The organism is Xylanibacter ruminicola Ga6B6 (assembly GCF_000687715.1).
In the GTDB taxonomy this organism is placed as follows: Bacteria; Bacteroidota; Bacteroidia; order Bacteroidales; family Bacteroidaceae; genus Prevotella; species Prevotella ruminicola_B.
The window spans coordinates 57,672-115,342 of the sequence record NZ_JHXD01000002.1; the positions used below are offsets into that span (position 1 = coordinate 57,672).

50 protein-coding genes and 1 tRNA gene (2 of these 51 cut by a window edge) are annotated in these 57,671 nt (G+C 49.3%); 26 read left to right on the forward strand and 25 right to left on the reverse strand.

Annotated elements, in window-relative coordinates:
* The 3 genes from T500_RS0101900 to T500_RS0101910 all read left to right on the forward strand — a co-directional run.
* Nucleotides 1–475, forward strand: the final stretch of a protein-coding gene (locus T500_RS0101900) for a nucleoside kinase (protein WP_013065035.1). 1,211 nt of this gene lie to the left of the window's left edge; the window shows 475 of its 1,686 coding nt (coding positions 1,212–1,686); its start codon lies beyond the left edge, outside the window; its stop codon occupies nt 473–475.
* A gap of 547 nt (nt 476–1,022) precedes the next feature.
* Nucleotides 1,023–2,225: a VapE domain-containing protein gene (locus T500_RS0101905; protein ID WP_028906715.1), complete on the forward strand. Its 1,203-nt coding sequence runs from the start codon at nt 1,023–1,025 to the stop codon at nt 2,223–2,225.
* Between the two features lie 152 nt (nt 2,226–2,377).
* Nucleotides 2,378–2,821 (forward strand): DUF6078 family protein, encoded by a 444-nt coding sequence (locus T500_RS0101910; protein WP_028906716.1) that lies wholly within the window; start codon nt 2,378–2,380, stop codon nt 2,819–2,821.
* Nucleotides 2,822–2,881: 60 nt separating this feature from the next.
* On the opposite strand, the gene T500_RS14935 is transcribed toward T500_RS0101910, so the two are convergent.
* Genes T500_RS14935 through T500_RS0101925 form a run of 3 tightly spaced genes read right to left on the reverse strand, consistent with a single transcriptional unit; the run spans nt 2,882 to nt 8,217 of the window.
* Complete coding sequence (locus tag T500_RS14935; protein WP_051611825.1) at nt 2,882–4,897, reverse strand: alpha-L-arabinofuranosidase C-terminal domain-containing protein; 2,016 nt, start codon at nt 4,895–4,897, stop codon at nt 2,882–2,884.
* Between the two features lie 11 nt (nt 4,898–4,908).
* Complete coding sequence (locus T500_RS0101920; RefSeq protein ID WP_230580818.1) at nt 4,909–7,320, reverse strand: beta-L-arabinofuranosidase domain-containing protein; 2,412 nt, start codon at nt 7,318–7,320, stop codon at nt 4,909–4,911.
* A gap of 12 nt (nt 7,321–7,332) precedes the next feature.
* Nucleotides 7,333–8,217 carry a PfkB family carbohydrate kinase gene (locus tag T500_RS0101925; protein ID WP_028906718.1) on the reverse strand — a complete coding sequence of 295 codons (885 nt, stop codon included), beginning with the start codon at nt 8,215–8,217 and terminating at the stop codon, nt 7,333–7,335.
* A 129-nt stretch (nt 8,218–8,346) separates the two neighbouring features.
* Between T500_RS0101925 and T500_RS0101930 the strand changes: the two genes are divergently transcribed.
* The 6 genes from T500_RS0101930 to T500_RS0101955 all read left to right on the forward strand — a co-directional run bounded on the left by T500_RS0101930 (nt 8,347) and on the right by T500_RS0101955 (nt 18,756).
* Nucleotides 8,347–9,669, forward strand: a complete 1,323-nt coding sequence (locus T500_RS0101930) for a glycoside hydrolase family 28 protein (RefSeq protein ID WP_028906719.1) — start codon at nt 8,347–8,349, stop codon at nt 9,667–9,669.
* 42 nt (nt 9,670–9,711) lie between these two features.
* On the forward strand, nt 9,712–12,732 hold the full coding sequence (locus T500_RS0101935; RefSeq protein ID WP_028906720.1) for a SusC/RagA family TonB-linked outer membrane protein: 3,021 nt from the start codon (nt 9,712–9,714) through the stop codon (nt 12,730–12,732).
* 31 nt (nt 12,733–12,763) lie between these two features.
* On the forward strand, nt 12,764–14,386 hold the full coding sequence (locus tag T500_RS0101940) for a RagB/SusD family nutrient uptake outer membrane protein (RefSeq protein ID WP_028906721.1): 1,623 nt from the start codon (nt 12,764–12,766) through the stop codon (nt 14,384–14,386).
* 126 nt (nt 14,387–14,512) lie between these two features.
* Entirely contained in the window at nt 14,513–15,472 is a 960-nt protein-coding gene (locus tag T500_RS0101945; RefSeq protein ID WP_028906722.1) for an ABC transporter substrate-binding protein, read from the forward strand.
* A gap of 6 nt (nt 15,473–15,478) precedes the next feature.
* Nucleotides 15,479–17,401 (forward strand): SpoIIE family protein phosphatase, encoded by a 1,923-nt coding sequence (locus tag T500_RS0101950; RefSeq protein ID WP_080694752.1) that lies wholly within the window; start codon nt 15,479–15,481, stop codon nt 17,399–17,401.
* Between the two features lie 44 nt (nt 17,402–17,445).
* Entirely contained in the window at nt 17,446–18,756 is a 1,311-nt protein-coding gene (locus T500_RS0101955; RefSeq protein WP_028906724.1) for a histidine-type phosphatase, read from the forward strand.
* A 12-nt stretch (nt 18,757–18,768) separates the two neighbouring features.
* On the opposite strand, the gene T500_RS0101960 is transcribed toward T500_RS0101955, so the two are convergent.
* Nucleotides 18,769–19,770: a P1 family peptidase gene (locus T500_RS0101960; RefSeq protein ID WP_196243452.1), complete on the reverse strand. Its 1,002-nt coding sequence runs from the start codon at nt 19,768–19,770 to the stop codon at nt 18,769–18,771.
* 152 nt (nt 19,771–19,922) lie between these two features.
* A tRNA-Ile gene (locus T500_RS0101965) sits at nt 19,923–19,996 on the reverse strand.
* A gap of 135 nt (nt 19,997–20,131) precedes the next feature.
* Here T500_RS0101965 and T500_RS0101970 point away from each other — a divergent pair.
* Both T500_RS0101970 and T500_RS0101975 read left to right on the forward strand, forming a co-directional pair.
* Entirely contained in the window at nt 20,132–21,079 is a 948-nt protein-coding gene (locus T500_RS0101970) for a bifunctional riboflavin kinase/FAD synthetase (RefSeq protein ID WP_028906726.1), read from the forward strand.
* An 8-nt stretch (nt 21,080–21,087) separates the two neighbouring features.
* A complete protein-coding gene (locus T500_RS0101975; protein WP_028906727.1) occupies nt 21,088–21,858 on the forward strand; it encodes a CPBP family intramembrane glutamic endopeptidase in 771 nt (256 codons plus the stop codon).
* A 159-nt stretch (nt 21,859–22,017) separates the two neighbouring features.
* On the opposite strand, the gene T500_RS0101980 is transcribed toward T500_RS0101975, so the two are convergent.
* The 11 genes from T500_RS0101980 to T500_RS0102030 all read right to left on the reverse strand — a co-directional run bounded on the left by T500_RS0101980 (nt 22,018) and on the right by T500_RS0102030 (nt 32,630).
* Nucleotides 22,018–22,497 (reverse strand): hypothetical protein, encoded by a 480-nt coding sequence (locus T500_RS0101980; protein WP_028906728.1) that lies wholly within the window; start codon nt 22,495–22,497, stop codon nt 22,018–22,020.
* Nucleotides 22,487–23,005, reverse strand: a complete 519-nt coding sequence (locus T500_RS0101985) for an RNA polymerase sigma factor (RefSeq protein WP_028906729.1) — start codon at nt 23,003–23,005, stop codon at nt 22,487–22,489. The genes T500_RS0101980 and T500_RS0101985 overlap by 11 nt, the downstream gene beginning before the upstream one ends.
* Before the next feature lie 58 nt (nt 23,006–23,063).
* Nucleotides 23,064–23,837, reverse strand: a complete 774-nt coding sequence (gene argB, locus T500_RS0101990) for an acetylglutamate kinase (RefSeq protein WP_028906730.1) — start codon at nt 23,835–23,837, stop codon at nt 23,064–23,066.
* A gap of 23 nt (nt 23,838–23,860) precedes the next feature.
* On the reverse strand, nt 23,861–24,910 hold the full coding sequence (locus tag T500_RS14940; RefSeq protein WP_051611827.1) for a GTP pyrophosphokinase family protein: 1,050 nt from the start codon (nt 24,908–24,910) through the stop codon (nt 23,861–23,863).
* The gene (locus tag T500_RS0102000; protein ID WP_028906731.1) at nt 24,910–25,212 is read right to left on the reverse strand and encodes an STAS domain-containing protein; all 303 of its coding nucleotides are present in this window, start codon (nt 25,210–25,212) and stop codon (nt 24,910–24,912) included. The genes T500_RS14940 and T500_RS0102000 overlap by 1 nt, the downstream gene beginning before the upstream one ends.
* Nucleotides 25,213–25,218: 6 nt before the next feature.
* Entirely contained in the window at nt 25,219–25,638 is a 420-nt protein-coding gene (locus T500_RS0102005; RefSeq protein WP_028906732.1) for an ATP-binding protein, read from the reverse strand.
* Between the two features lie 72 nt (nt 25,639–25,710).
* Nucleotides 25,711–27,603 (reverse strand): biosynthetic arginine decarboxylase, encoded by a 1,893-nt coding sequence (gene speA / locus T500_RS0102010; RefSeq protein ID WP_013064814.1) that lies wholly within the window; start codon nt 27,601–27,603, stop codon nt 25,711–25,713.
* A 22-nt stretch (nt 27,604–27,625) separates the two neighbouring features.
* On the reverse strand, nt 27,626–28,153 hold the full coding sequence (locus T500_RS0102015) for a shikimate kinase (RefSeq protein ID WP_013063930.1): 528 nt from the start codon (nt 28,151–28,153) through the stop codon (nt 27,626–27,628).
* Complete coding sequence (gene topA / locus T500_RS0102020) at nt 28,150–30,552, reverse strand: type I DNA topoisomerase (protein ID WP_013064748.1); 2,403 nt, start codon at nt 30,550–30,552, stop codon at nt 28,150–28,152. Before topA ends, T500_RS0102015 begins: the two co-directional genes overlap by 4 nt.
* 87 nt (nt 30,553–30,639) lie before the next feature.
* Entirely contained in the window at nt 30,640–31,173 is a 534-nt protein-coding gene (locus T500_RS0102025) for an NUDIX domain-containing protein (RefSeq protein ID WP_028906733.1), read from the reverse strand.
* 5 nt (nt 31,174–31,178) lie between these two features.
* Nucleotides 31,179–32,630 (reverse strand): sialate O-acetylesterase, encoded by a 1,452-nt coding sequence (locus T500_RS0102030; protein ID WP_036908233.1) that lies wholly within the window; start codon nt 32,628–32,630, stop codon nt 31,179–31,181.
* A 115-nt stretch (nt 32,631–32,745) separates the two neighbouring features.
* Here T500_RS0102030 and T500_RS0102035 point away from each other — a divergent pair, with 115 nt between their 5' ends.
* Together T500_RS0102035 and T500_RS0102040 are read left to right on the forward strand one after the other, a co-directional pair.
* Nucleotides 32,746–33,594 (forward strand): alpha/beta hydrolase, encoded by an 849-nt coding sequence (locus tag T500_RS0102035; protein WP_028906735.1) that lies wholly within the window; start codon nt 32,746–32,748, stop codon nt 33,592–33,594.
* A 10-nt stretch (nt 33,595–33,604) separates the two neighbouring features.
* Entirely contained in the window at nt 33,605–33,892 is a 288-nt protein-coding gene (locus T500_RS0102040; protein WP_028906736.1) for a DUF4491 family protein, read from the forward strand.
* Between the two features lie 38 nt (nt 33,893–33,930).
* Here T500_RS0102040 and T500_RS0102045 read toward each other — a convergent pair whose 3' ends face one another.
* Entirely contained in the window at nt 33,931–35,085 is a 1,155-nt protein-coding gene (locus T500_RS0102045) for a TlpA disulfide reductase family protein (protein WP_028906737.1), read from the reverse strand.
* Between the two features lie 165 nt (nt 35,086–35,250).
* Between T500_RS0102045 and pnp the strand changes: the two genes are divergently transcribed.
* The 6 genes from pnp to T500_RS0102075 all read left to right on the forward strand — a co-directional run bounded on the left by pnp (nt 35,251) and on the right by T500_RS0102075 (nt 41,780).
* Nucleotides 35,251–37,593, forward strand: coding sequence for a polyribonucleotide nucleotidyltransferase (pnp, locus tag T500_RS0102050; RefSeq protein WP_028906738.1), 2,343 nt, complete (start codon nt 35,251–35,253; stop codon nt 37,591–37,593).
* Nucleotides 37,594–37,893: 300 nt separating this feature from the next.
* Nucleotides 37,894–38,355 (forward strand): 50S ribosomal protein L13, encoded by a 462-nt coding sequence (rplM, locus tag T500_RS0102055; protein WP_013063360.1) that lies wholly within the window; start codon nt 37,894–37,896, stop codon nt 38,353–38,355.
* Nucleotides 38,356–38,364: 9 nt separating this feature from the next.
* Complete coding sequence (rpsI, locus tag T500_RS0102060) at nt 38,365–38,751, forward strand: 30S ribosomal protein S9 (RefSeq protein WP_013063558.1); 387 nt, start codon at nt 38,365–38,367, stop codon at nt 38,749–38,751.
* A gap of 162 nt (nt 38,752–38,913) precedes the next feature.
* Nucleotides 38,914–39,723 carry a 30S ribosomal protein S2 gene (gene rpsB / locus T500_RS0102065; RefSeq protein WP_028906739.1) on the forward strand — a complete coding sequence of 270 codons (810 nt, stop codon included), beginning with the start codon at nt 38,914–38,916 and terminating at the stop codon, nt 39,721–39,723.
* 38 nt (nt 39,724–39,761) lie between these two features.
* Nucleotides 39,762–40,760: a translation elongation factor Ts gene (gene tsf, locus T500_RS0102070; protein WP_013064482.1), complete on the forward strand. Its 999-nt coding sequence runs from the start codon at nt 39,762–39,764 to the stop codon at nt 40,758–40,760.
* Nucleotides 40,761–40,820: 60 nt separating this feature from the next.
* Entirely contained in the window at nt 40,821–41,780 is a 960-nt protein-coding gene (locus T500_RS0102075) for a carbohydrate kinase family protein (RefSeq protein WP_028906740.1), read from the forward strand.
* A 35-nt stretch (nt 41,781–41,815) separates the two neighbouring features.
* Here the strand turns inward: T500_RS0102075 and T500_RS0102080 are convergent, their stop codons facing one another.
* Both T500_RS0102080 and T500_RS0102085 read right to left on the reverse strand, forming a co-directional pair.
* On the reverse strand, nt 41,816–43,618 hold the full coding sequence (locus T500_RS0102080; protein WP_028906741.1) for a DEAD/DEAH box helicase: 1,803 nt from the start codon (nt 43,616–43,618) through the stop codon (nt 41,816–41,818).
* Between the two features lie 9 nt (nt 43,619–43,627).
* Nucleotides 43,628–44,422, reverse strand: a complete 795-nt coding sequence (locus tag T500_RS0102085) for a flavodoxin (protein ID WP_230580819.1) — start codon at nt 44,420–44,422, stop codon at nt 43,628–43,630.
* Between the two features lie 68 nt (nt 44,423–44,490).
* Between T500_RS0102085 and T500_RS0102090 the strand changes: the two genes are divergently transcribed.
* A complete protein-coding gene (locus T500_RS0102090; RefSeq protein WP_028906743.1) occupies nt 44,491–45,024 on the forward strand; it encodes a TIGR00730 family Rossman fold protein in 534 nt (177 codons plus the stop codon).
* Between the two features lie 53 nt (nt 45,025–45,077).
* Here T500_RS0102090 and T500_RS16805 read toward each other — a convergent pair whose 3' ends face one another.
* Nucleotides 45,078–45,182, reverse strand: a complete 105-nt coding sequence (locus tag T500_RS16805) for a smalltalk protein (protein ID WP_155267394.1) — start codon at nt 45,180–45,182, stop codon at nt 45,078–45,080.
* A gap of 20 nt (nt 45,183–45,202) precedes the next feature.
* Nucleotides 45,203–45,757, reverse strand: a complete 555-nt coding sequence (locus tag T500_RS0102100; RefSeq protein WP_036908236.1) for a hypothetical protein — start codon at nt 45,755–45,757, stop codon at nt 45,203–45,205.
* A gap of 453 nt (nt 45,758–46,210) precedes the next feature.
* On the opposite strand from T500_RS0102100, the gene T500_RS0102105 reads away from it, so the two are divergent.
* From T500_RS0102105 to T500_RS0102130, 6 genes are all read left to right on the forward strand, one after another.
* Complete coding sequence (locus T500_RS0102105; RefSeq protein ID WP_028906745.1) at nt 46,211–47,224, forward strand: hypothetical protein; 1,014 nt, start codon at nt 46,211–46,213, stop codon at nt 47,222–47,224.
* Nucleotides 47,221–47,790: a hypothetical protein gene (locus T500_RS0102110; RefSeq protein ID WP_028906746.1), complete on the forward strand. Its 570-nt coding sequence runs from the start codon at nt 47,221–47,223 to the stop codon at nt 47,788–47,790. The genes T500_RS0102105 and T500_RS0102110 overlap by 4 nt, the downstream gene beginning before the upstream one ends.
* A 329-nt stretch (nt 47,791–48,119) precedes the next feature.
* Entirely contained in the window at nt 48,120–48,260 is a 141-nt protein-coding gene (locus tag T500_RS17115; RefSeq protein WP_196243453.1) for a hypothetical protein, read from the forward strand.
* 130 nt (nt 48,261–48,390) lie between these two features.
* Nucleotides 48,391–48,828: a hypothetical protein gene (locus T500_RS0102120; protein ID WP_155267395.1), complete on the forward strand. Its 438-nt coding sequence runs from the start codon at nt 48,391–48,393 to the stop codon at nt 48,826–48,828.
* Nucleotides 48,813–51,059, forward strand: a complete 2,247-nt coding sequence (locus T500_RS14945) for a DUF3987 domain-containing protein (protein WP_051611828.1) — start codon at nt 48,813–48,815, stop codon at nt 51,057–51,059. The genes T500_RS0102120 and T500_RS14945 overlap by 16 nt, the downstream gene beginning before the upstream one ends.
* 26 nt (nt 51,060–51,085) lie before the next feature.
* Nucleotides 51,086–51,577 carry a DUF5675 family protein gene (locus T500_RS0102130; protein WP_028906748.1) on the forward strand — a complete coding sequence of 164 codons (492 nt, stop codon included), beginning with the start codon at nt 51,086–51,088 and terminating at the stop codon, nt 51,575–51,577.
* Between the two features lie 35 nt (nt 51,578–51,612).
* Here T500_RS0102130 and T500_RS0102135 read toward each other — a convergent pair whose 3' ends face one another.
* From T500_RS0102135 to T500_RS0102150, 4 genes are all read right to left on the reverse strand, one after another.
* Entirely contained in the window at nt 51,613–53,739 is a 2,127-nt protein-coding gene (locus T500_RS0102135; RefSeq protein ID WP_028906749.1) for a S46 family peptidase, read from the reverse strand.
* A 10-nt stretch (nt 53,740–53,749) separates the two neighbouring features.
* Nucleotides 53,750–55,210 carry a lipopolysaccharide biosynthesis protein gene (locus tag T500_RS0102140; protein ID WP_028906750.1) on the reverse strand — a complete coding sequence of 487 codons (1,461 nt, stop codon included), beginning with the start codon at nt 55,208–55,210 and terminating at the stop codon, nt 53,750–53,752.
* Between the two features lie 23 nt (nt 55,211–55,233).
* Nucleotides 55,234–56,466, reverse strand: a complete 1,233-nt coding sequence (locus T500_RS0102145) for a nucleoside recognition domain-containing protein (protein ID WP_028906751.1) — start codon at nt 56,464–56,466, stop codon at nt 55,234–55,236.
* A gap of 314 nt (nt 56,467–56,780) precedes the next feature.
* On the reverse strand, nt 56,781–57,671 hold the 3' end of the coding sequence (locus T500_RS0102150) for a hypothetical protein (RefSeq protein WP_028906752.1). Its footprint extends 1,434 nt past the window's final position; 891 of the gene's 2,325 nt are visible here — the last part of the coding sequence; its start codon lies beyond the right edge, outside the window — the gene reads right to left on this strand; the stop codon is at nt 56,781–56,783.

Below are 57,671 nucleotides of genomic sequence, written 5' to 3' on the forward strand. Positions count from 1 at the left end.
GGGTATCCACGCCCTGAATCCCCTGCTCACCAAGCAGATTCCCGATTCGGCCAAGTATAAGATCTATATCTCAGCCCTTACCAGTATCTCGCTCGACGATCATAACTGGATTCCCACCCAGGACAACCGTCTGCTGCGCCGCATCATTCGCGACTACAACAAAGGAGCCTTCTCGGCTCGTGAGACTATCAGTCAGTGGCACAGCGTGTGCGAGGCCGAGGATCAGTGGATAGTACCTTTCCAGGAAACAGCCGATGTGATGTTTAATTCGGCCCTCAACATCGAGTTTGCCGTGTTGCGCACCCATGCCGAGGTCATCCTCGCGTCAGTTCCCAAAAACTGCCCGGAGTATGCCGAAGCCCATCGCCTGTTAAAGTTCCTGCACTACTTTATCCCCATCAGCGATAAGGAGATTCCCCCCACTAGCATCATGCGTGAGTTCGTTGGTGGCAGCAGCTTCAAATACAGGGGCTAAATTTCCCATTAGTGGAACGCGATGTTCCCAGGTTGGGAATGAAACGTTCCCAGGTTGGGGACAAAACATTCCCAAGTTGGGTAATCGGCTTGCCGCTTCGCTTGTCGAAGAATCTTTTTTGCGCTTTTATTGGCGATATCAATGGCGTCGGCTTGCACTATCTACAACGTTTTTATTGTAAATTCCTCCATCTCTCAACAAATCTCTCAAAACCCGCATAAACACTGGTGTTTTGAGAGATGAGAGATTCTCATAATCCCTCCCTGATCTCTCCCTCATCCCTCCCTCCATCTCTCAATACCATCCAAATTTTAACATTTCAAGAAAAATAGAAAAAAACGACCGAAACATTTGCAAAACGCGATTTTTTTTAGTATATTTGCGTTCGAAAACGCGAAACTGCTCACGCTCGGCAATTGGTGCAAGCACCATTGCTCTCGCTTAATCGCAGCTTTGCACCAAAAACGCACGCTGCAGAAAGCGCGCCAAAAACCGGACCTAAGGAGAAAGACTAAAGGAAGAGGTTAAACATTAAAATTTTTTTCATATGTCAGAAAATTGTATTACTACCAGTGAGGCAAATAACGCTTCACAGGAGGCAACGCTCGCCATCGAGCTGTTCCTCAACGAGAATTACGTGTTCCGCCGAAACACCCTAAACGGCAAGGTGGAATATGCTGTGCTGCCTAAAGCAGATGTGTTCCGACCTCTAACCAAGGAGGCCCTGAACAGTATCGTGATTCGTGCCAAGCGCGAACAGATACTGGAAAAGGGAAGTCCTAAGACAGAGATAACGGAATATGTGGAATCTGAGGAGGTGCCTGAGTATAATCCTGCGCAGGCATTCCTGACTACTCTACCCAAATGGGATGGACAGAACCATATCGCCAGGATTTTTGGTCGCATACCTGGCATCAGTTCTGAGCAGCTAAACTATCTCACCATCTGGCTCCGTTCTGCCGTGGCTCATTGGTTGCAGATGGATATGCTGCATGGCAACGAGTGTGTACCTACGTTTATAGGCGCTCAGGGTTGTGGTAAGACCACCTTTGTGCGTCGACTGCTGCCCCTTGAACTACGTGAGTATTATCTCGACCACCTGAACCTGAGCAATAAGTTCGATAAGGAGATGGCGCTTACCAACAATCTCATTGTGAATCTGGACGAGCTCGAGGCCATTGGCGTTAAACAGCAGTCGAAGCTTAAGCAGACGCTGTCGGTAAGTAAAGTGAATGGTCGTCCCATCTTTGGTCGTACCCAGCAGGATCGCCCTCGATTCGCATCGTTTGTGGCAACCACCAACAATCCTCACCCTCTGACCGACCCTACAGGTAGTCGTCGATACATCTGTATCCAGATTCCTGACGGGCACCTGATTAATAATGAGGGCGACATCGACTATCTGCAGCTATATGCTCAGGTGGTTTATGAGCTACAGGAGCTAAAGGCTCCCTACTGGTTCAGTAACGATGAGGTGGCCCGCATACAGCAGTTGAATCAGGACTTTATGGAACAGAAGGACCTGGGCGAGATGTTTGTGGCATGTTTCCGCCATCCTGAAGAAGGTGAGGTACCTAAGGCGATGAATTGCGACCAGATGATAGTTGTGATGCAGAAGAGCTATCCTTCGCTCACCAATACCATCGGCAACAAGGTTCGACTGGGTAAAACCATCAAGGCGCTGGGTTTTAAGCACAGGGAGCGTGCTCATATCTCGTACTACGATGTGATGCCTATTAAGGTGGCATAGAGATGTAGGGAGAGATGACATGAGAGATTAGGGAGAGATGAGGGAGGGATAAAAACCATCTCTCATCGCCCGAATCACCAGTGTTTATGCGGGTTTTGAGAAATTTGTTGAGAGATGAGTGATTTTTTATTAATAACTAAAAAGATACGAATATGGAAGAGAAAGAACTAAAAGCAGAAAATGTTCCTGGGAGCTATGCCCTGTGTTTTAATGGCGAGTGTGGTAAAAAAGATACGTGCATGCACTATCAGGCCATGCTACTGAAGCGAGGCGAACGTGGTTGTGGCATGGCCATATATCCTACAGCCTGGCAGGATGGCGAGTGCTGCTACTATCGTGAGAAGAAACTGGTACGGAAGGCCTGGGGATTCAGTCAGCTGTACAAGAACGTGGACAAGTATCATAAGGCCGAGGCGCGCCAGAGTGTAAGCTCATTCTTTGGCCGTGGCAACGGACCATATTATCGTGCCCATCATGGCGAGCTACTGCTCACACCCGAGCAGCAGGAGGGCATTATGAACATCATTGCCCAGTTTGGTCCCATCGACGATATTAAATTCGATCACTACAAAACCGATTGGGATTTTGATTACTAAGAAAAAAGGCTTGCTCAAGAATTCCCGAGCAAGCCTTTTGATTTTTATGTTTAGCTGATGTTACAGCTGGTACTGCAGCATCACCATTGAGTAGGGGGCCAGGTCGAGGGTGAACTTCTTCTGGGCCTTGAGCTGCTCTTTCTTGGGAGCGATGGGCTGGGCGTCGAAGTTGTTCTCGTCGTTGGGCTGACCTGTGAGGGTGGTCTTGGTGGCCAGCTTCTTAATGCCAAAGCGGCTCAGGTTGATGTTGGCCTTCTTGGCATCAGCGCTGGCGTTAACAAGCTTAACAAACAGCTGGCGGGTCTTGGTGTTAAGGATCACACTCTGACCGTAGTGTACACCCTCCATAGGCTGGATGGCATCGGCAGCGTCGCCCTCAAACTTCACACAGTCGCCATAGTAGTAGTTACCGCTCGACTGTCCGAACATCTGCTGTACATAGTAGCTGCAGGTAAGGAATGGGCGCTCGTTGTCGTAGTAAATCAGGTCGGGGTTCCACTGGGTACCGTTCTTGCGGGCAAACAGGGGAGCGTAAGATGTCATAGCTACTACATCGCCGTTGCGCTCTACGTGCAACAGATACAGACCCTCGGCCAGGGCGTCGATCAGCTTCTTATCCTTAGCGGCATACTCACCCAGATAGACCTTGGTCTTGCGGTCGCGGGGATAGCTGTCGTACTGGCGCTTGTTCAGGAAGTAGGTGTTGGGCTCGTAGTAGTGCTCGTCGAGGATAGGCATATTGAGCTCTTCGGCCAGCTTCCAACCGTTCTGATAGTCGCCGTTATCGGCATGCGAGCCAGGACCGGCTGTACCCACAATCACAATCTCGGGATGAGCCTTGGTGACACGCTCGTAGATATACTTGAAGCGCTCGCAGAACTCGGGCGAGATGCGCTCCTCGTTACCAATACCAAGGTATTTGAGGTTGAAGGGCTTGGGATGACCTGCCTCGGCACGCATCTTAGCCCACTTGTTGGTGGCGGGATCACCATTGGCCCATTCGATCAGGTCGATACACTCGTCAACCCACTCGTCCATCTCGCTCATGGGGACTACATCTTGAGCCTGGCCTTTCATGCCCCAACCACCGTTGGCGCCCTGACAGCTGACGCCGGCAGGCAGGATGGGCAGAGGCTCCATACCCAGATCCTCGCAGAACTGGAAGTACTCGAAATAGCCCAGACCTACACTCTGGTGATAACCCCAGGTGTTCTTGAGTTGGCGGCGTGTTTCCTTAGGTCCGATAGTGGTCTTCCAGCGATAGGTGTTCCAGAATCCGTCGCCACCACCGTGAACCACGCATCCACCAGGGAAGCGCATGAACTTTGGATGCAGGTCGGCCAGGGCCTGAGCCAGGTCTTTACGCAGGCCGTGGCCCTTATATGTATCTTCGGGCATAAGCGATACCACATCGATATCCATATCACCCTTGGTAAGTACCAGAATCTGCAGGGCAGCCTGCTTGCAGTCGGCATTAGGTGTGAGCACAGCCTCGAACTTCTTCCAATCGCCGTTGCTTACGTCGAAGGTTGTTTCGGCCAGCAGTTTGGGATCCTTTGGTGGCCAGCCCTTTACTGGCTCAATCAGTACCACACGTACCTGCTTGGCATCGCCTTTTACGTTGCGCATAAAGGCCGAGAAATCGTACTTCTCGCCAGCCTTAACTGAGATGCCGTCGAAACCGTCGTTCTGAATGCCGAAGCCAGTCCAACCTGTGTAATCGTAATACTGGTTGGCGCGCTCGCAGTGCAGGCGCATATAGGTGGCATTGTTGGCATGAACGGGGTTGTCCATTCGGGGCTGGATATAGCCGGTAGAGTGACCAGGACGGGTGATGCGCCAGGCAGTGCCGGGGCCCCAGCCGTCGCGCTCAACGGGTGAGAACTCGAAGGCGCCGTTCTGAATAAGCTCGGCATAGAGTCCGCCATCGGCAGAGTTGTTAATGTCTTCAAAGAAGATACCAATGAGCTCGTTGCTGATGGCCTTGCCGCCAGCAGGGGCTTTCACTGGCTTCTGGGCGTTAAGACCCATGGTGGCTGCTGCAAGGGCAGCACAGAGAATTGAACGTTTGTACATAGTTGATAATATTATTGATTGTTACTAATTAGTCTCACTTCGTAAATCTCGCCAACTTGCTTGTGGGGCTTGGCCACGAATTTGATGCGCACCTGCTTCTTGCCCTTGAGCAACTGGGCGGGGATGGGATACTCCTCGAACTTGAACTGTGAGGTGCGATACTTGCCGACGAGGTTAACGGTGGTTACCAGCGCGTCATCTACAAAGATATCGAACTCGGGATTCTTCCAGTCGCCTACCCCCCAGTATTTCAGGCGCAGACTCAGGTCGGTCTTGCCGCCCGTCTGCATCAGATAGCTGAAATAGTGACCATCGCGGGCATCGCGGAAGAACACGTCGTTTGTGTTGCCCACGGTCGATTGGTCAGTCTCCATAAAGTGGTCGCTCTCAGGCTGTTGCTCGCCTGGCTGCACCTTGTCGGTGGTGCGGGCCTCGAGTGCCTGGCGCTCCTGCTCCTGCTTGGCCAGATTGGCCAGATAGTCCTTGTAGCTATCCTCAGAGAGCGCCAACCAGTACATCATGTAACGGGCATCGTGCAGCTCGAAGAAAGGCATCAGCTCGCCCTCAATCTTATTTACCATCTTGGTGCTGAGGTTGAAGTGCAGGGGCTTGCCTGCTATGGGTTGCAGCTGGTTGGCGATGCTCTCCACATCTTTGTTAACCAGGATAGGGGCCTGGTCGATAGGCAGTTTTTTGCCTGTGGCCAACTGGCCGAATCGGCTGTCGTCGGCTATCAGGTGTGCCAAATCCTCTGTGCCTGTCTTCATGGCCAGCATGATAGGACCATGCATCAGGGCGATATACTGTGGCATATTGGGCAGATACTTCACACTGTTGTACATGGGGAACTGGATATCTATTACATCGCCCTTCTTCCACTGGCGATTGATGGCTACATAGCTTGATGGACCAGTGACGATGCTCACAGGCTTGCCATTCACCTTAACGCTGAACTGGCCTGGCTTTACCCAGCCGGGGTAGCGCACCATGATGGGTGTTGGCTGTTTGGTGTTGGATGATTGCGTGATGGTGATACGGCTGTTCTCGCTATAAGGGAAACTGGTTTCCTGGCGCAGGGTGATGCCTTTGGCTTTCCAGTTAAGCTCTGAGGCCACAAACAGGTTCACAAACAGGGCATCGCCGCTGTGAGTGTAGATAAACTGGTTGTACTTGCCATGATTCTCCATGCCTGTGCCCACGCAGCACCACATGGCCTCGTTGGGAGCCGAATAGTTGCGGTAGTGGCGCGGACGGGCTGAAGTGAAATATACGTAGCCGCCATGCTCAGGGTGCTGGGTTGAGAGTATATGATTGAAGGTAGCCAGCTCGAAGAAGTCGGCATAGCGGGCTTCGGGGTTGCGACGATGCAGATCCTCGGTGAGCTTCAGCATATTGTTGGTGTTACAGCTCTCAGGACCGTCGATATCCTGCACAAAGTCCTGACAAGCCTCGCGACTGGGGAAGTGCTCACGACGACTGTTGCCACCAAAGGCCAGTGTGCGCTCGCCTGTTACGATATCCCAGAAGTAGGCGCCTGCAGTGTGGTAAGCCTCGTCGCCACTCAGCTCGGCAATACGCTCAAAACCTATCACCTTGGGCACCTGGGTGTTGGCATGCATGTTGTCGAGCACGTCGCGGCGCTGCATCAGCGGGTTCAGCAGGCGGCGATGCGAGAATCGACGGGCCACATCCAGATATTTCTGCTCACCAGTGATGGCGTAGGCATCGGCCAGCACCTCGTTCATGCCACCATGCTCGGTATCCAGCGCGCGCTCCATCTGAGCATCGGTGAGATTGGCTGTCAGGTCGATGGCCCAGTCGCAGAAGCCCAGAAAGAGCTTCTTGGCCTGCTCGTTGCCACAATAAACCCACGCGTCGCGAAGGCCGGCATACATCTTGTGTATATTATAGAAAGGAACCCACGCGCCAAAGTAGGGGCCGAAGTTTCCTTTCTTAAAGTTGCTCCAGATACGGTCGCTGCCGGGCACACCGCCCACATAGCCACGGCCCCAGTCGGGGTGGTTCTTGGCATTGGCATCGGCACAGGCCTGCAGCTCGCTAATCCAGTACTCCATGCGCTCGCGGCACTCTTGGCTGCCAGTAGCAGCATTGATGGCCATCGCAGTCAGATAGTGGCCGCCCACGTGTCCGTCAAGTCCGTCCCAGTTGGGGTACGACTTGCCTTTGGGGGTTAGTCCGGCCTCTTTCAGATAAGGTGCCAGCAGGCGGTCGTTGTCGTACTTCAGCAGCGTCTCGATGTTCAAGTCGCGCGCATGCTTCAGCGGACCGTTTAGCAGGGTTACATCCCCTAAGGGAAACTCGTTGGCATACAGCCTGTCTTGGGCTTGACTACTGCCAGCTGCCAATGTCAGCAGCACGGATAGTAGCAGGCCTCGTGAATGGTTGTTAAATAGGTACATCATTTGTTATAGTTGTTATTGATTGTTCTTGATAATCTGGCGCACATCGTCGATGCTGTGGGCAAAGGGGCCTGTGTGTTCCAGCTTCAGCGTGCACATGGCGGCTGCAAACTGACCGCTTTCTATATAGCTCATCCCCCTGGCACGGGCATACAGATAGCCTGCGCTGTAGGTGTCGCCACAGCCTGTGGCATCAACCTGTTTGGCAGGCGGATAGGCAGGGGTTTCGTAGAACTGTCCCTCGGCATAGATCACCGATCCGCCACCACCTAAGGTGATAATCACCTCGCGCACTCCCCAGTCGTTAATCTGCTGGGCGGCCTCGTAAGGGTCGGTCATGTTCGTCAGCGTCTGGCACTCCCACTCGTTTACCTTCAGGATAGCTGTGTGCTTCAGCAGGCGCAGCTTGTCTGTCCATTCGCAGGCGCGCACTTCTTCGCCTACCACCTTGCGCAGATAGCCCTGAACGTCGATGCTCACATCGCCCTTGGTGGCCAAATACTCCACAATCTCAGGTGCAAAGTCGTCGGCCAGCAGCGTGCCAAGATGAAACACGTGTGCCTGCTCGTCCTTCAGTTCGTTAAGCGTAAACGGAGCCGACTTGGCCAGTACCCGCTGTGTGCGGTTGTCCATGTTGATGCCATACTTGTTCTCAAAAAACACGTTGGTATCGCTCTCATAGGCAGTAACCTTGATGCCTGCCTGGCGAAGTTTCTCAACTTCGGGCATCACCTCGCTGCTAACCGAGGTGATAAGGTGGAAATTAACGTCATGGGGCAGTGCCTGGATAGCCCACGCCATATAGTAGGCCGAACCGCCTGCGCAGTGTGTGGTTATGGGGGGTACCTGCGTAATGATCCTGTCACGAGTGATATGTCCGATACAGCAAATATCTGTCATTTTGTTGACTTTTGATTGAATATATTCTTTATTTCGGTGCAAAGATAACATTTTTTTCTAAATATTTTGTTTTATTCGAGAAATATACTATCTTTGCATTCGGAATTATTCGTTACTACTAAGAAATAAATGACGAAAAGAACATTTTTGCAGGTTTTCCTGCTTTGGATGACAATGATGTCAGCAGCGGCACAGACGGTTTACGATGTGACGGCAGCAGGAGCTATAGGTGATGGTATCGCAGACGATGCCCAGGCCATTCAGCGTGCTATCGACCGCTGTTCGGCTGAGGGTGGCGGTCGCGTACTGTTACCTCGTAATCATACCTTCATGGCTGGTCCTATTCAGCTTAAGAGCAATGTTGAGCTTTATCTGGAAGCTACTGCCACCCTGAAGGCAAACCCCAATGAAAGTATTTACCACCTGAGCGCCTTTGGTGAGAATCGTGGCGAGGGTATGCTGTGGCTTTGGGCCGAGCATGCTGAGAACCTCAGCATCTGTGGTAAGGGCACCATTCATGGTAACGGTATCGCTTTTATGGGTGCCGAGCTGAGCGATAGCTACGAGCTGAAACCGCTGAAGGATCAAACTTTTGATCCCCGTCCACATGTGCTCACACTTACCGATGTAAAGAACCTCACCATTCGCGATGTAACCATTAAGGAGGGCGCTTACTGGACCGTTCACCTGATTGGTTGTGATGAAGCAGTGATTGATGGCATCAACTTATTGAATAACTTGAAAATCCGCAATGGCGATGGTATTGATATCGACCATTCAAAACACGTGCGTATCGCTAACTGCCATATCACCAGTGGCGATGACTGCATCTGCTTGAAAAACCGTCGTGAGTTCGAACAGTATGGTTCGTGCCACGACATTACTGTTACCAACTGTGTGATGTCGAGCCGCTCGTGCGCCATCAAGATTGGTAGCGAGAATATGGACTCTATCTATAACGTGGTGTTTGATAACTGCATTATCACAGGTTCGAACCGTGGTTTGGGCATCCAGAATCGCGACGAGGGAACCGTTACCGATGTGGTGTTCTCGAACATCCAGTTGGATTGCCGCCTGTGGAGCGATGTGTGGTGGGGTAAGGCCGAGCCTATCTATGTGACCAGCTATCCACGTGCCAACGGCAATCATAAGGATGCCAACTGGCGATTCCCCAAGGGGCAGATTGAGGGTCGTTGCGGCGAGGTGAGTCGTATCTACTTCAATAACATTACCAGCACCAGCGAGAATGGCTGCTTTGTAGGTGGCGACGTGCCTGGCAAGGTAAAGGACATCTATTTTAATAATGTACGCGTACGACTTCAGGGTGAAGGTTCGCGTAGTATGGATAAGAGGCCTTGCAAGGGCGAGGGCTTTATCAAGGCTGACCTGAAAGCTATGCAGGCCATGCAGGTACCCCTGATAACCGAAAACGCTATTGTAGAAATAAGATAAAACTTTTAATATTCTTTTTATACTAACTTTTAATTAATGATTATGCAAAAGATCCTAAATCTCAAGCAAGGAACTCAGAAGGCCATGTTCTTCGTGTTCTTTCTGTTGTGCAGTACAGTGATGCTGGCACAAAACAAGGTGTCGGGAACTGTACTGGACGCAACCGGTGAGCCTCTCATTGGCGTAAGCGTTCTGGAAACGGGCACCAACAATGGTGTAGTGACCGATTTCAATGGTGACTTTACGCTGACCGTAAAACAAGGAGCTAAGCTTACATTCTCGTATGTAGGTTATCTTTCTCAGACTCTTGCCGCTACCAATGGCATGAAGGTAACTCTCGAAGAGGACAACAAGGTACTGAACGAAGTTGTAGTAGTAGGTTATGGTACCATGCGCCGTAAGGATGTTACCTCATCTATCACAACTGTTAAGGCCGAGGATCTGAACCGTGGTGTATTTACCGACCCAGGTCAGATGCTGCAGGGTAAGGTGCCCGGACTGGTTGTTTCTTCAACAGCCGACCCAAATGGTTCACCAACCATCACGTTGCGTGGTGCTTCTACACTGCGTACAGGTGCTATGTCGCCATACTATGTTGTAGATGGTATTCCTGGTGTTGATATCTCTATTGTATCTCCTGATGATATCGAGAGCATCGATGTGCTGCGTGATGCTACAGCTACAGCTATCTACGGTTCGAAGGCTGCCAACGGTGTGATCATCATTACTACCAAGAAGGGTGATAAGGAGAGAACCAACGTTACCTATAATGGTTATGTGGCTTTTGATCATATCCTGAAAAAGTATGATGTTGCTTCAGCTTCTGACTTGCGTCAGTATGCCTCTAAGAATGGCGTAACTCTGAAGGATGGTGGTGCTGATGTTAACTGGCAGGATGAGGTGTTGCGTACAGGTATCAGCCATAATCACAATGTGGGCATCAATGGCGGTAACGGACGTACCAACTATATGATTAGTGGTAACCTGATGAAGCGTGAAGGTGTTATTAAGATGACAGGTATGGATCGTTTCAATTTACGTTCACTTGTTTCTACTAAGACGCTGAAGGATCGCCTCACTCTGTCGATGAGTTTGAATGCTATGTATGGTAAGCACTTTGGTGTACCTACAGGTGACAAGGGTGCTTCTGTTCTCGATGCGATGAACTACTACTCGCCAACCAATCCTATCAGAGAAGCTGATGGAACTTGGTCAATTGGTAAGGGATCAAAGAACTACAACCCACTGGCTCTGATGGAGGAGAATATCTCTGAGACCATCTGGAAGCGTAACCAGTTTATCGGTAAGGCCACACTTGAGATTCTGAAGGGCCTCCTTTGGAATGTAAACTATTCTTGGAGCAACTATCAGAGCACATATAGTGCATACAATACTCGCGATTCTCAGATTGAGGGTGTTGGTAATAAGAATGGTCAGGCCAGCCGTAATACCTATTTTGGTTACGAGCAGACCTTTGAGACCTATCTGAACTACGGCTTTACAACAGGTAAGCACAAGGTTGACCTGATGGCCGGTTATACTTGGGAGAAGAAAAAGAACAATGATGGTTTCGGCCTGAGTGTTGAGGGGTACTATAATGATGACCTGACATGGTATAATATGTCGTATGCACAGACTATTCTCGGTGTTCAGAACTCTGTATCAAGTGGCTATGTTGAGAATGTAAAGAATATCTCGTTCTACGGACGTGCTAACTACTCGTTCGATGGCCGCTACATGCTGCAGGCTACTATTCGTCGTGATGGTTCTTCAGTATTTGGTAAGAACAACCGCTGGGGTACCTTCCCATCAGTATCTGCTGCTTGGAATATTACAGAGGAAAGCTTCATGAAGGATCAGAAGATTTTTGATAACCTGAAGTTGCGTGCTGGTTATGGTGTATCAGGTAATGCTATGGGCTTTGATATTTATTCTTCATACGAAACTTATGGAGCTTCTGGTACATTTACCTATGATGGTAAGACCTATCGTACATATGCAGCTACCAAGAACGCTAACCCTGATTTGAAGTGGGAATCAACATCGATGTTGAACATCGGTTTGGACTTTGCTTTCTTGAGAGGCCGCATTAATGGTACTATCGAGGTTTATAATAAGAAAACTAAGGATCTGATCTGGGGCTATCCTGTTTCTACTACAGAACATGTATACGGTTATATGGATGCCAATGTGGGTGAGATGACCAATAAGGGTATTGAGTTCTCGATTAATGCCGTTCCTGTTCGTACTAAGAACTTTACATGGAGCACCACTATCAACCTGTCGCACAATAAGAACAGAGTTGACAAAATGCAGAACGAGACCTATCATACAACTAACCTGACTCAGGGTGATCCTGACGTAGCTGGTGTTGCTGGAAACGGATGGACACAACGCATTATGGAAGGACAACCTATTGGTACATTCTACACCTATTTGTATGCAGGTACAGTGAAACGTACAGATTCTGATGGAAATATTATTGAACGCTCTGAGTATTACGTTCTTGATGAGAATGGAAATAAGACTGGTGAAACTACCAACAATCCTAGTGTAAAAGATCGTGCTATCACAGGTTGCGCTCAGCCTAAGCTGAATGCTGGTTGGAACAATACCCTGACCTATAAGGATTGGAGTTTGAACGCCTTTATTACTGGTGTATTCGGTAATGATGTTTACAACAGCCCACGTGCTCACTACACCAGTGCACAGTTGTTCTCTGACGGTAAGAATGTACTGAAGGAGTTCTTGTCTAACCCCGCTGGCGATGCTTCTGGCTCTCTGCCATCAGATCGTTATATTGAGAAGGGAACATACGTTCGTTTGCAGTCGCTCTCTCTGAGCTATACATTCCGCAACTGTTTCGACAACTGGATCCAGGATCTTACCCTCTATGGTACAGCTAACAACCTTCTTACTATCACCAACTACAAGGGACTCGATCCTGAGGTTAACCTTGGTGGTATCGACCCAGGTATCGACTACCGTTGGAGTCGTTTCCCACACGCACGTACCTTCATGGTTGGTGTGAAGATTAACTTTGGCGATGGCAAGAAGAAATAAAGTTATTATCATTTAATAAGATTCAAGCATTATGAAACTAAATAAAGTATTTCTTGCAGCTGGCATGTTTGCCGTAGCGCTTACCAGCTGTACAAATTTGGATGTTAATCCAGATTCTCAATACACATACGACCCCAGTAAGAATTCTGGTGTAGATCCTATGATTATGGTAGAAGCAAAGATGGCTGACGTTTATTTCCATCTTTCAGGAACACTTGGTCGTCGTTATATGGAGGCTCAATCTCTTCCATCTGATGAATTTACTGCTCTGTCTTTCGATGGAGGTTATTATGATAGTGGAACCTATCATCATCAAGCCCTTCATGATAGTAGAGCTACTGACGAAGCTGTTGACTGGTACTCAGACGTAACTTCTGGTATCACAAAGGTAAATACCATTCTTGAGGATTTGGGTAGTGGCGCTTCTGCTCAGATGACAGCCCCAGCCCGTGCTATGCGCGCCTACTTTACATGGATTCTGATGGATTGTTTTGGTGATGCACCAATTCTTGAAAAAATACCTGCAGAGGGTGAGGTCGTTAATCGCTCTCCACGTAAGGAAGTAGCAGAGTGGATTGAGAGTGAGCTTATTGATATTATTCCTTCGCTCACTGAGGACGTAACAGAGAACACCTATGGCAAGCCAACCAAATGGATGGCTAAGGCTCTGCTGGCTAAACTCTATATCAACTGGGCTGTTTATACAGCAGAGTCGGTTGACAAGTATGATGCAGCAACTGATGCCAATCCAAAGCTTGATGCTTGTATTGAGGTTTGTGATGATATTATTAATAGTGGCAAGTTTAATCTTGGTTCTGTTGACTATCTGCACAAGTTCTCTTATGATAATGGTCCACAGATTGAGGACTTTATCTATGCAATGCCTTATGATGCTCTTACTCGACAGGGAATGCAGTATGCCCGTCCTCGTTCTTTCAAACAGTTGAAGAACTTGGTGCCTAATTATTATGGATTCTCAGACAAGTTTACACAGTCGTTTGGTGGTAATATGGTTGTAACTCCTGAGTTTGCTAAGTTGTTCTGTCTCGATGGTGACATCCGTAACCTATGCATCTTGCGTGGTGACGTTTACATTCGCGATCCAAAGACTCTTAAGCCAACTTCTGAGCCATTCATGTATAACAACAAGCAGGTTCATTTCACAGAGGACATTACGCTGGTTAAGAAAGATAACACTATTGACGTTGGTAATGACGATAATGCCATCCAGCAGGGCTGCCACTCTATTAAATGGTATACCACCCCAGCAGAATATAACAATGGTCGTAACCAGTCAAACGATGTGCCCATCTTCCGTTATGCTGATATCTTGATGATGAAGGCCGAGGCACTTGTACGCACAGGACAGGCTGGTGCTAAAGATCTCTTCAATCAGATTCGTGCTTACGCTGGTGCACCTCAGATTACTGCTGAGCCTACACTTGCTGAGATCTACGACGAGCGTGGTCGTGAGTTCTTCGATGAGAACTGGCGTCGTAACGATATGATTCGCTTTGGTCACTTCGAGGATGAGTTCTTCCCTCATTATCAGGGATTCCCCGATGCAAACTTCGATAAGCGTCGTCGTATCATGCCAGTAGAGCAGGAGATGCTTGACCTGAATCCAACTTGGGAGCAGAACCCTGGTTATTAATCCGAAGTATACATTTTATACAATCTTTATACGTCAGGGCGGGCACTACGGTGGCTGCCCTGATTTTTATTGGAAATTAATGGGTAATAGTTTTGGAAGTTAGATAATTTTTCGTATCTTTGCGGCGTGAAACCAAAGGTAAAATTATTTATTACTGCTATAACGCTTGCTGTTTGCTTGCCGTTGCTGGCGCAGAAGAAATACACTGGAAAGTTCGTCTTTACGCCACAGTGGACTGCCCACGCGCAGTTTGCTGGTTATTATGTGGCCCAGGAAAAAGGCTTCTATAAGGCCGAAGGTCTGGATGTGGATATAGTACACCCATCGGTATCCGAAACGGCTATGCACCGCATTCAGGAGGCCGAGAGTCATGCCACCACGCTGCCACTCTGCTTGGCGATGGAGATTATGGACAAAGGTGTGCCTTTGGTGAACATCCTGCAAACATCGATGAACAACTCTACGGTTATCGTATCGCGCCGTGGTAAGAATCCGCTCACGCAGAAGGGTGCCCGTGTGGGTATCTGGCATGCCGGATTCGGACAGGTGGCCATCTGCATGAGTCGCAAGGAGCATCTGAATTACCAGTGGATACAGTTTACATCGAACTTCGACTTGTTTATAAAAGGTGCCATCGACGCCACGCTGGCTATGAGCTATAACGAGTACTACCAGCTGATGCAGATGGGCTTTACATTTACCAAGGATAATGTTTATCGCTTTAGCGACCATGGTTACAATATTCAGGACGATGGCTTGTATATGCGTCGCGACTACTACGAGACACATAAGGCCAAGGCAGAGAAGTTTGCCCGTGCCAGTCGTAAGGGTTGGGAATGGGCCAGCGAGCACCCAGAGGAAACGCTGGATATTGTGATGAAATATGTACAGCAGAACCACGTTACTACCAATCGTACGCTGCAGCGCCTGATGCTGAAAGAGATATTGCGCCTGCAGGTGGACCGCGACTCGAAGAAACGCGAGTTCCGTTTGCGCCCCGATATGGTGAAGAAAGCCAATATGCTGATGCGCTCGAATGGGATGCTGAAGCGCGACATTACTTACAAAGAATTATTAGATCGTTAATACCACATGAAGAATCCAAGAGACTATATCCGCACTTCCCTGTCACGTCGCCTTAGTATTATCATTGTACTGATGGCCTCGATATTTTTTCTGGGATCACTTGGATTCTTGTTTGTAGAGTCGCGTAAGGCTGTGCGCGAGGAGGCGCTGAACGGTGCGGCTCAGGTGCTGGATAACACAGTGCAGCGTGTAAACGTGCTGATGCAGCGTGTGGAGATAGCATCCGACAACTTTATGTGGCTGCCATTGCGACACTTGGATGTGGCCGACTCGATGTTTGTGTATTCGCGCCGTATCCTGACCTGCAACCCCGATCTGAACGGTTGCTCGATAGCTTTCGAACCTAACTATTTCCCCGATAAGGGCCATTATTTCTCGGCCTATACCCTTAACGACAATGGCAAATTCGACACCACTCAGGAAGGTAATCCCGCCTACGACTATCATTATATGGACTGGTATCAGGCTCCCAAACTGCTGGATGAGCCAGTGTGGATTGAGCCGTTTGCTGATTTCAACCCTGAGGATGTCTATGCCGAGGAGATTATTGCTTCGTACTGCCGCCCAATGAAGGATTCGAAGGGCCGCTATGTGGGTACATTCTCTACTGATATCTCGATGGAGTGGATATCTAAAACCATATCCGAAGTAAAGCCCTATCCCAATTCGTATTGCATTATGATAGGTCAGAGTGGTACTTATTTTGTACACCCTGATACTACAAAGTTGCTGCGCGAGAGTATTTTTACGCCCACACTCGAGCATCCTGATACAGCACTTACCAACCTGGGACATGCCATGCAGCGTGGCGAAACAGGTGTGCGCAAGCTGGTGTTCGAAGGCAAGGAGAGCTACGTGTTCTACAAGCCACTTGGCATTACGGGCTGGAGTGTGGCTATGGTTTGTCCTGAGAGCGATATTTTTGGCGGATACATGCGTCTGTATAAGATAGTTATCTTTATCGTTATCGCCGGCTTGATACTGATGCGTCTGGCCTTCAGTCGTATCATCAAGCGCGAGCTGAAGCCACTGAACACGTTGGCACAGCAGGCCGAGACGATTGCATCGGGACAGTTCGACAAAACGTTGCCACGCGATAATCGTATCGACGAGATTGGTAAACTCACGCATTCGTTCAGCGACATGCAGCACTCGTTGGTAAACTACATCAGCGAGCTGAAGCGCACCACAGCTGTTAAAGCCTCTATCGAGAGTGAGTTGAAGGTGGCCAGCGACATACAGATGGGTATGATTCCACGTGTGTTCCCACCATTCCCAGAGCGCAAGGATATCGACCTGTATGCACTGATGACCCCAGCCAAGGTGGTTGGTGGCGACCTGTATGACTACTTCCTGCAGAACGAGCGCCTTTACTTCTGTGTGGGCGACGTATCGGGTAAGGGTATTCCTGCAGCAATGTTTATGGCGATTACACGTGACCTGTTCCGTATTATTGCCCAGCAGAACCGTTCGCCATGGGAAATTGCTACGATGATGAACAACTTCCTGGTAAAGGACAACGACCAGAGCATGTTTGTAACTATGTTTATTGGTATGGTTGACCTGCCTAAGGGCCGACTGGAGTACTGTAACTGCGGTCATAACGTGCCTATACTGGACGGTAAGTTCCTGGAGATGGGCAGCACTAACCAACCTTTGGGCTTGTGGGAGTGCAAGGCCTTTGAGGGCGAGGTGATAGAGGATATACGCAACCGACAGCTGTTGGTTTATACCGACGGACTGAATGAGGCAGAGAACGACCGTCAGGACCGTTTGGGCGACGAACGTCTGTTGGAAGCCATGCAGGGTACTGAGCAGCTGACATCCGAGGAGGTTATACACCGTCTGCAGATAGTGGTAAACAACCATCGTGCAGGTGCAGAACCTAACGACGACCTGACGCTGCTGTGCCTCTCAATCCGTAAATAACAGACATTACATAATCATTTATCAACCATTTTATTATCAACTGTATGAAAAAGATTTTTATTTGCCTGATGATGGCAAGTACGATGACTGCTCAGGCACAAATCGCACGTTTTTCAGGAAAGACAGCGCTCGAAGAGATTGCTGCCGACAAGTTCTTGGCTGCTGGTAACATGACCGACTACGATCATCTGCCACGCACGGCTCTTACTCCTGCCCCTAAGGGCTACGAACCTTACTATCTGTCGCACTATGGTCGCCATGGTGCCCGCTATCTGCTTGAGGAGAACGATTATGCCATGCCAGTGCAAACCCTTCGCAAGGCCAAGTATGCTGGCAAGCTGACGCCACTGGGCGATAAGGTGCTGGCTAAGCTCGACTCGATGCAGAAGACTACTAAGGACCGACTGGGCGACCTGACAGCTACTGGTCAGCGTCAGCACCATGGTATTGCCAAGCGTATGGCGCAGAACTTCCCTGAGATTTTCAAGACACCCAATCTGCCTATCCACTCGGTTTCTACTACCTCTATCCGTGCCATTATCTCTATGATGGCCGAGTGCGAGGAGCTGCAGGCTGCTAATCCATCGGCCCGTATCTTTAATGATGCCAGTAAGGCTGATATGCACTATATGAACTACTCGCCATCGCGCCAGGAGCGCGGCATGGGTATGCCACAGATGAACGTGATGCGTGCCATGCAGAAGCAGCAGGCCATGAGCGACAGTTTGAAGCACCCTGAGCGCCTGATGCAGCAGCTGTTTAACGATCAGCACTGGGTATATCTGAATGTAACTACAGGCTCACTGATGAGCAAGATAGCTGATGTGGCGCTGAACATGCAGAGTCATGATGGCGATGCCACCCTGTTGGAACTCTTTACGCCAGAGGAACTGCGCGACTTGTGGCGCAGCAACAACCTGTACTGGTATCTGCTTTACAGCAATGCTCCACAAACAGGCGGCAAGATGCAGTGGAACCAGAAGAACCTGCTGAAGAACATAATTGAGACTGCCGACACCGTTACACAGACTCAGGTATCGCTACGTTTTGGTCATGATACCGTAGTACTGCCTCTGCTGTGTATGCTGGATCTGGATGGATCGGCTGTACAGGTTGATAACCTCGACGAGCTCGAAAACTCGTTCCGCACCTACTACCTCATCCCTACAGGCAGTAACGTGCAGTTTATCTTCTATCGCCCCAAAAAGGGAAAAACAGGCGATATCCTAGTAAAAGTATTGTTTAATGAGCGCGAGGCCCACATGCCGCTTAAAACCGACACATGGCCCTATTACAAGTGGCAGGACGTTCGCGAGTACTACTTAGCCAAGCTGGCCGAGCAGGAAAAGAAATAAAAACAAACATGTTTAGATATTATGCAGATATTCCTCGTCGGCAATCTTGCTGGCGAGGATTGCATCTGCAATGGCTTTCTCCATCACCAGCGAGGCCAGCACGCCAACAGTGTTGACGTCCGACAAAATCATACCGCCGCTAAGGGAAATGGCATAAACGGTATCGCCATCAGCCATGGTAAACACTGGCCGTATGCTGCGTGCCATGCCGGTAGAGGCGATATTTGCCACCTTCTGTAGGTCGGCGACACTCAGATGGGCGTTGGTAAACACGGCTGCGATGGTGGTATTGCCTGCTATCAGATCGGAATACTGGTTCTTGAGCACTGCCTGTTCGGCACTTACAAAGCCCTTGCGGTTGATGGTGGTCATGCCTGCTATCTTAACACCATCCTGGAAGATGTCGCCTAAGGCATTGACAACAACGGCTACACCTACCTCCAATTGTCCAAGACGTGCTGCAGCATAACCAATGCCACTCTTCTGGGCTGTGGCCATGCCGCCAGGTTTACCTACTGTAGCACCTGTGCCGACACCTACATTGCCGCTGAGTGGTGAGTTGCTGGCAATGGCATTCTGACAAGCTTTATAACCCATTTCGCGGTCGGGGCGGATGTTACTTTTGCCGTATGAAAGGTCGAAGATGCAACTCTGACATACAATGGGTACCAGTCCGTAGCCTGTGTTATAGCCATAGCCATGTTCTTCAAGGCAGGTTACCACGCCGTCGGAAGCTGCCAAGCCATAAGCAGAACCACCACTGAGAACCAGAGCGTTGAGAGGCTGTGTGTTGCGCTGAGGGTCTAATACTGGTACCTCGCGCGATGCAGGTCCACCACCCAGGACTACCGCTGAGGCCATGGATGCCTCTGGGAAAAAGAATACCGTTACACCTGTTTGGGCATCATTGTCTTGTGCATTTCCAACGCTTATGCCTTGAAGTTCTGAAAAAGGAAGGGATTCTACCAAATTATCCATGTCGCTATAGTTATCGACACGGTTTGTTGTATCCACTCCTAACATCTTTTTATCATTGTTCTTTGAACATGATGTAAATATGCTTAAGCCGCAAATATGAATAGCGGCGAAGAGCCCTAAAAAGATCTTCTTTTTCATGTCGTTCAAAAGTTTAATAGGAATTGCAAATATAGTGTTTTTTGATTTTGTGGACCAGCCTGGGCTTGAACCAGGGACCTCCAGATTATGAGTCTGTTGCTCTAACCAACTGAGCTACAAGTCCGATGCCTTTGCTTTGAAAAGCGAGTGCAAAGGTACGGCAATTTCTTTAAATATCCAAATTATTAAGAGAAAATAACTAAAAATGATTGATTGGCAGGGGTAAATTGCGGATTTTTGAGTACCTTTGCAGCCTAATATGGAGATATTCTACGATATAAAAGATACGATGATAGTGCCCGAGTGCGCTGCTACGATAGGCGTGTTTGATGGCGTTCATGCTGGGCATCGCCAGGTTATCAAGCAGATGATGGACGAAGCACAGCAGCATGGCTACAAATCAATGGTAATCACCTTCGATAAGTTGCCACAACAGCTGTTTGTGCCTGGTTTCCAGGCGCAGCTGATTACCACACTCGACGAGAAGATACAGTTGCTTGGCGAACTTGGCATCGACTACTTGGTGGTGCTGCCTTTTGATATGCAGATAGCACAGCTCACGGCGCGTGAGTTTATGGCGCAGATACTGCACGAGCACCTGAATGTAAAAGCTCTGTGTATAGGCTACGATAACCAGTTTGGACGTGGGCGCCAGGAAACGTTCGGCGACTATGTGGAATATGGTAAAGCGCTTAATATACACGTATTTAAGGCTATGGAGGTATGCCCTGATGGGTTTGATGTGCCTGTAAGCTCGTCGCTGATAAGACATCTGATAACCGAAGAGGGCAAGGTGTTTGAAGCCTCGCAGATGCTTAATTACTATTACACGCTTACTGGTCGGGTGGTGACAGGTGAACATATCGGTACAGGGTTAGGCTATCCTACGGCTAATGTAATGTCTGACAATGCAGAAAAGCTGATACCTGCCGACGGTGTTTATGCTGTGTTGGCCAGTATTGATGGGAGCGAACCTATGCAGGCGATGATGAACATAGGCAAACGTCCTACTTTTAATGGGAAGCAGCGCACTCTTGAGGTGAATATTCTTGATTTTAAGGGTGACCTGTATGGCAAGCAAGTTTCCATCAGTTTTGTAAAACTTGTGCGCTTGGAGCAACACTTTTCGTCGGCTGACGAGTTAAAACGTCAGATAGAGAAAGACGAGGTATTAATTAGAGATATATTTGAAAAGATAATAAAGTAAATATGGATATGAAGAATGCGATTATTTATACCGTGCTGTTTGCTGCCCTTCAGGTAGTGGTGTCGACAGTTGCCCAGCTGGTTTGGAACCGGTTATTAGGGAATAGCGGCGTCATGGGTACTGAGTTTATGATTGGTACGCTGATAGCATTTAACGTGCTGGGACTGATATTGTTTTTAGCAACCAAGTGGGCTGTGGTTAGCAGAAATTGGATACGTACGCGCCCTTGGATGGTGCTGTTCTGGGCAGCAATGGCGTCGGTGGGGTGTATCGTTCCATCTATGTGGCTGCAAGAAGTGATGCCCGAACTGCCAAATTTGATGCAGGAGGGATTGGAAGAACTGATGGGTAGTCGCTTAGGTTATGTGGTAGTGGGACTGTTGGCACCACTGGTAGAGGAAGTTGTGTTTCGTGGTGCTATCTTGCGTGCTTTGCTTAAGTGGAACCAGAACCATTGGTTGTGCATAGCTATATCGGCAGCTCTGTTCGGCCTGTCGCATTTTAACCCCGCTCAGATGCCGCATGCTTTTCTGGCTGGCTTGCTGCTGGGATGGATGTATTACCGTACGGGTAGTATCGTGCCTGGCGTGGTGGTGCATTGGGTGAATAACTCGATGGCTTATGCCATGTATAACGTATCGATGGCAGCCTATGGTACAGGCGACCCAACGATGGCGCAGGTGTTTGGCGAACAGCGCGTGCTGCTGGCTGTGCTCTTCTCGCTGTGCATACTGATACCAGCTATCTACCAGCTTAACCTGAGAATGAAGAAAGCTTAAACCATATAACATTGAAGAAGGCTGCACAAACGTGCAGCCTTTAACTTCAGCGTTAGTATTTCCTGAAAATTTGAGAGAAACAAACCGGGGCTTCACAGCTTTCGGCGTCTTAATTGTTTTACTTGTTTTATTTATAAAGAAAGCATAGAAAAAAATATCTTATTCATATAAGGCGGGCGTATCCGTGGCGCTAACCTTAGCGGTGTCGACCATGTTCTCGGCCTGCATAGTGCCGAGGGTATTAACGGAGTCGGCCTGATGCTGCTGGTGGAACTTTGCATATGCATCCTTCGGGTCGTCCCATCCGCGGTCCCAAGGGGCCTGTGCGGCGTTACCCAATGTTAGGATGATGGCTACCACGGCTGCAGCACGGAACAGCGGCATGAGGCGTGAGGTAAGGGTTACCATCTTGGCCTTTGGCGCTTCGGTGTTCTCGCCTACCATTTCGAGTATTCGGGCATCAAAGTCATCGCCCAGTTCAGGCTTCTCCTGCTCGAGAGCAAACAGCGCTTTGTACTGCATAAGACTGGCTGGTACATCCTCCTGACTGAAGAATGTGCGCAGAATTGACTCTTCCTGTAGTGTGGTTTCACACTGCCAGTAGCGCTCCAGTAACTGTTCGATATACTTATAATCCATATTTCTCGGTTTCAATATATTTTTGTCGGATGGCTTGGCGAGCGCGGAAGATGTTTACCTTCACCTGCTCTTCGCTGACAGCCATAATCGACGCTATTTCTTTATAACTCTTGCCTTCGAATTCGCGCAACTGCATGGCGCTTCGCTGTTTCTCAGGCAGCTCATTAATAAGTTGGCGTATCAGCTCGATGCGATCGCGCTGCATAGCCTGCTCTTCAGGGTTCGAGGCGTAGCTCTGGTCGGCTTTGTCGTGATCGCCTTCTTCCAGACTCTGGTTCTGGTTTTCCAAGTGGCGCATTCTGTCGAGTGACAGGTTGCGGCAGATGGTAAGGCAAAAGGCTTCAATCGATTCGATGTCGTCCCATGCCTCGCGGCGATTCCACACCTTTATCATCGTGTCTTGTACTACATCCTCTGCCTCTGCAGGGTTGAGGGTGATGCGGAGGGCAAGCCTGTAGAGCTCGTTCTTCAGCGGCAAGATGTCAGTTTTAAAACTTATCTTTTTCATCCTCTCTTATTAAATGACGAATAACCTGGGGCAAAAGTTACAAGTAAAACAAAAAAAATTAGAAAATTTTTGTGCCGCTCTCTCCATCGATGGCAGTGGCCAGGGTAATGATAACCCGACTAACGCCAGCATCGATGGCGCTCAGGGCGTTTTCGATCTTAGGCAGCATGCCACCACTGATGGTGCCGTCGGCCTTGTACTGCTCGAAATCGGCGCGGGTGATGGTGGGTATAACCGAATCATCGTCGTCGGGATTACGCAGTACACCTTTTTTCTCGAAACTGTAGATGAGCGTTACATCGTAGTAGGGAGCTAAGGCTTTAGCTGTTTCGCTGGCAATGGTGTCGGCATTGGTGTTCAGGATGTGTCCCTGACCGTCGTGGGTGAGTGGTGCCATCACGGGTGTGATACCTGCCTTAATCAGGCGGCTCAGCATCTCACCATCAGCACGATCAACATCGCCCACAAAACCAAAATCCACACCATCCTTAATGGGGCGCTTATGGCTGCGAATCACATTCATATCGGCACCAGTGAGGCCTAGAGCGTTTACACCGTTAGCCTGTAGGCGGGCTACCAAGTTCTTGTTAACCAGTCCGCCGTAAACCATGGTTACCACGCTCAGCATGTCGGCATCGGTAATGCGGCGTCCGCCAACCATCTTCGACTCGATGCCCAGGCTTGCTGCTACCTGAGTGGCACGACGGCCACCGCCATGAATGAGCACTTTGTTGCCCTCGATGGCACTGAAATCCTTGAGCAGCTGACTGAGTTGGGCCTCGTCTTCGACCACGGCGCCACCTACTTTTACAATTGTTAGTTTCTCTTTCATTTTTTATAATATGTGTATGAGTGTTACTGCTTTTGTCCGATAGCCTTGTATTGGCGTATCATGGCATCGGCCAGTATAGCGTTACTCTCGTTGGCACCGTACAGGGTGTCGTAAATCATCTTCACATCATCGCGACCGCCGCCATGCTTCAAGGCGTAAACCACGCACAGGTTCTGCAGACCAACCGACTCAGACAGGATATCAAGGTCGGTAACAGCCAACTGCGACAGGGCCAGCTGATAGGCTGTGTCGCTCAAATCGTCGACCATAGCTTGTACATCGCCTAACGATTCCATGCCAAAATGCTCCAGAACGCGTAGGAAAGGCATCAGCGAGGCGGGGAACAGCTCGGCCTGGTTAACAGCAGCAATACGCTGGTTAAGACGCTCGAATGGGTGCAATTCAAGATAGCTGCGGAACGAGTCGGTAGAGAGTGTTACCTCGCTTAGGTTGCCTGATTTTACCAGCGTTTGTATCTGTCGGCGGTATTCGGTCATAGTGGTGCGCAGACGGCTGAACTCATCGTCGGCCAACTCTAACATACCGGCCAGGCGACTGAACTGTCGGCGATACTGTGGGGGCAGTTTAACGGCACCCTTGTAGCCGATGTCGTGTTCGATGGCCGACCACGTGTGCTGCAGTGCTGTACGTATCTGTATCTCGAAGGGAATGCTACCCTCGTGCAGCTGGCAGATGTAGTGCAGCGAGTTATAGCCAAAGCTGTTGAAATCGTGCAGCTTGCGCTTATCAACAGAGTTGCTCCAGTCGATATCGAACAACTGACTGACAATGGCTGCTACCTTATCCACATCATCGGTATAGAAGGTAACAATGCGCAGGCCAATCAGGTCGGTAATGTCGCTTAGCGAGTGATATTTCTCGCCTTTGCGCTCTAACTTACCAGCCAACGACTCAACACCCTTGATGCGGTGCTCGATGCTGTTAAGTTCGATGCCCTGCTGCTGCATGGTGGTCTGTAACAGCTCGAAAATCTGGTTGTCAAGCCGTATCAGTTGTGGCCGCAGGTCGATGAACTCCTGCAGCAACGCTTCGCAATGTGGCGACAGGCGCATTAGATAAACTCAAAAAGATTAATAAAACCAGTCATGGCAAACACCTGGCGCAGATCCTCGTTCATGTTGCGCAGATAAACATGGCTGCCTTTGGGCTTTGCGGCCTTGAGCAGACCAAGGAACAGGCGCAGACCACTTGATGAGATATACTCGAGTGCTGTGCAATCCAGAATAATGTCGTGACCTGTGCATTCGTAAAGTGGAGCCATGCTCTTTTCAACCTCTGCTGATGCAGCCGTATCCAAACGACCTTCGAAGTACATCACAAAATTCTTCTCTTCTTCTTTGAATGTTGTTTTCATAACTATTTATTTTTTAGTGATATTTTTGCTGAGTGTGAGTAGATTCTTATTATCTACACGCTCGTAGTTAATGGTATCCATTATTTGTCGTATCAGGTGAATGCCTAATCCGCCGATACTACGCTGTTCGGCTGAAAGCGTAGTATCGACCTCGGCTTTGACCGTTGGGTCGAAGGGGGTACCGCTGTCGCTGATGACAAACTTAAGATGCTCATCGTTTATCTGGGCATCGATATCCACATCGCCCTTACCATTGGGATAGGCATAGTTCATGACGTTAACCACAGCCTCTTCGATGGCCAGGTTAATCTTCATCGTTGTGCTCATGTCGAGGCCTGCAGTCTCGCACACCTCATCTACAAATGCATTGAGCTGGGGCACTTCCTGCACATCGTTAGGCAGTGTAAGATGATTTTGGTAACGCACGTCGAATTGTTATTTAGTGTATTGAAGTACGACTTGTATCATCTGATAGATGATGGCATGAGAAGAAACTGCCTACTCAAGATAGGTATATCCGTAGAGTCCTGAGCGGTAGTTAGAGAGGAATTCCTTACCCTCGTCCAAACTGATCTTGCCCTGCTTTACGCTCTTGGCAACCCAAACCTCCAGCTGGCGAACCAGCTTCTTGGGGTTGTACTGCACGTATTCCAGAACCTCTTCGACGGTCTCACCATCGATAATCTGGTCGATGTGGTAGGTGCCGTCTTTCTCAGAGATATGAACGGCATTGGTATCGCCGAACAGGTTGTGCATATCGCCTAAGATTTCCTGATAAGCACCTACCAGGAACACACCTAAGTAGTAAGGCTCGTTCTTTTTGAGTGCATGAACAGGCAGCGAGTGCGAGTTGTTGCGATTGGTGGTAAAGTTGGCTATCTTACCATCACTGTCGCAGGTAATGTCCTGAATGGTAGCATTACGTGTGGGACGCTCGTCCAAACGCTGAATAGGCATGATGGGGAATACCTGGTCGATGGCCCATGAGTCGCTCAGACTCTGGAACAATGAGAAGTTACAGAAGTACTTGTCGGCCAGGAGCTTGTCAATCTTCATGAGCTCCTCGGGAATATGCTTCAGACTCTTGGCCAGGGCATGAATCTCGTGGCATACACTCCAGTACATAGCCTCTACCTCAGCACGGGTTCTCAGGTCGACGATACCATGACTGAACAGGTCGAGAACTTCTTCGCGAATCTGCTCGGCATCGTGCCAGTCCTCCAGGACATTACGTGGACTCAGGTTGTCCCAAATCTCATACAGGTCCTTAACCAACTGGTGGCTGTTGGCATCTGGCTCGAACTCCTCGGGCATCTCGGGCAGTGAGGCTGTCTCAAGTACATCGATAACCAGCACTGAGTGGTGGGCAGCCAATGAGCGACCGCTCTCGGTAATGATATTGGGGTGAGGCAGTCCGTTCTTGTTGGCTGCTTCTACAAAGGTGTAGATACAGTCGTTAACGTACTCCTGAATTGAATAGTTTACTGAGCTCTCGCTGGATGGAGAACGGGTTCCGTCGTAGTCAACGCCCAGACCGCCACCACAGTCAACAAAATCTACGTTGTAGCCCATCTTGTGCAGCTGGATGTAGAACTGCGAAGCCTCGCGAAGGGCTGTCTGGATACGGCGGATCTTGGTAATCTGGCTACCAATGTGGAAGTGGATGAGGCGCAGACAGTCGTTCAGTCCTTTTTTCTCTAGAAAATCTAGAGCTTCTAGTAGTTCAGCACTAGTTAATCCGAACTTGCTGGCGTCGCCACCGCTCTCTTCCCATTTGCCTGAGCCGCTTGAGGCCAGCTTGATGCGGATACCGATGTTTGGACGGATATTCATCTTCTTAGCCTCGCGAGCGATAATCTCAAGCTCGTTCATCTTCTCAACTACGATGAAGATCTGCTTGCCCATCTTCTGTGCCAGCAGGGCCAGTTCGATATAACTCTGATCCTTATATCCGTTACAGATGATGATTGAGTCGCTTTGGCATTGCATGGCGATAACGGCATGCAACTCGGGTTTTGAACCAGCCTCAAGGCCAAGGTTGAACTTGCGGCCGTGCGAGATAATCTCCTCGACCACAGGCTGCATCTGGTTTACCTTGATGGGATAAACCACGTAGTTCTCGCCTTTGTAGTCGTACTCCTCGGATGCCTTTTTAAAGCAGCTCCACGTTTTCTCGATACGATTATCAAGAATATCGGGGAAACGCAACAGTACTGGTGGCGTAACATCACGCAGTGCCAGTTCGTCCATTACCTCGCGCAAGTCAATCTGTGTGCTGTTCTTGCTGGGGGTAACGTAAACATCGCCCTTGTCGTTGATACCAAAATAAGAAGTGCCCCAACCGTTGATGTTGTACAACTCCTTTGAATCCTCAATCGTCCATTTCTTCATTTTCTAAACGGATATGAATATGTTATAAATCTAATAGTTCTTTTATCTTGTCGACGCTAATCTTGATTTTCTCGTAGTTGTCCATCAGACTCACGTCGAGCGTATATTTGGCTTTAGTGTAGAAAGGCTCGCGCTTCTCCAGCTGCTGGCGGATAAAGGTTATCAGCTCCTCGGGGCTTTTGCCTTTAATCAGCGGGCGCTCAACCTTGCCCATCAGCAGGTGGTTGTATAGTACCTCGGGATCGGCCTTCAGGTAAACCGTCAGTCCCTGCTGGTTCAGATAGTCCATATTGTCAAAGAAGCAGGGCGTGCCGCCGCCACAGCTAATGATGACATTCTCAAACTCTGCCACCTCGTGCAGCATGCTGTGCTCCATTTTTCGGAACCCCTCTTCGCCACGTTCGGCAAATATCTGTGCCACTGTTTTGCGCATGCGGCTCTCGATATACCAGTCAAGGTCGTAGAAGGTGGCACCTAACTCCTTTGAGAGAGCCTTACCGATGGTGGTTTTGCCGGCTCCCATATAGCCTATCAGAATGATGCGCTTCATGCCTCTGCCTCTGCTTTTGTGGTTGTCTTCTTAGTGGCGGCCTTTCTGCCAGCACCTTTTCTTGCACCTCGCTTGGCGGTTTTCTTATCCCCCTCCTCGCTCTTCATCTGCTCGATAATCTTCATGCACTCGTCGTAGGTAAGATCCTTGGCGTTCTCGTGCAGGTTCTTTGGCAGGCGATAGTTCTGTCCGTCGTAGGCCAGGTAAGGACCGTAGATACCGTTCATAATCTCCAGCTTGGGATCCTCAAGGAAGAACTTCATGTGCTTGGCTGCTTCCTGTCGGCGCTTCTCCTGGATGAGCACAATGGCCTCGTCGAGAGTGATAGCCATGGGATCGGCATCCTTTGGCAGCGATGCAAACATGCGGTCGTGCTTAACGTAAGGACCGAATCTACCAGCACCAACGCTTACGGGCAGACCTTCGAACTCACCCAAGTCGCGTGGCAGCTTAAACAGCTCCATAGCCTCTTCCAAGGTGATTGTTTCCATACTCAGCTCCTTAGGTAACTGGGCAAACTGAGGCTTGTCCTTATCCTCCGACGAACCAATCTGTACTACAGGTCCGAAGCGGCCAATCTTTACAAATACTGGGCGACCAGTTTTGGGGTCGTTACCCAACTCGCGCTCACCAGCCTTGAACTTCTGACGGCTGTTAAGAGTTTCCTCAACCGTTGGCTCAAAGTCCTTGTAGAAGTGTTTCATCATATCCTTCCACTTCTCGTCGCCCTCGGCAATCTTATCAAAGTCCTGCTCTACCTTGGCAGTAAAGTTATAGTCCATGATGCCAGGGAAGTTTTCCATCAGGAAGTCGTTTACTACAGTACCAATGTCGGTTGGCAACAGCTTGCCGCGCTCTGAGCCAGCCATCTCCTTACGGGTTTTCTGGGTAATCTGCTTACCCTTCAGCTGGTAGATAGAGTAGAAACGCTCTTCGCCTTTCTTGTCGCCCTTCATCACATACTCGCGCTGCTGGATGGTAGAGATGGTTGGGGCATATGTTGATGGACGACCGATACCTAACTCTTCCATCTTGTGTACCAGACTGGCCTCGGTGTAGCGCTGTGGACCGGCACTGAAACGCTCGGTGGTAAGGATTTCGCGACGTGTGAGCTCCTGTCCTTTCTTGATAACAGGCAATGAGTGGCTGTAATCCTCGCCATTCTCGTCATCGTCGGATGATTCACGATATACTTTCAGGAAACCATCAAACTTGATAACCTCGCCCTGAGCTGTGAATACTTCTTCGATACCATCGCTCTTGATGGTAATGGTGGTCTTTTCAATCTCCGCATCGGCCATCTGACTGGCGATGGTACGCTTCCAAATCAAATCGTAGAGTTTACGCTCCTGGGCACTGCCTTCGATCTCAGTCATATTCATGTATGATGGACGGATGGCCTCGTGCGCCTCCTGAGCGCCCTTTGAGTTGGTGTGATACTTGCGCAGTTTGCTATAGTTCTCGCCATAGAGGTTTACAATCTCGCTCTTGCTGGCGTTCAAACAGAGTTGCGACAGGTTTACAGAGTCGGTACGCATGTAAGTAATACGTCCGCTCTCGTACAAGTGCTGAGCCACCATCATTGTCTGGCTAACGGTGAAGCCGAGCTTGCGGGCTGCTTCCTGTTGCAGGGTAGATGTGGTAAATGGGGGGGCAGGTGTACGCTTTGATGGCTTTTTGGTGATGGCATCGGCATAGAAAGTGGCAGTTTTGCACTTCTCCAGGAATTCCATCACTTCGTCCTCGGTGCTGAAACGCTTGCTGAGCTGGGCTTTAACCTCCGAGGCTGAGCCGTCGGGATTAACAACGGCAAACACACCGCTGACACTATAATAAGGCTCGCTCTTGAAATTCTGTATCTCGCGCTCGCGCTCAACAATCAGTCGTACAGCAACACTCTGTACACGACCAGCTGAAAGGGCGGGCTTAACCTTACGCCAAAGTACTGGTGAGAGTTTGAAACCTACCAGACGATCGAGCACGCGGCGGGCCTGCTGTGCGTTGACCAAATCCATGTTGATATGGCGTGGATGCTCGATGGCATCGAGAATAGCCGATTCGGTAATCTCGTGGAATACAATACGGTTAGTCTTCTGTTCATCCAATCCTAATACTTCGCAAAGGTGCCATGAGATAGCTTCTCCTTCGCGGTCCTCATCGGATGCCAGCCATACAGTCTCTGCCTTGCCGGCTTTTGATCGTAAATCCTCTACCAGACTAACCTTCTCTTCGGGAATCTCGTATTCTGGTTCCAGCGTCTTTTCGTCGATGCTGATTTCTCTTTTCTTCAAATCACGGATGTGTCCGTAGCTCGACATGACCTTGTAATCCTTTCCCAGGAATTTCTCAATAGTCTTTGCCTTTGCGGGCGACTCCACTATCACTAAGTTCTTTTGCATATTCTGTCGCGTTATATTTCTTTCGGGCTGCAAAAGTAAGCAAAAAACTCTCTCCCACCTTATTTATATAGAGGATTTTCAGATTTATTAACAATTCTGTGCTAAGAAACGGTGTACGGCTTGGCGTATGGAGCGCAGTCCGAAACGCTCTACATACACCTCTCTGAGGGGTACCCACTGCAGTTCGGCGGCATCGTCGTCGGCTTTTACTTCGGCCTCACCTGTTATGTGACACAGGAAAAAGAGGTCGAGTGTGTGTATGTCCATTCCCGAGTAATGGTATACATTGGGGATAGAGAACTGATATTCAACGGATTCGGGGTCGATGATGAGTCCGGTTTCTTCCTTGATTTCCCTTACCATGCCCTCTTCGGCATTCTCGTCGTTATCCACAAAACCGCCAGGCAGGTCGAGGGTGCCTTTGGCGGGCTCCTTACCACGCCGGGCAACCAGCAGTTCGCCTTTGTCGTTCAGGATAAAAGCGGCTGTTGATGCGCGTGGGTTCTGATAGAACGTAAAACCGCAGTTGGCACAATGGCGACTTAGTGCATTGTGAATCTCAAAATCCTGACTGCCGCACTTAGGGCAGAATCGGAATACTTCTAATGGATGCTCTGTCATAGGCGTTACCAATTATCTGTTCTGAATGGGAATAATGGTAGATTGGCGCCGTTCTTTACGTTGCCTATCTGGAAGTTCTTAAAACAATAGCGTACTGCTACGGGCTTTTTTACCTGGGGCGATGATACCTTGATGGCCTCGTCCCAATAGCCGCCGCCAGGTTGCCAGAAGTGCTGGGCCTGAGCAGGATAGAATACCTTGTCCTCGCCTGCGATCTCAAAGCCTTGAATGTCTTCGAATGGCGCGTCGGTGTGATAGTTGTTGTCTAAGTGGATGTAGATAGCGTCGCCTTTGATACTCATGTCCTTAAAGGTTGAACTCTGATAGAGTACGCCCTCAAAACCATAGTCGCGAACCAAGGCTGTATAGGCTAATCGCTCACCTACCTGCTGTTTCTGGGTGGGGTGAATCTGACTGTATTCATAGGGGTATACCAAATCGTTGGTGCATACTAGCGAACTGTTGGGTATCAGCTTCTGCGCCTTGAACTGCTGTTCGCGCAACAGGGCGCCGCTGGTGGCATTGTTGTCATCGTCGTAACGATAGGGAGCTATCTGTACAAAGTAGAAGGGAATCTCTCCTAAAGCAAACTGACTGCGCCACTGATCTACCAACAGCTTCAAACGCTGAGAATATTGGTCGCCAGGATCGCCGACGTTCGAGCAACCTTGATAGAAGAGTATGCCTTTAACGGTGAAGTTCAGAATGGGATTAAACGTACCATTGCCCCACAGTAGCGAACGATGGTAGTCGTACTCGGCCCACTTCTTGCAGATCTCAACAGAGTCGGTTGGGTCGTTGGTGTATTTCTCAAGATTCTCCTTGGTGAGCCAGCTTTCTACACGCGAACCTCCTTTGTTGGCTTCGATGAGTCCGATGGGGATGTCGAGTGCCTGATGAACGGTGCGGGCGAAGAAATAGCCTGTGGCCGAGAAATCGCCAACAGTCTTAGGTGAGCATACACGCCACTCGCACTGGGCATCGTTCTGGGGGGTGGCTGCCATCACGCTGGGAATCTTTACGCTTCGTACACCAGCATGGTTCTTGGCATCAATCACTACCTGATTATAATCTTTTACAGGGCACATCCAGAAACCCTTAACGGGCATCTCCATATTTGACTGACCTGCACATACCCATACCTCGCCTGCTAGTACGTTGTTGATAGTGAGTTTGTCGCCATCGTCGAACGTAATGGATAATGGAGTGTAGCTGGCTTTTGGTGTTTTTACTTTTACTAGCCACTCGCCCTGCTTGTTGGATTTGGCTGTAACCGTTTCGTTGCTCCACGAGGTTGTTACCTTTACCGTTTGTCCAGGTTTGGCCCATCCCCACAGACGGGCATCGGTCTGCTGTTGTAAAATCATATTGTCGCCAATCAGATGGGGCAATTTAACTTTGGCCTGACTGCCAAGTGTAAACAACGCAAGGGCTGTAATAGCTAAGATTTTCTTCATAATTTATCGTAAAGTTTCAAGTTTCTGCCTGCAAAGATAATAAAAATCCGTAAAAACCACGTAATCCGTAGCTTTTTTTTAGTACCTTTGCGCCAAAATTAAAATTATTAAAACAATGAAGTGTGTTAGAATCCTATTGACAGCAGCGTTGCTGACTCTCTCGACAACTATTTTTGCACAGAAACCTACCACCATGCCACTCTGGCCAAATGGCCCAGAAGTAGTGAGCTCGGATGGTAATGATCAGGCTGAACTGACTGTTTATCTGCCAGATGCTAATAAGGCTACTGGTCGTGCTGTAGTGTGCTGTCCTGGTGGTGGCTATAGTCATCTGGCTATGGATCATGAGGGACATCAGTGGGCGCCTTTCTTTAATACACAGGGTATTGCTCTGATTGTACTGAAATATCGTATGCCTCATGGTAACCGTATGGTGCCTGTCTCTGATGCCGAGGAGGCTATCAAAACGGTTCGAAGTCATGCTGCTGAGTGGCATATCAATCCTAATGATGTGGGCATTATGGGCTTCTCGGCTGGTGGTCATCTGGCTTCTACTATTGCTACCCATGCCAAAGATGATGCTGCACCAAATTTCCAGATACTCTTCTATCCGGTTGTGACGATGGATCCTGGCTTTACGCATAAAGGCTCGCATGATAACTTCTTGGGAAAGACTCCTGAGGATAAGAAGGCGCTGAAGGAGTATAAGAAGCTGGAGTTTGAGTTTAGTAACGACTTGCAGGTGAATCGTACCACACCACGCGCCTTTTTGGCTCTGAGCGATGATGATAAGGCTGTGCCTGCAGCTAATGGATTTAACTATTATCAGCAGCTGTATAAGCACGATGTACCAGCATCAATCCATATCTATCCTACAGGTGGTCATGGTTGGGGGTATCGCGAAACCTTTGCCTATCACTACGAGATGGTTTTTGAGTTGAAGGCCTGGTTAAAAAGTTTCTAAATTGTAGCATATGTATTTTACAGGTATTATTATAGCTGCCAGTACTTTCCTGGCTATTGGCATCTGGCATCCGATTGTTATCAAAACCGAGTATTATTGGGGTACGCGTCCATGGATTGTATATCTCATTGTGGGCTTGGCTTGTATAGCTGGTGCCTTGTTTATTGAGAATGCCATCCTTTCGTCTATCGTGGGTGTGTTTGGCGCCTCGGCCTTATGGGGCATAGGCGAACTGTTTGCACAAAAGAAACGTGTAGAGAAAGGCTGGTTCCCCAAGAATCCAAAACGCAAGTACTAAAAAGAAAAATCCCTTCCGATTTCGGAAGGGTTTTTTGTTTACAGAAGCTTTTTGATTTCTGCTTCAAGGTCTGCGATCTGGGCAGCTCGCTTAACCAGGTTGTTGCCGCGGTCGATAATAAAGAAGTCGGGAACGGCCTGAATGTTGTAGAGTGTCAGACGCTGTGAACCTGCGCCATCCTCGTCGCGAACGCTGATCCAAGGCAGTGCTGCTGTCTGCTGTTTCCAGAAGTGCTCGTCGCTGTCGAGACTTACCTGATAAATCTCCAATCCCTGAGCGTGATATTTATTATACAATTCGCGCAGCTGGATGATGCGTGCAGGAGAGTCCTTGAGAGCGAATACATGGAAGTCGAGCAGTACAACCTGTCCCTTCAAATCTGTCAGACGACGCATATTACCTTTGTTATCGAGCAGAGCGATATCCAGTACACCTGCCTCCTGTACCTTGCTGGCTTCAATTTGAATATCGGCATTCTGAGCCTCTACAATACGCTGGTTCTTCATGCCCTCGATGGCAATGTTGTGCAGGTTCTGTCCGCGCTCAGCATGTGGGTAGTAAGTGTCCCAGCTGGTAGCAACGGCGGCAAAGGCCTTGATATCTTCCTTGTTGGCACGAGGGTTGAAAATCAGGTAGTTGCCGATGGCCTGGAACAGAGCGAAATAAGCGTATGCCTTGTAAGGCTCTTTGTAGATATAGTTGCGCTTAACCTCTTCCTTGTAAGCGTTGATCATGCTTTGGATGCTGTCGTTGGCTTTGGCGATGCCTAACTCGGTGTTGCTCTGCAGCGCGATGGTCTTGGCCTGCAGGTCGATCTGCTTGAGTGCCAACTCGCGAATCTTCTCACAGTTCTCTGAGCCGCTGATGGTGTAGTTCGATGCCATGCCAGGATACTGACCCTTAACCTGAACAGTCTCGGTAGAGTCGATGCTCACGTTGATAATCTGGTCGGCAATGCGCAAACGATAGAACTCAGGGGCTGTAGTGGCATCCTGACTGAATGAGAAGTCGCCATTGTCGTTAAGCTTTACAGAGTCGAGCACGTTAATGCCCTCCAAACCTACGTTCTCGAAGTAGAGCACAGAATCCTTAGCGCCGGCAATCTGGCCCTCGACGGTAAACTTATTGTTGTTGCACGAGGCAATCGATAATGCAGCCAGAACTACGGCTGCTGCTTTACAAATATGTTTCATTTTTTCTAATTAGAATTTCGTTTTGCGGGTGCAAAGATATAATTTTTTTAGTGAATAGTGAAGAGGAATAGTGAAAAATTAAAAAAAATATAGAGTTTTCTCGTTTATTAATATAATTATGTGTATCTTTGCGGCTGTTTTTTATATTTTAGATGTTTTATTAAGATGAACGTAATTACAAAGACCCTTCAATTGGCTGATGGACGTACCATCACCATTGAAACCGGGAAAGTGGCAAAACAGACCGACGGCTCTGTTGTTCTGCGTATGAACAACACCGTATTGCTCGCCACTGTTTGTGCCGCAAAAGATGCAGTTCCCGGAACAGATTTTATGCCTTTGCAGGTAGATTATCGTGAACAGTACAGCGCAGCCGGACGTTTCCCCGGTGGATTTACCAAGCGCGAAGGCAAAGCCAGCGACAACGAAATCCTGACATCACGACTGGTGGACCGTGTTCTTCGTCCACTCTTCCCTTCGAACTATCACGCTGAGGTATTTGTGAATGTAATGCTGCTCTCAGCAGATGGTGTTGATCAGCCCGACGCCCTTGCAGGTTTTGCTGCTTCGGCTGCTCTGGCTTGCTCGGATATCCCATTCGAGTGCCCCATCAGTGAGGTTCGCGTAGCCCGTATCAACGGTGAGTATGTTATCGATCCTACCTTCGAGCAGATGAAGGACGCCGATATGGACATCATGGTTGGTGCATCGGCCGAGAATATCATGATGGTAGAGGGAGAGATGAAAGAGGTGTCAGAACAGGATATGATCGGCGCTCTGAAGGCTGCTATGGCTGCTATTAAGCCAATGTGTGAGCTTCAGGCTGAACTCTCAAAGGAACTTGGTAAGGATGTTAAGCGTGAGTACGACCACGAGGTGAACGATGAGGAGCTGCGTGAGCGTATGAACAAGGAGCTGTATCAGCCCGCTTACGATGTTACCAAGCAGGCTCTGCCCAAGCAGGACCGTGCTGATGCCTTCGAGAAGATCCTGACAGACTTCAAGGAGAAGTATGCTGCTGAGCATGCCGACCTGACTGAGGATGAGATGGAAGAGAAGTATGCTATGATGGATCGTTACTATCATGACGTTGAGCGCGACGCTATGCGCCGTTGTATCCTCGACGAGGGTATCCGTCTCGATGGTCGTAAGACCGACGAGATCCGTCCTATCTGGTGCGAGGTTTCACCTCTGCCAATGCCTCACGGAAGCTCAATCTTTACTCGTGGTGAGACACAGTCGCTTTCTACCTGTACTCTGGGTACTAAGCTTGATGAAAAGATGGTTGACGATGTGCTTGAGCACGGTTATCAGCGCTTCTTGCTGCACTATAACTTCCCTCCATTCTGTACTGGTGAGGCCAAGGCCCAGCGTGGCGTAGGTCGTCGTGAGATTGGTCACGGTCACCTGGCATGGCGTGGACTGAAGGGCCAGATTCCTGAGGACTTCCCTTACACAGTTCGTCTGGTAAGCCAGATTCTTGAGTCTAACGGTTCTTCATCAATGGCTACCGTATGTGCTGGTACACTCGCCCTGATGGATGCTGGTGTTCCTATGAAGAAGCCTGTTTCGGGTATCGCCATGGGTCTGATCAAGAATCCTGGAGAAGATAAGTACGCTGTATTGAGCGATATCCTCGGCGACGAGGACCACCTGGGTGATATGGACTTCAAGACCACTGGTACAAAGGATGGTCTGACCGCTACTCAGATGGATATCAAGTGTGATGGTTTGAGCTTCGACATTCTCGAGAAGGCTCTGATGCAGGCTAAGGCTGGTCGTGAGCACATCCTGAAGTGCCTGACCGATACTATCGCTGAGCCACGTGCTGAGATGAAGCCTCAGGTTCCTCGCATCGTTCAGATGGAGATTCCTAAGGAGTTCATCGGTGCTGTAATCGGCCCTGGTGGTAAGATTATCCAGCAGATGCAGGAGGATACTGGCGCTACTATCACTATCGACGAGGTTGAGGGTGTTGGTAAGGTTCAGGTGTCGGCTCCTAACAAGGAGAGCATCGATGCTGCTATCGGTAAGATTAAGGCTATCGTAGCTATTCCTGAGGTTGGCGAGGTTTACGACGGTGTGGTTCGTTCTATCATGCCTTACGGATGCTTCGTTGAGATTATGCCTGGTAAGGACGGTCTGCTGCACATCAGCGAGATCGACTGGAAGCGCCTTGAGACCGTTGAAGAGGCTGGTATCAAGGAGGGCGACCACATTCAGGTTAAGCTCCTGGAGATTGATCCTAAGACAGGTAAGTATAAGCTCTCTCATCGTGTATTGATTGAGAAGCCTGCCGATTATGTTGAGCGTCCTGCCCGTGGTGAGCGTCGTGAGCGCCCAGAGCGTAATGGCGAGCGTCGTGACCGTCGTCCCGACCGTGGCGATCGTCGTAACGGTGAGCGTCATGGTGAGCGCCGCCCACGTCCTGAGCAGCAGCAGACTGAGGCTCCAAAAGAGGAACAGCCAAAGGACTTCAGCGACTCGTTAGATAACATGGATTTCTAAGAAAGAAATCTTAAAAATACAGAAAAGCGTTAAATTTGTCTAAATTTGACGCTTTTTTCTTTTGCGCGTACCTTATATAATAAAAATAGTTAGTACCTTTGCACACCGATTTAGGGGAGAGACTTAGAATCCCCGTGAAATGTTGTGTGAATAGCGGTGTCTTTGGCCGGGCATGGCGGTTCGTGAATCAGCGTTTCTTGCGACGTTAGACTGACAACCGGGAGTTAGACCCTGGGAGTGAGTTTATGCGCGTACATATTTAATTATAAGTTAAACTGTTTTTTAGTAGTAAATTTAAAAATGAACACTTTGAGTTACAAGACACTTTCTGTAAACAAGGAAACAGCAAAGAAGGAGTGGGTGGTAATCGATGCCACAGACCAGGTTGTTGGTCGTCTCGCTTCAAAGGTAGCTAAGCTGATCCGCGGAAAGTACAAGCCAACTTTCACTCCACACGTTGACTGTGGTGACAATGTAATCCTTATCAACGCCGATAAGGTAGTTTTCACTGGTAAGAAAGAGACCGATAAGGTTTATACCCGCTACACAGGTTATCCTGGTGGTCAGCGCTTCAATACTCCTGCTGAGCTTCGCAAGAAGAACGGTGGTGTTGACAAGATGCTGCGTCATGCCGTTAAGGGTATGCTGCCAAAGGGTCCTCTGGGCCGCAGCCTGCTGAACAACCTCTTCATCTATGAGGGTACCGAGCATCCACATGCCGCTCAGCAGCCAAAGACTATTGATATTAACCAGTATAAATAATAAGGAAAGATGGAAGTAATTAACGCAATAGGTCGTCGTAAGAGCTCTGTAGCCCGTGTATACGTAACAGAGGGTACTGGTAAGATTACGATCAACAAGAAAGATTTAGAGGTATATTTCCCATCAGCTATCCTGCAGTATGTGGTTAAGCAGCCACTCGCACTGCTCGAAGTAGCTGAGAAGTATGACATCAAGGCAAACCTCGACGGAGGTGGTTTCACAGGTCAGAGTCAGGCTCTGCGTCTCGCAATTGCCCGCGCTCTGGTGAAGATCAACGAAGAGGATAAGAAGAAGCTGAAGGATGCAGGTTTCATGACACGTGATAGCCGTGAGGTTGAGCGTAAGAAGCCAGGTCGTCCAAAGGCACGTCGTCGCTTCCAGTTCAGTAAGCGTTAATCCCGCTGAAGAACTTAGCGCAAGTTTAGTATCTAAACCCGCTGGATTCCTTTGGACTACCATCGGGCTGATTCTAACAAAAAGTAATCGCCTTAGCGCTTTTACAAGCGTAGCGGTTAAAAGAATTCAAAAGAAAGTAAACAATTTAAAAGCATTAAGAAAATGTCAAGAACAAATTTTGATCAGTTGCTGCAGGCTGGCTGTCATTTCGGTCACCTGAAGCGTAAGTGGAACCCCGCTATGGCTCCTTATATCTACACAGAGCGTAACGGTATTCACATCATCGACCTGCATAAGACAGTAGCCAAGGTTGACGAGGCTGCTGAGGCCCTGAAGCAGATTGCCAAGAGTGGCAAGAAAATCCTGTTCGTCGCTACTAAAAAACAGACAAAGGAAGTGGTTGCTGAGAAGGCTGCAAGCATCAACATGCCATACGTTATCGAGCGTTGGCCAGGTGGTATGCTCACAAACTTCCCCACAATCCGTAAGGCCGTTAAGAAAATGGCGAACATCGACCGTCTGATGCAGGATGGAACCTACTCAAACCTCTCAAAGCGTGAGCTGCTGCAGATCACACGTCAGCGTGCTAAGCTCGAGAAGAACCTGGGTTCTATCGCCGATCTGACTCGTCTGCCAAGCGCACTCTTCGTAGTTGATGTACTGAAGGAGAACATTGCCGTTCGCGAGGCTAACCGTCTGGGTATCCCCGTATTCGGTATCGTTGATACTAACTCTGATCCTAACAATATCGACTTCGTTATCCCTGCTAACGACGATGCTAAGGACTCTGTAGAGGCTATCCTGAATGCCTGCTGCACCGCTATCGCCGAGGGTATCGAGGAGCGTAAGGTAGAGAAGGCCGACGAGAAGGCTGCTGATGCTCAGGCTGAGGGCGAGGAGCCTAAGGCTAAGCGTGCTCCACGCAAGGCTCGCAAGGACGCTGAGCCAAAGGCTGAGGAGGCTGCTGAGTAATAAATTGTAAAATTTTAAATTGTAAAATTGTAAATAAAATGGCTATTTCAATTGATGATATCAAGAAGCTTCGCGCAATGACTGGCGCTGGTCTGGCTGACGTAAAGAAGGCTCTGACCGAGGCTGAGGGCGACTTCGACAAGGCCAAGGAGCTCCTGCGTGAGCGTGGCCTCGCTATTGCTGCTAAGCGTAGCGACCGTGAGACATCTAATGGTTGTGTACTCGTTAAGAGCGTTGATGGCTTCGCTGCTATGATCGCCCTGAAGTGTGAGACCGACTTCGTTGCTAACGGTGCCGATTTCATTGCTCTTACTCAGAGCATCCTCGACGCTGCTATTGCTGCTAAGGCTAAGGATATTGAGGCTGTTAAGGAGCTTACTCTGGCTGACGGTCAGAAGGTTCAGGACGCAGTTACTCAGCGCTCTGGTATCACCGGTGAGAAGATGGAGCTGGATGGCTACCTGACTCTCGAGGGTGAGAACATTGAGATCTACAACCACATGGCAAAGAACACTCTCTGCACCATGGTTCAGACCAACAAGCCCGCTGCCGAGCAGGGTCACCTGGTAGCTATGCAGGTTGCTGCTATGAAGCCTGTAGCTCTCGACGCTCAGAGCATCGATCCAAAGATTCTCGACGAGGAGTACAAGACCGCTGTTGAGAAGTCTAAGCTCGAGCAGGTTCAGAAGTTCGTTGATATGAAGCTCAAGAAGGCTGGTTTGAACCCCAACCTGGTTGATTCTGAGGATCACATCGAGAGCAACATGTCAAAGGGCTGGCTCACACAGGAGCAGGCCGACGAGGCTCGTAAGATCATTGCTGATGCAAAGGTTGAGGGCGAGGCTAACCTGAAGATGCCAATGATTGAGGGTATCGCTAAGGGTCGTGTTGAGAAGTTCAAGAAGGAGAACTGCCTGGTTGACCAGGAGTTCCAGTTTGGCGACGGCGACAAGGCTACTGTTGCTCAGTGGCTCGCTAAGCAGGACAAGGATCTTAAGATCGTTGCCTTCCAGCGCTTCACACTCGTTGCTGACTAATTTTTAAGCAATATAGACAGGATCGGCATTGCGAAAGCAGTGCCGATTTTTTATTCGATTATGAGAAAAGTAATAGGAATAGGAGAAACTATACTGGACATCATCTTCCGCGACGACCAGCCTATTGGTGCTGTGCCGGGCGGTTCGATGTTCAACGGACTGATATCGCTTGGTCGTAGCGGCGTTGATGCGGCTTTTATCAGCGAAACGGGCAACGACCGTGTGGGCCGTCGCATCATCAGCTTTTTGGAGGAGAATCATGTTGATGCATCGAACATCAGTGTGTATCCCGAGGCTAAATCGCCCGTTTCTCTGGCGTTTCTGAACGAGAATAACGATGCCGAGTATATCTTTTATAAGGATCATCCCCACGACCGTCTGGAGTTTATCACGCCTGATATCCAGCCTAACGATGTGGTGATGTTTGGCTCGTTCTATGCCATCAACCCTGTTATACGTCCACAGATGCTGGCATTCCTGCAGTATGCACACGAGCAGGGCGCCATTCTTTACTACGATGTAAACTATCGTGCGTCGCATCTCAAGGATTTGGTAAAGGTTACGGCTAATATCCTTGAGAACTTTGAGCTGGCTGATATTATTAAAGGCAGCTCGGAGGATTTTGAGAATATGTATAACAAGACGGGGGCCGATAGCGTGTACCGTTCGCAGATAGACTTCTACTGCAAGAACTTTATCTATACGCAGGGTGCCCAGCCTATCGAGTTCCGTGCGCAGGGTGGCTTGGCCAAGCAGTATCCTGTAGCGGCTACACAAACGGTTAGTACCATTGGCGCCGGCGATAACTTTAATGCAGGCTTTGTGTACGGACTGCTGAAGTATGGCGTAACACGTGATATGCTGCACGAGGGCGTTGATGCGGGCATCTGGGATAAGGTGATAGCCGAGGCCCAGCAGTTTGCAGCCAATGTGTGTGGTAGCATCAATAACAGCGTTGATACCGCCTTTGGAGATAATAAAAAAGCAGAATACCAGGCAGCGCTTGCTGCTATGGAATAAAAATAAAGCCCCGCAAAACGCGAGGCTTTTTTCTTTTATTTCTTTTTCTTTCGTGGCTTGCGCATGGCCCAGCCTTCTTCGCTAAAGTCGGGCTCATCGCCTTTAAAACCGCGTGGTGCTTTATCCATCAGCTCGCGCCAGTTATCTTTCTTTTGGCGCTTGGGCTTGCCTGAACGCTCGCCGCCCTTGCCCTGTCGTTCGCTACCCTTGCTGGCGTCGTTAGCATCATTACAACGCACGGTAAGGCCCTTGTAGCGGATACCTGTCAGCTGTAGCATGACCTTCTTAGCATCCTTTTCGGGTACCTCAAAGTACGATATGCTATCCAGAAGGTCGATATGACCCACCTCCTGTCGTCCGCCCACAAATCGGTTCAGCGTTTGCATCAGCTCACCTGGGTAGAAACCGTTGCGCTTGCCAAGGTTGATAAACAGTCGGCGATAACCCTTCTGCGGCTTGTTCTGCAGCTTCTGCTTGTCGCTCTGCTGGCGTCGGTCCTTCTTTTCTGGCACCACAGGCTCAATCTCTGGTGCGTCGGCATAGTAGGCCAGGAACTTACCAAACTCAAGCGATACAATCTTCTTTATCAGCTCGTCTTTGTCGATATACTCAAAGTAGCGGTTGATATCCTGCATGAATGGGGCAATCTCCTCGTCGTCAACGTCGGTCTTAACAATCTGGTCCATCACCTTATACAGCTGCTTCTTGCAGATCTCTTCGGCCGATGGAATCTCAGCCTTTACAAACTCCTTGCAGATAATCTTCTCGATGTTACGGATCTTGAACTTTTCGCGACTGTGTACAATCGAGATGGATGTGCCCTTCTTGCCCGCACGGCCTGTACGACCTGAGCGATGGGTATAGCTCTCGATGTCATCAGGCAGTCCGAAGTTAATCACGTGCGTCAAGTCGTCAACGTCCAGTCCGCGTGCAGCCACATCGGTAGCCACCAATAGTTGTGTCAGGTGGTTGCGGAACTTCTGCATCGTCTGGTCGCGCTGCTGCTGGTTCAGGTCGCCATGCAGCGATTCGGCGTTGTAGCCGTCCTTAATCAGTTTGTCGGCCACCTCTTGTGTCTCAACCTTAGTGCGACAGAAGATAATCGCAAAAATGCGTGGATAGAAATCAACAATGCGCTTTAGGGCGAGATACTTGTCCTTGGCGTTCACCATATAGTAAATGTGGTTAACGCTCTCGGCGCCCTCGTTGCGGCTGCCTACTACTATCTCTTTGTAGTCGTGCAGATACTTCTTGGCCACACGCTCCACCTCTTTGCTCATAGTGGCTGAGAACATCAGTGTGTGATGATCGGCTGAGAGCTCTTCGAATATCTCGTTGATACTGTCGGAGAAGCCCATATTCAGCATCTCATCAGCCTCGTCCAGAACAATGTTTGTTACCTGCTCCAGGCGGGCATAGCCGCGATGCATCAGGTCGACCAATCGGCCAGGTGTGGCCACGATAATCTCAACACCCTTTTTCAGAGCGCGCATCTGCGGCTCGATGGCAGCGCCACCATACACGGCCTCTACATGCACGCCATCCATGTATTTCGAAAAGTCGCGCAGGTCGTCGGCTATCTGCAGGCACAGCTCACGTGTTGGCGAGAGCACCAGTGCCTGTGTGTAGCGCTGTGTTGTGTCGATGCGCTCGAGCAATGGAATGCCGAACGCTGCTGTTTTTCCGGTACCAGTCTGTGCCAGGGCTATAACATCATTTTCGTTGCCCAGCAGGTATGGTATAACTGCCTCCTGTACAGGCATGGGATGTACAAACCCTAACTCTTCGATGGCTTTGCGAATCTGCTCGCAAACGCCTAATTCTTCAAATGTCTTCATCAAATAAATTTATCTTACTACTTCTGTAAATTCTGGCTTGCCGCCCTTTTCTACGGTTACGTAGATGGTCGAGGTAGCCTCTTCGCCGTTCATGCCGCGACTTTTTACCTTAAACTCATAGTCGGTGGCATCGGGCGTTTCGCGCTTACCTACTGTCTGAGGTGTGCCGAGAGGGAACTGATAGCTCGAGCAGGCTGCATCAAACAGTGCTTTCTCGGCATCGGTTACGGGCTTCTGTGCTGTATAGGCTGGCAGGGCTTTTACCTGGCCCTTCTTGTAGCCGTTCTCTGTCAGGAAACGGTCCAGCTCCTTGGCTGCCTTGGCCACACGGGCTGTGCGTACGCCATAGCCCTGTGCTATCTTAGCCTTGGGCAGCGCCTTTTTCAGGTCGGCCGATGATGTGTTCAGTCCGCCGCTGCCAAAGGTGCAGAATGGCACAATCGTCTTACCTGCAAAATCCTGCCCGTTCAGCAGGGTTACAATCGGGTTGGCGTAGGTGCCAAACCAAATGGGGTATCCTAAAAAGATAACATCGTACTTACTCAGATTCTTTGTAAGGGGCTTGATAGTTGGCCACTCGCCGTTAGCTCGCTCCTTGTTGCCACGCTGGATGGTTGCCTGAAAATCGCCTGTATAAGGCTCAACAGCCTCTACAGCTTCGATGTCGGCACCCAGTTGTTTCTGAATTTCCTCGGCTACGGTCTTGGTTGTACCATTCTCTGAGTAGTAAAGCACCAGCTTCTGCTGTGCATAACTCGTTGCAATGCCTGTCATCATTGCTAATGATAAAAATAGTTTTCGCATAATAATTTTGTTTATTTGTACATAATCGTTTGCAAAGATACAAAATAATTTGTAATTTTGCAAGCATTATGAAAATATGTGTGTTTTGTTCTGCCAACGAGCAGATTGATGCCGAGTTTTTTACGCTTACCGAGGAGCTTGGCAAGTGGGCTGCCGAGAGCGGTCATAGCATAGTGTATGGCGGTGTTAACCAGGGCCTGATGGAGTGTGTGGCCAAGGCTGCCAAAACGGCTGGTGGCCGTACCATCGGTGTGGTGCCTACCAAGGTTGAAGAAACGGGACGCACCAGCGATTACGTAGAGATAGAGATACCTTGCGATAACCTGACCGACCGCAAGCAGTTGATGATGGACCAGAGCGATGTGTTTATCGCCCTGCCAGGCGGTATCGGCACGCTCGACGAGGTGTTTACTGTTGCCGCATCGGCCACCATCGGCTATCACCACAAGCCTGTGATCCTTTATAACATGAAAAGCTTCTGGAATCAGCTGATAGCCTTGATGGACGATCTGCAGGCCCGCGGCATGATTCGCGGCGATTGGCACCAGTACATCAAAGTGGCCAACAGCTTAGCCGACATTAAAACTCTTTGCGGTTGCTAAGCAGCTCAAAAAAGCCCCCAAGAGTTTTTGGCTCTTTGGGGGCTGGTTAAGGTTTACAGGCTGGCTACACAACTGGTGGCGCCCAGTGCCGTTACAATCGCAGTGGCTATCGATGCAATCATCTGCAGGATAAACTTCATGGTTTCCTTCTTACTCATAGTTCACCTCCTTTCTTTTGTTAGTTCATGTCGCTGCCGCCGCTGCCGCCGGGATTTCCGCCTCCGCCGGTATTACCGCCCTGGTTTGTTGAACCTCCGCCTGTGTTACCGCTCTGGCTGCCGCTGCCCTGATTGGTGGGCTCGTTGTCGGCCTCGGTGTAGTCGGTAAAGTTCTTAGGCAGCTCGGTTACGTTGCCGGCCTTGGTAAGCTCCTGTCGTGTAAACTCGCCGGTGGCACGTGCGCGCAGGTACACGCTACTGATGTGCTTGGTGGTCGAGAAATCCTCGCTCTTCAGGGCTCCGCCCTTGGCCGTCCCGATGCCTGCCGAGAAGATTGCCAGGTTAGGCAGCTTAACGGCCTTGCCCTCCAGCACCAGCTCGCGTATGCACTCTACCATGTCGGTAAGCATACCCTTGATGGCTCCCTTAGAGTAGGGCGTGTTGTGGCTCGACATGTGCTTGGCCAGCTCGTCGAGGTCGACGGTCTTGCCGATGGTTACGGCGCGTGCAAACCAATGTCCGTACACGGCACTCTGCTTGTTCTTGTTCTGATACTTACGATAAAATACACTCATAATGGTTAAAATTTAAATGGTTAATACTAATGTTGTTTTTTTGACGCTACAAAGATACAATATTTTTGCTGCGATTCCTAATCTGAGGCCTTATGCATTGCAAAAATTTGTTAACGCTACATTTACGCTTCGCAAACATTATTTTTGGCCCTCGCAAATGTATCGTTTGCCAATCGCAACTGCCCCGCCTACTTTGTGACTGTGATTCTGTGACAATAAGCCCCCCTCGCAAATCGCAGCTACAACCCATAAGTATAGTTTAAAAATAATATAATATAATTATATTATTTTTAAGTACACACCGCCACCATTATCGTACCTCCTTAATGTCACAAAGTCCAAGTCACAGAGTACAAAACGAATCATTAAAAAGCTATAAAATTCGGGCAGAATGATTGCGATATAAGATAGAATGCTTATTTTTGTAGTCTTAAAAAATTAGAATGAGCAACTATGACACAGTTAAAAACTGCCAGGGAGGTGCTGGCATGGATTGAGAAAGATTATTTTAAGGGGGCGGGCTTGGATAAGGCCAGCCGTTTGGAGGGTGAAGAACGCAGGGCTTACGCGCTTGCGCAGGTTGAGCGTTTACTGGCAACGGTGCACGGGGCTACGTTATTGGCTCTGCTGTTGTCGGATATATTCTGGACAGCCGACGAAGGGAGAAAACCGATGCCGTGGTTGGACGGTGTGTCACAGAAAGGTTCTGACTATCCCGTAAATCCGTTGCTGTCGCTACAGGATCAGCAAACGCTGACGGATAAGGAAATGGCGCGCCTGCGATTGATACTGGAAGTGGCAGGTTTGTGCCACGACCTGAGCCTGCACTTTACGTTCGACTTGAATGAAGCTTTCGGTGTGGAGAACAATTTCTGGGTATCAAACAAGCAGTTAGTAGAATGGCTTACCACAACCGAATATGAAAACATAGCAATGCACACGGCGTATATTATGAAGAAGCATGCTACCGCTGTGTATGCATGTGGCCGCTACCAGCCTGCGCAAGATGCTCTGGCCGAACTTTTTTCGGTAGAATATGCCAAACTGATACGCGAACCTGAGAGAACAGAAATGCCCTCGCGTACCTATGTTAAGATTATTCTTGACGAGTTGATACGTATAGATGAGCATTGGAAACAGGGGCGCAAGAAGAGGTTAAGGCCCGATATAATACTGCTTCACGACGAAATATATGGCTTGGTGCCCAACCTGTTTGATAAGGATGTGCTGAAGGCTGCAAAGGCACTCTACAAATATATGGACAGCGATGTGTATGGGCGAATGGTAGGCAACAATCCGTTTGGACCTGAGGCGATGAAACTCTTTGCCAAGAAGGTTCGTGAGGTTCGTGCTGAGTATTTGGCTGAAGGTTGGATAGCCGACGATTCGTTAGAGTTCGCTTATTTGATGGCTCATGCCGAAAGTTGCGCTAAAGGTTGTTGGCGTGGGGAGGACGAGGCCTTATGATGAGTAGTAATCGTAGCGACTACAAGTCGGCTTCGGAATGGCTTTCTACACTTATGCACGATGAGGCGTGGCTCACTCAACAGCAGCAGCTACAGTCAGCAGCAGATGCTGCTGATGCGGACGTTCAACGCGACGCAGCCATCAGGCGTATTGGTATAGGTGAGACTTATGAGTTCTGGGAAATCCACGGCCATCAGGTGGAGAAGGCGGTTAGCGAGGTTTGGGAGATTGCAGAGTTGTCGCTGCCCAAACTAAAGATTCAAACCATTGGTATGCTTTCTATGGCATGGCTTGAGCAGCATACAGATGCACAATTAGACACAAAGCAGCAACAAGAAGTGGTTGAGAAACTGGCGCCCATATTTTATGGACAGATAGAAGCGGCAAGAGAGTTTCTTGTGAGCATTAAAGGTATGAAGCCTACGCAGATTACCAACAAGGTAAACCAGTTGGTATGCGATAAAAAAATATCGCAACTATCCAGTCATCGCGACTTGTGGCAGGTGTTGCACGACTATGAAATTTATACAAAAACGGAATCTAACTGGAATATGCAGGTAAAATAATTACTGCCTAAAAGCATTTAAACTAAGGAATCGGCACTTGTCGGTTCCTTTTTTTTGTATCTATACTTGTACAAAAACTTGTGTACAACTTGTACAAACTTGTAATTACTTGTAAATCAATAGTTTATGAGCGGATAATCTTTTTTATTAGCTAAAATCGTCTTACCTTTGCATCGTCAAAATTTGATTGACAAGCGTTCTTTGACATGCTGAGACAACCACCCACACTGAAGGCAGGAGGGAGAAAAGAAAGGAGGAAAGATAACTAAGAAAACTATAGTATTCACTAAAGGTCGCTTTAAGGAGGCGACGTTAAATAAAAAGTAATTATGAGTCGTACACGTAATCACATTGTAATTGCACGAGGTATTATGGCTGAGAATTCACGTCGACAGATGTCGCTGATAAATCGATGCCAGATGCCTTACGCTTCGAAGAAGGATTATCGCTTCGTGAACCACAAGTTCTAACCCAAAAGGATAGTCGAACCCTAACAATTAACAACAGTATTAACTTGAGCGAAGTGAGCTGAAGAAATCTCATGAGTTAAAGCTGGCCAGCGTTTCGCAAGGCTTCTTCACTCGCTAAATCGTTCAAAAAATGCGAAAAGAATTTCTTACAAAACAGCTTTTACAGCAGAACGTCCAGATGGACGGTAACGTTAACTTTATGGTTAATGGTGATATTAATATCCAGCCCTGCCCCTGGGAGCAGGATGTGGAGCTTACAGACGGCAAGCCCGTTTACTACCGCGCCAACCTTGAGGTGATGCCCGATGGGCAGACCCGTGTAAAGGCCAAGCGTACAGGCAGTCGAGGACCACTCTATCAGACGCTGTTTGAAACGGCGCACGGCATCGTAAAGATAGTGCCCCAGCGCAAGCAGCGCCATCCCGACCGCGAACAGCTGATAGTAGAGTTTAAGTTTCCGCGCCGCTACGGATTGGCGCTAACCAAGGCGCTCTATGAGGAGGAAGCCGATCAGGTAATGTCGTACTTTAAAACAAGGAAGGAGGATTGTTTATGGAATCAGCAATAATCAGCACCATTAAATTTACATGTATTGGCAAGGGGCACGGCGCTCCTTGCCTCCCTGCCACCAAGGAAGACTGGGAAAATCTGCGCCGCGAATCGTGGCTCGCGCAGATGTGCGCACGTATAGAGAAAGGTGACGACGAGTTGAAGCATCGTTTGCCGGTGTGGACACCGCATTGCGCGGAATTCGCCAACAACCATCGAGCCATAGCCGATGCCATCAAGCCACTTAACCGGCTGATGCTTGACTTTGACGAGAAGGGGCATACCGATGAAATCTGTGCCCGATTGTTGGAAAAGTCGCCACTGGTGCCGCTGCTCATCGAGGAATCGGTTCGTCGTGGCACCCATGTGCTGGTGGAGTTGCCGGATGGGATGACGCCCGAAACGGCTCAGCAGCTGATGCAGCAGGCTACGGGATTTGCGCCCGATGCAGCCGTAAAAGATGTATCGAGGTGTATCTACATGGTGCCCGATGACCATACTCGCTACGTAAGCGAGCGGCTGTTTAATATAGGCACGGATGACACGGCTTCTAAAGAAAACACGGCTGACTGTGCTGTTGAAAAAAGCAGCGTCTCTCTAAAAGAGAGCTGTGTTCGCTCGGCTTTGCCGCTTGGCTCGTCCAAGAATCCGTGCCAAAAAGAATTTAAAGGCATACCCTATAGCTCTATCATAGCCGAGTGGTGGCACCGCAACGGGGGCGAACCGGCCGAGGGCGAGCGTAACGTAAAACTGCACAAGCTGGCAGTAAACCTGCGCGCCATCTGCGATAATAAGAAAGAGGTGCTGATGCAGGTGATGCCCCGTTTCGGACTGACCGATGCCGAACTGAAATCGGTAGTTGATTCGGCCTGTAAGGAGGAACCCAAGGGCGTTAGCAAAGTAATGCAGCAGATACTGGATGCACTGGAAATGGGTATCTCGCCCGACGAAATCGACGATGCCGAAGCCACCGCACTGGAAACGGGCGTAAAGGTAAACGTAAAAGCTTTGCCCATCGGATTGAAAGAGTCGTTGGTAGGTGTGCCCGTAAGTATGCACCTGCCCGTGCTGTGCGGCGTGCTGCCCATTGCGGCGGCCTATGCCGACCAGGTAACGGTAGAGTATTGCGACGGCAACACCCAGCGCTTAGGACTGATGTCGATAATCCGCGGCGACCAGGCCAGTAACAAATCGGTAGTAAAGAATGCTGTTGACATATGGAAACGGCAGCTCGACGAAGAGGATGCCTTGGCCCGCAAGCGCGAAGAGGAGTGGAAGGAGCGCAAAAAAGGGCGAAAAGCCAACGAGAAGGCGCCCGACGATCCACACGTATTAATCCGCGTGGTGCCCGTAACCGTTAGCTGCTCAACCCTGCTTAAGCGCTTTAAGAATGCTCAGAACCACACGCTGTATAGCTTTGGCGAGGAACTGGATACGCTACGCAAAACCAATGGCGCCGGCTCATGGTCGAGCAAATACGATATCTATCGCTTGGGTTTCGACCATGGCGAGTGGGGACAGGATTACAACAGCGATGCCGCCGAGAGCGGCGTGGTAAACGTGGCTTACAACTGGACCATGCTGGGCACCAACGGCGCCCTGCGCAAGTGCTTTAAGGCCGATAACGTAGAAAACGGACTCTCGAGCCGAGTGCTGGTGGCCGAAATGCCCGACAGCAGCTTTGCCAAGATGCCCAAGTTCCGTAAGCGTTCGGACGAGGATGTGGCCAGGATACAACAGGCCGTAAGCCGCTTGCGCAGCTACACCGGACTGGTTGATACGCCCCGCCTGCGCCGAGCCATCGAGGGCTGGGTAGAACAGAAGCGTGTTGAGGCTGCCAAGGATATCGACCACGTGAAGGACACCTATCGCAAGCGTGCTGCCGTAATCGGCTTCCGCTGTGGCGTGGTGTTTCACCTGCTGAGCGGTTGCAGTAAGGAGAGCAAGGCCTGCATGGAGTTTGCACTCATGATGGCCGAATACTGCCTGCAACAGCAGATAAAGGCCTTTGGCGAGGCGCTGGAAAGTCAGTTCCTGGATGCCCGCGACGAGGGTGTGCGCTATGGCTCTAACCACTCTATCTTCGACCAGCTGGCACCTACGTTTACCATGGACGATTTGCGCGCGCTGAAGCGAGGATTCTGCGGCGAAGCCGGGCTGCGAAAAATCATTTCGCGCTGGTATCGCGACCAGTGGATTGAGAAAACCGACCGCACGCACTGGCGTAAATTAGGAAATTGTGACGTTTGACTTTGTGACATTAAGTAATTTAGCATATGGAGATAATATTAACACGCATAGCTAAGCGCCAGCAGTACACGATAGGCAGGCTGGCCATTGTAGAACGCATCGACGACGCCTATCTGGCAGGTGAGCGCGAGGTGTATTTTTGCGATACCCTCGAACCGCCTGTCATCCAAACCAAAACCACCGTATTGCTGGCTTCGGTGCTGCGTTCGCCCGTAAAACTTAAATCTATCAAGCCCGTGGCCATCCCCGAAGGCCGCTACGCAGTAGTTATTACCTACTCGCCAAAGTTCAACAAGTGGCTACCGTTGCTGTTGGGCGGTCAGGATTTCAACCGCCTGTGGCAGGGCATACGCATACACTTTGGCAACACCGTGGCCGACACGCAGGGCTGCATACTGCTGGGGCGCAACCAGCGCGTGGGGCGGTTGTTCGAGAGTCGTAAATGGGTGTACGAGCTGAAGCAGAAAATCATCGAAGCCAAGGCCCGAAAAGAAGCAGTGTGGATTACCATCAGGTAGTCCACACTGGCTTTTATCATCGTAAGTGCTAATGTTTACTTGGCACCAATCTCTTTAATCAGGCGGTCGGCTTTGCCCCAGCTTTCCATCATGTACAGCACGTAGCGGATATCAACGCCAATGCAGCGGGCCAGCTGCTTGTCGAAGAAGATGTCAGAGCTCAGGCTGTCCCAGTTGCCGTCGAAAGCCAGGCCGATGAGCTCGCCCTTGCCGTTGAACATAGGCGAACCAGAGTTACCACCGGTGATGTCGTTGTTCGACAGGAAGCAAAGGTGCATCTTGCCTGTGGTTTTATCGGTATATTTACCAAAATCCTTCTTAGAGAGCAGCTGCTTCATGATAGGCTCGGCCTCGTAGTCGATAACGCCCTGCTCGCCGCGGTTCATCTTCTCAACAATGCTCTCGGCTGTGGTGTAATAGCCTGATGGCTTGCCGGCCAGCAGGTACTCGCCTACCTGACCGTACGAGAGGCGCATGGTAAAGTTGGCGTCTGAGTAGTTAGGCATATCCTCCTCCATGCGCAGCTTGGCGGCACACAGGTAGCGCTCCTGTACGGCGATGCTGTCGTAAACCTCGGTAGCCTGGGCAATAATGTCGGCCAGGGTGTTGTTAAGACTCTCGCCAAAGGCCACGCCGGGATCCTTCTGGAAGCTCTTTTTGTTGATGAAGATCTTCTTACCGTTCTTCATCAGCTGCGACTTCTTAAACAGATAGTCGATATATTTCTGATAGTCGCCGCCAAAGTCGCGGTCAACCACCTGATAGAAGCTGGGCAGATACTGCTCCTCGACCTGAGTGCGATAGAACTTCATGGCTGCAGCCTGAATCTCCTTATCGGTAGCCTCGTCCCACTCATCGCTATTATCTTTAAATTCGATGTACTGGCTCTTGGGCTTATTCTCGTCGCCCTTAACGATGGCGCCGTTCTGCGAGCGATAAGCGCGGCGTGTAAGCTCGTCGGCGCTACGGCCGCCAAAGGTTTCGCTAAAGTAGGTGAGTGCCTTAATGGCCTTGAACTGCTTGGCGTACAGGCGCTCCAGCAGGTCGAAGTCCAACTTGCCCTTCAGGAATCCCGTTGAATCCTGCCAGCAGCGTATCTTCTGCTCGAACTCAGCCTTCTGCTTAATCAATCCGATAGAATCGATACACTTGTTCATACCGATAGAGTTCTTCCAGTAGTTTGAGCTCTGGGCGTACTTTGAGTCGTACTTGATACGTACAGCCTCGTCGGCGCGCATGTGGCGGATCATAATGTCCTGCTTAACCTCACGTGTTTTATAGCGTGGCTCGTTCTCAGCGTCGCGACGCTCGCGGATACCATAGCTTGAGAGGTAACGGTTGGTGCTGCCAGGATAGCCGATGGTCATAGAGAACGAACCTGGCACATAACCTTGCAGCGATACAGGTGCCCACTTCTTTGGGTGGTAAGGCACGTTATCCTTTGAGTACTTGGCGGGGCCGCCAGTCTTTGGATCTACGTAGATGCGGAATACTGAGAAATCGCAAGTCTGTCGGGGCCACATCCAGTTGTCAGTCTCGCCACCAAACTTACCCATCGACTTAGGCAGGGCGAATACCAGGCGTACATCCTCATAGTCGCGATAGGTAGTAAGGAAGTAGCGGTTACCCTCGTAGAAAGGCTTGAGCTCGATGCGCAGGGTAGAATCCTGCTTGCGGATGTCCTTCAGCATAGCGTTCTCGATAGAATCTACAAACTGGGCGCGCTTGCTCTGTGGCTGGTTGTTAAGTCCTAATGAGTCGAGATAGGCTGTTACATCCTTCTGCTCAATCATAAAGCTTACAAACAGCCCCTCGTTGGGCAGCTCCTCTTCGAACGAGTTCGACACAAAGCCGTTAAGCATGTAATCGTGCTCAACGGTAGAGTGCGAGCGGATGGCCTCGAAACCGCAGTGGTGGTTGGTAAACACCAGTCCATCGGGCGATACTACTACACCCGAGCAGAATCCGCCAAAGTTTACCACGCAGTTCTTAACGGCATCGTCGCCATAATACAGTGCGCCATAAGGCAACTCATAGTTCTCCTGCTTCATGGTTTCGTAAACGGCATTGGGCAGGTTGTAAAGTGTCCACATGCCCTCGTCGGCGTGGACTTGATTTGCTAGTGCAACTAGACTTACTAGAGAAACTAGGATTTTCTTCATTTTTGCTATATTATTTTTTGAATTTCTTTCCGATAACGGGCAGGCTGCTCAGCGGCATATCGGTTTTGATAATGCGGTAGATGAAGCCTAAAATCATCAGGCTGTTCCAGATGAGTGATGCCCAGGCAGGCAGTCGCTGCTCGCCCCATTTCATCAGGGCAAAGAAGGCGCCTGCGGCGATAAAGTAAATAACGATATCCTTCATAGGATAGGGGATAGGGTTCTGCTTCTGACCAACCAGATAGCTCAGCACCATAGCTGTGCCGTAGCCAGCCAGTCCGCCCCACGCGCAGGCCCAGTAGCCTATCTGGGGGATGAAGATAACGTTAACGGCAAACAGCACAGCGCAGCCTGCCAGCGAGAACCAAGCGCCATAGATGGTCTTGTCGATAAGCTTGTACCAGAACGACAAGTTGAAGTAGATGCCCATAAATATCTCGGCCATCATGACTATCGGCACAATGCCCAGTCCCTCGCGGAACTTGTCGCCCACCAGATACTTGAATATATCGATATAACCCATTACACACAGGAATGCCAACAGCGTAAAGATGATAAAGAACTTCATCGATTTGGCATACAGTTCCTTGCTGTTCTTATCCTTGGCCGAACCGAACACGATGGGCTCGTAGGCAAAGCGGAAGGCCTGGGTAATAAGGGCCATTATCATTGCAATTTTGATGCAGGCGCCATAGATACCTAACTGATGGCGACCCTCTTCAGAGTCGAGGATACGTGGTAGCAGAATCTGTCCGGCCACCTGGTTCAGTATGCCTGCAATACCCAGTACCAGCAAAGGCCACGAATAGCTAAGCATCTGCTTGCACTTCTGACCGTCGAACTGCCACTTAAAGCCCACCAGCTCGCTGATGAGGCAGAACGAAATAATAGTGGTGCACAGCAGGTTGATGGCAAAGGCATAACCGATGTGTATCTGCCACTCGGGGTTGATCTTCGGCATCAGCCAGTAAGCCACCACATTCAGCGTAACGCTCATAAATATAAAGAGCAACTTGAGCGATGCAAACTTAAGTGGCTTGTGCTTGTAGCGCAGATAGGCAAAGGGGATGGCCTGGAAGGCATCCTGTGCCACGGTAACAAACATCATGCCTACGTACCACTTGTGGTTGGGATAGTCGAGCACGCTGGCGATGGGGTTGATAAACAGCAGTACCAGCGCGGCAAACGTGAGGCAAACGCCACCAACCATCATAAGCGCCGTGCTGTACACGCGCATCTTGTCGCCCTCTTCCTTATTCATAAAGCGGAAGAAGGTGGTTTCCATACCAAACGTAAGCAGCACCATCAACAGCGCTGTTTGGGCATAGATATCATTGTAGATGCCGTAATCGGCACAACTCTTCAGTGTATAGGTATAGAGTGGCACCATCAGGTAGTTCAAGAATCTACCCACAATGCTCGAAAGGCCATAGATAGCCGTGTCTTTTGCTAATGATTTCAGATTTGCCATTTTTACTTCTTTATCTTTTTCCTTTATCCAAAGAACATGTATGCTATTGCGATGGCAGCGATGATGCCAGCCAGATCGGCTAACAGTCCGCAAGCCACAGCGTGGCGTGTTTTTACAATGCCCACACTACCAAAATAAACTGCAAGAATGTAGAATGTGGTATCGGTAGAGCCCTGGAAAATACAACTCAGTCGACCTACAAACGAGTCGGCACCATAGGTGGTCATCGCGTCAACCATCATGCCTCGGGCACCACTGCCACTCAGCGGTTTCATCAGCGCAGTAGGTAGCGCACCAACAAAATCGGTATTGCCGCCGCAGGCCTCTACACCATATTTCACACCATCAATCAGCATGTCCATCGCACCCGAGGCACGGAACACACCAATGCCAACCAATATAGCTATCAGATAGGGAATGATGCGTACGGCAGTAGTAAAGCCCTCTTTGGCGCCCTCGATAAACGCATCGTATACATTGATTTTCTTGCGAACGCCTGCCAGTATAAAGGCAATGATTATCAGCATCAGCATGATGTTTGCTGCGCTGGTGCTCACTTTGTTCATCAGTATCGAGTCCATCTGTCCGAAGCCCCAGATAACTGTGGCTACCACCAGGGCTGCACCGCCAAGGGTAAGCAGCATGGTTTTATTGAGCAGATTTATCTTCTGGAAAAAGCTGGTAATGATGATACCCGCCAACGTAGAGAAGAACGTGGCCAGCAGGATGGGTATAAAAATATCCGTGGGCTGTGCGGCACCCATCTGAGCGCGATACACCAGGATGGATATCGGTATGAGTGTAAGTCCGCTGGTGTTCAGTACCAGGAACATTATCATTGGGTTGCTGGCTGTATCTTTTTTCTGGTTCAGATCCTGCAACTGCTCCATGGCCTTCAGACCTAAGGGCGTGGCGGCATTATCCAATCCAAGCATGTTGGCAGCGATGTTCATAAATATCGAGCCCGTAACAGGATGCCCCTTGGGGATATCAGGAAACAGTTTGGTAAAAACAGGACTCAGCAGCTTGGCCAGCACGTTTACCACACCACCCTTCTCGCCTATCTTCATGATACCCAGCCACAGCGACAATACGCCCGTGAGGCCTAACGATATTTCGAAGGCGGTTTTCGACGAAGAAAACGTTGAATCCATCATGGCTGGGAATACATCAAAATCTCCCCAGAACACCAGTTTTATCACGGCAATCACAAATGCAATGATAAAGAATCCTATCCAAATCCAATTAAGTACCATAACAGCGTGCAAAGATACAGTATTTTTCCGATATAAACAAGCATTATAGCTAATAAAAACAAAAGAGAGCACCTGCTCACGCAGACGCTCACTTTAATTTTAGTTTGTTTAAGTATTTGATGCAAAGTAATTGGTTAAGAAACCAGTTTACTTAATTCACCGTGCAAAAATACTAAAAATAGTGCACCGCCAATGATTATTGTTGTTAAAAATCATTAAACAGTCATCTTTTATTAAAAACAGAAGAGCACCTGCTCCCGCAGATGCCCTCCCCAACATTTTATTAAAGTCTTATTTAAATTGTATGATAACTCTTATTTCTTAACTAACTGAACCTTGGTGAATACAAGATTTGACTTAAATGACATCAAACCACCCTTCTTGAGTCGTTCAATCATTGTCTGATCCAATACAATATCCTGATAACCTAAGGTTGATAAAGTTTGGCCACTAGTGGTATCCTTTATATAATCGCAGATAACTTCCCAAGAAGTATTATCCAAATTGAATTGCCACCAAGTGCCACTTGATATTATAGTGGCCGTTATTCTTAGATAATCACCAGGATTAGCGTCATCAAACTTGTCGCCATTGCCAGTGTATATCGTAGCCCAATTGTTATTTGTGTCGTTTGATCCACTCCAAATATCAATAATCTGTGCATTGCCACTAGTTGTCTTATTGGTATTATCGTATGTTACGCGGAGCAGTTTGAAGCCTTCGCCCCAAAGGCGCATACCGTTTGCCTTGAAGTTTGCTGCGGTTGTGGCATTCAAGGTCAACTCGAAATAGCTGCTCAGGCTTGAGTTACTATAAACACAACCTTCGCTCCATCTGCTATCACCCAGGTTGGATGCGTCCCAAGTGTTGCCATAAGTGGCTTTTACCTGGAAGTATCCACTGGCCACACCATAGAATCGGATAACAGTTCCAGCACCAACCTCAGAGAAGCTGCTGGCTGGGATTTCTACAGCATAAGCACCATCCCAACCAATAAAGTCGTTGTTACCTGTCCAAATGGTAGTTTCGCTGCTCGATGGTGTAACATCATAGGTGGTGCTCGATGAGCTGTTCTGGGTGTCCTTAATATATGTGTACTGGTTGTACTGATCGGTCTTCAGACTATCGGGCACATTATTCAGCGGATACAGCTTCTCATCAACACCATCGTTCCATGGGTCAACTCTGTTTTCAACATACGATGT

Excerpts from the sequence above, each read along its gene's own strand:
- T500_RS0102075 (WP_028906740.1), top strand. The coding sequence starts at position 40,821 with ATGAGAAAAGTAATAGGAATAGGAGAAACTATACTGGACATCATCTTC.
- T500_RS0101975 (WP_028906727.1), top strand. The coding sequence starts at position 21,088 with ATGAAGAATGCGATTATTTATACCGTGCTGTTTGCTGCCCTTCAGGTA.
- argB (WP_028906730.1), bottom strand. The coding sequence starts at position 23,837 with ATGAAAGAGAAACTAACAATTGTAAAAGTAGGTGGCGCCGTGGTCGAA.
- T500_RS0102135 (WP_028906749.1), bottom strand. The coding sequence starts at position 53,739 with ATGAAGAAAATCCTAGTTTCTCTAGTAAGTCTAGTTGCACTAGCAAAT.
- T500_RS16805 (WP_155267394.1), bottom strand. The coding sequence starts at position 45,182 with ATGAGTAAGAAGGAAACCATGAAGTTTATCCTGCAGATGATTGCATCG.
- T500_RS0101970 (WP_028906726.1), top strand. The coding sequence starts at position 20,132 with ATGGAGATATTCTACGATATAAAAGATACGATGATAGTGCCCGAGTGC.
- T500_RS0101985 (WP_028906729.1), bottom strand. The coding sequence starts at position 23,005 with ATGAAAAAGATAAGTTTTAAAACTGACATCTTGCCGCTGAAGAACGAG.
- T500_RS0102085 (WP_230580819.1), bottom strand. The coding sequence starts at position 44,422 with ATGCGAAAACTATTTTTATCATTAGCAATGATGACAGGCATTGCAACG.
- T500_RS0101980 (WP_028906728.1), bottom strand. The coding sequence starts at position 22,497 with ATGGATTATAAGTATATCGAACAGTTACTGGAGCGCTACTGGCAGTGT.
- T500_RS0101930 (WP_028906719.1), top strand. The coding sequence starts at position 8,347 with ATGACGAAAAGAACATTTTTGCAGGTTTTCCTGCTTTGGATGACAATG.
- T500_RS17115 (WP_196243453.1), top strand. The coding sequence starts at position 48,120 with ATGAGTCGTACACGTAATCACATTGTAATTGCACGAGGTATTATGGCT.
- T500_RS0102100 (WP_036908236.1), bottom strand. The coding sequence starts at position 45,757 with ATGAGTGTATTTTATCGTAAGTATCAGAACAAGAACAAGCAGAGTGCC.
- T500_RS0101925 (WP_028906718.1), bottom strand. The coding sequence starts at position 8,217 with ATGACAGATATTTGCTGTATCGGACATATCACTCGTGACAGGATCATT.
- T500_RS0102110 (WP_028906746.1), top strand. The coding sequence starts at position 47,221 with ATGATGAGTAGTAATCGTAGCGACTACAAGTCGGCTTCGGAATGGCTT.
- T500_RS0102140 (WP_028906750.1), bottom strand. The coding sequence starts at position 55,210 with ATGGCAAATCTGAAATCATTAGCAAAAGACACGGCTATCTATGGCCTT.
- T500_RS0102015 (WP_013063930.1), bottom strand. The coding sequence starts at position 28,153 with ATGAAGCGCATCATTCTGATAGGCTATATGGGAGCCGGCAAAACCACC.
- tsf (WP_013064482.1), top strand. The coding sequence starts at position 39,762 with ATGGCTATTTCAATTGATGATATCAAGAAGCTTCGCGCAATGACTGGC.
- rpsI (WP_013063558.1), top strand. The coding sequence starts at position 38,365 with ATGGAAGTAATTAACGCAATAGGTCGTCGTAAGAGCTCTGTAGCCCGT.
- T500_RS0102035 (WP_028906735.1), top strand. The coding sequence starts at position 32,746 with ATGAAGTGTGTTAGAATCCTATTGACAGCAGCGTTGCTGACTCTCTCG.
- T500_RS0102120 (WP_155267395.1), top strand. The coding sequence starts at position 48,391 with ATGCGAAAAGAATTTCTTACAAAACAGCTTTTACAGCAGAACGTCCAG.
- T500_RS0102025 (WP_028906733.1), bottom strand. The coding sequence starts at position 31,173 with ATGACAGAGCATCCATTAGAAGTATTCCGATTCTGCCCTAAGTGCGGC.
- T500_RS0102040 (WP_028906736.1), top strand. The coding sequence starts at position 33,605 with ATGTATTTTACAGGTATTATTATAGCTGCCAGTACTTTCCTGGCTATT.
- T500_RS0101920 (WP_230580818.1), bottom strand. The coding sequence starts at position 7,320 with ATGATGTACCTATTTAACAACCATTCACGAGGCCTGCTACTATCCGTG.
- T500_RS0102130 (WP_028906748.1), top strand. The coding sequence starts at position 51,086 with ATGGAGATAATATTAACACGCATAGCTAAGCGCCAGCAGTACACGATA.
- rplM (WP_013063360.1), top strand. The coding sequence starts at position 37,894 with ATGAACACTTTGAGTTACAAGACACTTTCTGTAAACAAGGAAACAGCA.
- T500_RS0101950 (WP_080694752.1), top strand. The coding sequence starts at position 15,479 with ATGAAGAATCCAAGAGACTATATCCGCACTTCCCTGTCACGTCGCCTT.
- T500_RS0101955 (WP_028906724.1), top strand. The coding sequence starts at position 17,446 with ATGAAAAAGATTTTTATTTGCCTGATGATGGCAAGTACGATGACTGCT.
- T500_RS0101940 (WP_028906721.1), top strand. The coding sequence starts at position 12,764 with ATGAAACTAAATAAAGTATTTCTTGCAGCTGGCATGTTTGCCGTAGCG.
- T500_RS0102105 (WP_028906745.1), top strand. The coding sequence starts at position 46,211 with ATGACACAGTTAAAAACTGCCAGGGAGGTGCTGGCATGGATTGAGAAA.
- topA (WP_013064748.1), bottom strand. The coding sequence starts at position 30,552 with ATGCAAAAGAACTTAGTGATAGTGGAGTCGCCCGCAAAGGCAAAGACT.
- T500_RS0102145 (WP_028906751.1), bottom strand. The coding sequence starts at position 56,466 with ATGGTACTTAATTGGATTTGGATAGGATTCTTTATCATTGCATTTGTG.
- speA (WP_013064814.1), bottom strand. The coding sequence starts at position 27,603 with ATGAAGAAATGGACGATTGAGGATTCAAAGGAGTTGTACAACATCAAC.
- T500_RS0101910 (WP_028906716.1), top strand. The coding sequence starts at position 2,378 with ATGGAAGAGAAAGAACTAAAAGCAGAAAATGTTCCTGGGAGCTATGCC.
- T500_RS14945 (WP_051611828.1), top strand. The coding sequence starts at position 48,813 with ATGGAATCAGCAATAATCAGCACCATTAAATTTACATGTATTGGCAAG.
- T500_RS0101935 (WP_028906720.1), top strand. The coding sequence starts at position 9,712 with ATGCAAAAGATCCTAAATCTCAAGCAAGGAACTCAGAAGGCCATGTTC.
- T500_RS0102090 (WP_028906743.1), top strand. The coding sequence starts at position 44,491 with ATGAAAATATGTGTGTTTTGTTCTGCCAACGAGCAGATTGATGCCGAG.
- T500_RS0102080 (WP_028906741.1), bottom strand. The coding sequence starts at position 43,618 with ATGAAGACATTTGAAGAATTAGGCGTTTGCGAGCAGATTCGCAAAGCC.
- T500_RS14940 (WP_051611827.1), bottom strand. The coding sequence starts at position 24,910 with ATGCGCCTGTCGCCACATTGCGAAGCGTTGCTGCAGGAGTTCATCGAC.
- T500_RS0101905 (WP_028906715.1), top strand. The coding sequence starts at position 1,023 with ATGTCAGAAAATTGTATTACTACCAGTGAGGCAAATAACGCTTCACAG.
- pnp (WP_028906738.1), top strand. The coding sequence starts at position 35,251 with ATGAACGTAATTACAAAGACCCTTCAATTGGCTGATGGACGTACCATC.
- T500_RS0102000 (WP_028906731.1), bottom strand. The coding sequence starts at position 25,212 with ATGAAAACAACATTCAAAGAAGAAGAGAAGAATTTTGTGATGTACTTC.
- T500_RS0102030 (WP_036908233.1), bottom strand. The coding sequence starts at position 32,630 with ATGAAGAAAATCTTAGCTATTACAGCCCTTGCGTTGTTTACACTTGGC.
- rpsB (WP_028906739.1), top strand. The coding sequence starts at position 38,914 with ATGTCAAGAACAAATTTTGATCAGTTGCTGCAGGCTGGCTGTCATTTC.
- T500_RS14935 (WP_051611825.1), bottom strand. The coding sequence starts at position 4,897 with ATGTACAAACGTTCAATTCTCTGTGCTGCCCTTGCAGCAGCCACCATG.
- T500_RS0102045 (WP_028906737.1), bottom strand. The coding sequence starts at position 35,085 with ATGAAACATATTTGTAAAGCAGCAGCCGTAGTTCTGGCTGCATTATCG.